Annotated in this window: 50 protein-coding genes and 1 pseudogene (1 of these 51 running past the window's edge); 21 read left to right on the forward strand and 30 right to left on the reverse strand. The window is 43.0% G+C overall.

From position 1 onward, the window contains the following. A partial coding sequence (locus G596_RS0109480) for a transposase (RefSeq protein ID WP_022761605.1) occupies positions 1 to 279 on the forward strand: 279 nt, incomplete at its 5' end. A 179-nt stretch (positions 280 to 458) separates the two neighbouring features. Here the strand turns inward: G596_RS0109480 and rpsA are convergent. The 5 genes from rpsA to G596_RS0109505 all read right to left on the reverse strand — a co-directional run bounded on the left by rpsA (position 459) and on the right by G596_RS0109505 (position 5,119). Next, positions 459 to 1,592 (reverse strand): 30S ribosomal protein S1, encoded by a 1,134-nt coding sequence (gene rpsA / locus G596_RS0109485; RefSeq protein ID WP_022761606.1) that lies wholly within the window; start codon positions 1,590 to 1,592, stop codon positions 459 to 461. After that, positions 1,573 to 2,427 (reverse strand): 4-hydroxy-3-methylbut-2-enyl diphosphate reductase, encoded by an 855-nt coding sequence (ispH, locus tag G596_RS0109490; protein ID WP_026497796.1) that lies wholly within the window; start codon positions 2,425 to 2,427, stop codon positions 1,573 to 1,575. The genes rpsA and ispH overlap by 20 nt, the downstream gene beginning before the upstream one ends. Positions 2,428 to 2,546: 119 nt before the next feature. Beyond that, positions 2,547 to 3,209, reverse strand: coding sequence for a (d)CMP kinase (gene cmk / locus G596_RS0109495; RefSeq protein ID WP_022761608.1), 663 nt, complete (start codon positions 3,207 to 3,209; stop codon positions 2,547 to 2,549). Positions 3,210 to 3,271: 62 nt separating this feature from the next. After that, positions 3,272 to 4,543: an NAD(P)/FAD-dependent oxidoreductase gene (locus G596_RS0109500; RefSeq protein ID WP_022761609.1), complete on the reverse strand. Its 1,272-nt coding sequence runs from the start codon at positions 4,541 to 4,543 to the stop codon at positions 3,272 to 3,274. A 21-nt stretch (positions 4,544 to 4,564) separates the two neighbouring features. Next, positions 4,565 to 5,119 (reverse strand): TetR/AcrR family transcriptional regulator, encoded by a 555-nt coding sequence (locus tag G596_RS0109505; protein ID WP_022761610.1) that lies wholly within the window; start codon positions 5,117 to 5,119, stop codon positions 4,565 to 4,567. 253 nt (positions 5,120 to 5,372) lie between these two features. On the opposite strand from G596_RS0109505, the gene G596_RS0109510 reads away from it, so the two are divergent. After that, positions 5,373 to 6,182, forward strand: coding sequence for a hypothetical protein (locus tag G596_RS0109510; protein ID WP_022761611.1), 810 nt, complete (start codon positions 5,373 to 5,375; stop codon positions 6,180 to 6,182). A gap of 107 nt (positions 6,183 to 6,289) precedes the next feature. Here the strand turns inward: G596_RS0109510 and G596_RS0109515 are convergent, their stop codons facing one another. The 6 genes from G596_RS0109515 to gap form a co-directional block, all read right to left on the reverse strand. Further along, entirely contained in the window at positions 6,290 to 7,639 is a 1,350-nt protein-coding gene (locus tag G596_RS0109515; protein WP_026497799.1) for an NCS2 family permease, read from the reverse strand. 210 nt (positions 7,640 to 7,849) lie between these two features. Then, positions 7,850 to 9,868 (reverse strand): methyl-accepting chemotaxis protein, encoded by a 2,019-nt coding sequence (locus G596_RS0109520; RefSeq protein WP_022761613.1) that lies wholly within the window; start codon positions 9,866 to 9,868, stop codon positions 7,850 to 7,852. Positions 9,869 to 10,043: 175 nt separating this feature from the next. After that, positions 10,044 to 10,790, reverse strand: a complete 747-nt coding sequence (gene tpiA, locus G596_RS0109525; RefSeq protein WP_022761614.1) for a triose-phosphate isomerase — start codon at positions 10,788 to 10,790, stop codon at positions 10,044 to 10,046. Positions 10,791 to 10,861: 71 nt separating this feature from the next. Next, the gene (gene tpiA, locus G596_RS0109530; protein ID WP_022761615.1) at positions 10,862 to 11,608 is read right to left on the reverse strand and encodes a triose-phosphate isomerase; all 747 of its coding nucleotides are present in this window, start codon (positions 11,606 to 11,608) and stop codon (positions 10,862 to 10,864) included. 106 nt (positions 11,609 to 11,714) lie between these two features. Then, complete coding sequence (locus G596_RS0109535; RefSeq protein WP_022761616.1) at positions 11,715 to 12,950, reverse strand: phosphoglycerate kinase; 1,236 nt, start codon at positions 12,948 to 12,950, stop codon at positions 11,715 to 11,717. Positions 12,951 to 13,019: 69 nt separating this feature from the next. Next, on the reverse strand, positions 13,020 to 14,045 hold the full coding sequence (gene gap / locus G596_RS0109540; protein WP_022761617.1) for a type I glyceraldehyde-3-phosphate dehydrogenase: 1,026 nt from the start codon (positions 14,043 to 14,045) through the stop codon (positions 13,020 to 13,022). Between the two features lie 281 nt (positions 14,046 to 14,326). Between gap and G596_RS0109545 the strand changes: the two genes are divergently transcribed. Both G596_RS0109545 and G596_RS0109550 read left to right on the forward strand, forming a co-directional pair. Continuing rightward, positions 14,327 to 15,169, forward strand: a complete 843-nt coding sequence (locus G596_RS0109545; RefSeq protein WP_022761618.1) for a cache domain-containing protein — start codon at positions 14,327 to 14,329, stop codon at positions 15,167 to 15,169. 23 nt (positions 15,170 to 15,192) lie between these two features. Next, complete coding sequence (locus G596_RS0109550; RefSeq protein ID WP_022761619.1) at positions 15,193 to 16,023, forward strand: histidinol-phosphatase HisJ family protein; 831 nt, start codon at positions 15,193 to 15,195, stop codon at positions 16,021 to 16,023. Between the two features lie 78 nt (positions 16,024 to 16,101). On the opposite strand, the gene G596_RS0109555 is transcribed toward G596_RS0109550, so the two are convergent. Further along, the gene (locus G596_RS0109555) at positions 16,102 to 18,135 is read right to left on the reverse strand and encodes a methyl-accepting chemotaxis protein (RefSeq protein WP_022761620.1); all 2,034 of its coding nucleotides are present in this window, start codon (positions 18,133 to 18,135) and stop codon (positions 16,102 to 16,104) included. A 16-nt stretch (positions 18,136 to 18,151) separates the two neighbouring features. Next, positions 18,152 to 18,388 carry a hypothetical protein gene (locus tag G596_RS0109560; protein ID WP_022761621.1) on the reverse strand — a complete coding sequence of 79 codons (237 nt, stop codon included), beginning with the start codon at positions 18,386 to 18,388 and terminating at the stop codon, positions 18,152 to 18,154. A gap of 176 nt (positions 18,389 to 18,564) precedes the next feature. On the opposite strand from G596_RS0109560, the gene G596_RS0109565 reads away from it, so the two are divergent. The 9 genes from G596_RS0109565 to G596_RS23750 are packed head-to-tail and all read left to right on the forward strand — an operon-like array spanning position 18,565 to position 25,386. Beyond that, on the forward strand, positions 18,565 to 19,287 hold the full coding sequence (locus G596_RS0109565) for a GGDEF domain-containing protein (RefSeq protein WP_022761622.1): 723 nt from the start codon (positions 18,565 to 18,567) through the stop codon (positions 19,285 to 19,287). A gap of 10 nt (positions 19,288 to 19,297) precedes the next feature. Continuing rightward, positions 19,298 to 19,786, forward strand: a complete 489-nt coding sequence (locus G596_RS0109570) for an RNA polymerase sigma factor (protein WP_155829234.1) — start codon at positions 19,298 to 19,300, stop codon at positions 19,784 to 19,786. 41 nt (positions 19,787 to 19,827) lie between these two features. After that, positions 19,828 to 20,949 (forward strand): transglutaminase domain-containing protein, encoded by a 1,122-nt coding sequence (locus G596_RS0109575; RefSeq protein WP_242829179.1) that lies wholly within the window; start codon positions 19,828 to 19,830, stop codon positions 20,947 to 20,949. Between the two features lie 14 nt (positions 20,950 to 20,963). Beyond that, positions 20,964 to 22,016: a type II secretion system F family protein gene (locus tag G596_RS0109580; RefSeq protein ID WP_022761625.1), complete on the forward strand. Its 1,053-nt coding sequence runs from the start codon at positions 20,964 to 20,966 to the stop codon at positions 22,014 to 22,016. Between the two features lie 6 nt (positions 22,017 to 22,022). After that, positions 22,023 to 22,376 (forward strand): hypothetical protein, encoded by a 354-nt coding sequence (locus G596_RS0109585; protein WP_022761626.1) that lies wholly within the window; start codon positions 22,023 to 22,025, stop codon positions 22,374 to 22,376. Beyond that, the gene (locus tag G596_RS0109590; RefSeq protein ID WP_022761627.1) at positions 22,373 to 22,873 is read left to right on the forward strand and encodes a DUF4860 domain-containing protein; all 501 of its coding nucleotides are present in this window, start codon (positions 22,373 to 22,375) and stop codon (positions 22,871 to 22,873) included. The genes G596_RS0109585 and G596_RS0109590 overlap by 4 nt, the downstream gene beginning before the upstream one ends. Continuing rightward, complete coding sequence (locus G596_RS21645) at positions 22,870 to 23,457, forward strand: hypothetical protein (protein ID WP_022761628.1); 588 nt, start codon at positions 22,870 to 22,872, stop codon at positions 23,455 to 23,457. Before G596_RS0109590 ends, G596_RS21645 begins: the two co-directional genes overlap by 4 nt. Next, complete coding sequence (locus G596_RS23745) at positions 23,447 to 23,866, forward strand: hypothetical protein (RefSeq protein ID WP_022761629.1); 420 nt, start codon at positions 23,447 to 23,449, stop codon at positions 23,864 to 23,866. The genes G596_RS21645 and G596_RS23745 overlap by 11 nt, the downstream gene beginning before the upstream one ends. Positions 23,867 to 23,886: 20 nt before the next feature. Continuing rightward, complete coding sequence (locus tag G596_RS23750) at positions 23,887 to 25,386, forward strand: diguanylate cyclase (protein ID WP_022761630.1); 1,500 nt, start codon at positions 23,887 to 23,889, stop codon at positions 25,384 to 25,386. Between the two features lie 58 nt (positions 25,387 to 25,444). On the opposite strand, the gene G596_RS0109610 is transcribed toward G596_RS23750, so the two are convergent. Next, positions 25,445 to 25,885, reverse strand: coding sequence for a hypothetical protein (locus tag G596_RS0109610; protein ID WP_022761631.1), 441 nt, complete (start codon positions 25,883 to 25,885; stop codon positions 25,445 to 25,447). A gap of 276 nt (positions 25,886 to 26,161) precedes the next feature. On the opposite strand from G596_RS0109610, the gene G596_RS0109615 reads away from it, so the two are divergent. Further along, positions 26,162 to 26,779, forward strand: coding sequence for a hypothetical protein (locus G596_RS0109615; protein WP_022761632.1), 618 nt, complete (start codon positions 26,162 to 26,164; stop codon positions 26,777 to 26,779). Positions 26,780 to 26,958: 179 nt separating this feature from the next. Here the strand turns inward: G596_RS0109615 and G596_RS0109620 are convergent, their stop codons facing one another. The 15 genes from G596_RS0109620 to G596_RS0109700 form a co-directional block, all read right to left on the reverse strand. Next, positions 26,959 to 27,591, reverse strand: coding sequence for a hypothetical protein (locus tag G596_RS0109620; RefSeq protein ID WP_022761633.1), 633 nt, complete (start codon positions 27,589 to 27,591; stop codon positions 26,959 to 26,961). A 1-nt stretch (position 27,592) separates the two neighbouring features. Beyond that, positions 27,593 to 29,308 carry a lysozyme inhibitor LprI family protein gene (locus G596_RS0109625; RefSeq protein WP_022761634.1) on the reverse strand — a complete coding sequence of 572 codons (1,716 nt, stop codon included), beginning with the start codon at positions 29,306 to 29,308 and terminating at the stop codon, positions 27,593 to 27,595. 644 nt (positions 29,309 to 29,952) lie between these two features. Beyond that, positions 29,953 to 31,893: an ABC transporter ATP-binding protein gene (locus G596_RS0109635; protein WP_022761636.1), complete on the reverse strand. Its 1,941-nt coding sequence runs from the start codon at positions 31,891 to 31,893 to the stop codon at positions 29,953 to 29,955. Next, complete coding sequence (locus tag G596_RS0109640; RefSeq protein ID WP_022761637.1) at positions 31,893 to 33,647, reverse strand: ABC transporter ATP-binding protein; 1,755 nt, start codon at positions 33,645 to 33,647, stop codon at positions 31,893 to 31,895. Before G596_RS0109640 ends, G596_RS0109635 begins: the two co-directional genes overlap by 1 nt. A gap of 227 nt (positions 33,648 to 33,874) precedes the next feature. Beyond that, the gene (locus G596_RS0109645; protein WP_022761639.1) at positions 33,875 to 35,011 is read right to left on the reverse strand and encodes a DUF4317 domain-containing protein; all 1,137 of its coding nucleotides are present in this window, start codon (positions 35,009 to 35,011) and stop codon (positions 33,875 to 33,877) included. Between the two features lie 36 nt (positions 35,012 to 35,047). Then, positions 35,048 to 35,647: a flagellar motor switch phosphatase FliY gene (gene fliY / locus G596_RS0109650; protein WP_022761640.1), complete on the reverse strand. Its 600-nt coding sequence runs from the start codon at positions 35,645 to 35,647 to the stop codon at positions 35,048 to 35,050. A gap of 132 nt (positions 35,648 to 35,779) precedes the next feature. Beyond that, positions 35,780 to 36,430: an HAD family hydrolase gene (locus G596_RS0109655; protein WP_022761641.1), complete on the reverse strand. Its 651-nt coding sequence runs from the start codon at positions 36,428 to 36,430 to the stop codon at positions 35,780 to 35,782. A gap of 71 nt (positions 36,431 to 36,501) precedes the next feature. Next, positions 36,502 to 37,887, reverse strand: coding sequence for an MATE family efflux transporter (locus tag G596_RS0109660; protein WP_022761642.1), 1,386 nt, complete (start codon positions 37,885 to 37,887; stop codon positions 36,502 to 36,504). A gap of 21 nt (positions 37,888 to 37,908) precedes the next feature. Beyond that, a complete protein-coding gene (locus G596_RS0109665) occupies positions 37,909 to 39,513 on the reverse strand; it encodes a carboxylesterase/lipase family protein (RefSeq protein ID WP_044928372.1) in 1,605 nt (534 codons plus the stop codon). Positions 39,514 to 39,600: 87 nt separating this feature from the next. Then, positions 39,601 to 41,205: a carboxylesterase/lipase family protein gene (locus G596_RS21665; protein ID WP_022761644.1), complete on the reverse strand. Its 1,605-nt coding sequence runs from the start codon at positions 41,203 to 41,205 to the stop codon at positions 39,601 to 39,603. A 48-nt stretch (positions 41,206 to 41,253) separates the two neighbouring features. Further along, entirely contained in the window at positions 41,254 to 42,960 is a 1,707-nt protein-coding gene (locus G596_RS0109675; protein WP_022761645.1) for a glycoside hydrolase family 5 protein, read from the reverse strand. Positions 42,961 to 42,973: 13 nt separating this feature from the next. Further along, a complete protein-coding gene (locus tag G596_RS0109680; RefSeq protein WP_022761646.1) occupies positions 42,974 to 45,784 on the reverse strand; it encodes a glycoside hydrolase family 3 protein in 2,811 nt (936 codons plus the stop codon). 72 nt (positions 45,785 to 45,856) lie between these two features. Next, positions 45,857 to 47,515 (reverse strand): extracellular solute-binding protein, encoded by a 1,659-nt coding sequence (locus tag G596_RS0109690; protein ID WP_022761648.1) that lies wholly within the window; start codon positions 47,513 to 47,515, stop codon positions 45,857 to 45,859. A 50-nt stretch (positions 47,516 to 47,565) separates the two neighbouring features. Next, positions 47,566 to 48,447 carry a carbohydrate ABC transporter permease gene (locus G596_RS0109695; RefSeq protein WP_022761649.1) on the reverse strand — a complete coding sequence of 294 codons (882 nt, stop codon included), beginning with the start codon at positions 48,445 to 48,447 and terminating at the stop codon, positions 47,566 to 47,568. A gap of 10 nt (positions 48,448 to 48,457) precedes the next feature. After that, positions 48,458 to 49,435: an ABC transporter permease gene (locus tag G596_RS0109700; protein WP_022761650.1), complete on the reverse strand. Its 978-nt coding sequence runs from the start codon at positions 49,433 to 49,435 to the stop codon at positions 48,458 to 48,460. A gap of 268 nt (positions 49,436 to 49,703) precedes the next feature. Between G596_RS0109700 and G596_RS0109705 the strand changes: the two genes are divergently transcribed. Further along, complete coding sequence (locus tag G596_RS0109705; RefSeq protein WP_022761651.1) at positions 49,704 to 51,332, forward strand: sensor histidine kinase; 1,629 nt, start codon at positions 49,704 to 49,706, stop codon at positions 51,330 to 51,332. Further along, positions 51,329 to 52,588 carry a response regulator transcription factor gene (locus tag G596_RS0109710; protein WP_022761652.1) on the forward strand — a complete coding sequence of 420 codons (1,260 nt, stop codon included), beginning with the start codon at positions 51,329 to 51,331 and terminating at the stop codon, positions 52,586 to 52,588. The genes G596_RS0109705 and G596_RS0109710 overlap by 4 nt, the downstream gene beginning before the upstream one ends. Before the next feature lie 8 nt (positions 52,589 to 52,596). Here G596_RS0109710 and G596_RS0109715 read toward each other — a convergent pair. Then, positions 52,597 to 52,788 (reverse strand): annotated as a pseudogene (locus G596_RS0109715) (hypothetical protein); the annotation flags it as partial. Positions 52,789 to 53,004: 216 nt separating this feature from the next. On the opposite strand from G596_RS0109715, the gene G596_RS0109720 reads away from it, so the two are divergent. The 5 genes from G596_RS0109720 to ptsP all read left to right on the forward strand — a co-directional run. Next, positions 53,005 to 53,754 carry a DeoR/GlpR family DNA-binding transcription regulator gene (locus tag G596_RS0109720; RefSeq protein ID WP_022761654.1) on the forward strand — a complete coding sequence of 250 codons (750 nt, stop codon included), beginning with the start codon at positions 53,005 to 53,007 and terminating at the stop codon, positions 53,752 to 53,754. Between the two features lie 17 nt (positions 53,755 to 53,771). Further along, on the forward strand, positions 53,772 to 54,677 hold the full coding sequence (pfkB, locus tag G596_RS0109725; protein ID WP_022761655.1) for a 1-phosphofructokinase: 906 nt from the start codon (positions 53,772 to 53,774) through the stop codon (positions 54,675 to 54,677). Positions 54,678 to 54,772: 95 nt separating this feature from the next. Then, a complete protein-coding gene (locus G596_RS0109730) occupies positions 54,773 to 56,707 on the forward strand; it encodes a PTS fructose transporter subunit IIABC (RefSeq protein WP_022761656.1) in 1,935 nt (644 codons plus the stop codon). 83 nt (positions 56,708 to 56,790) lie between these two features. Further along, positions 56,791 to 57,054, forward strand: coding sequence for an HPr family phosphocarrier protein (locus tag G596_RS0109735; RefSeq protein WP_022761657.1), 264 nt, complete (start codon positions 56,791 to 56,793; stop codon positions 57,052 to 57,054). Positions 57,055 to 57,069: 15 nt separating this feature from the next. Beyond that, positions 57,070 to 57,671: the 5' end (the start) of a phosphoenolpyruvate--protein phosphotransferase gene (gene ptsP / locus G596_RS0109740; protein WP_022761658.1), read on the forward strand. 1,105 nt of this gene lie beyond the right edge of the window; the window shows 602 of its 1,707 coding nt (coding positions 1-602); the start codon lies at positions 57,070 to 57,072; the stop codon falls past the right edge of the window.

Consider the following 57,671-nt stretch of genomic DNA (forward strand, 5'->3'; position numbering starts at 1 on the left):
AAGACAGATAAAAACAGAACCATAAGAATAAACGAAGCACTGACCGCTATGCATCAGGAGGTTATAAATAATCTTGAAAGCATCCAGGGAGCACTCCTTAGAATGAACAGATCCATTCAAGCGGAAGGTACTTTCGGAATCATAAAAAATGATCGTTGGTATAAAATAATAGTCCGAAAAGGAATAGAATCCGTAAAACTTGAGGTTCTTTTGGTTTCAATAGGTCATAACTTATATAAATATCACAATAAAAAGATGCATCTCCAAGAAGCTGCCTGAGTTTAAAAAGTTTGTAGTTCTTGGGGAAAGGGGTATTATACTCTGTTTTTGCCAGAAACAGCATGCCTCACAAAAAATGATATAAAAAGGGAGCTGGAAAAAATGATTATCTCATTTTTTCACAGCCCCTTTACTCAATTTCATATAGAACTTTTATAATGCTTCAAAATCAATCCTGATTATTCAGCATCCTGCTCAGCGATAGCCTTCTCAATATCTACTGATACAACATCACCGCTCTCCTCAGCTTCGTCCTTCTCGGGAGCTGTAAGAGCCTTGATGCTAAGGCTGATCTTGCGATCTGCTTCGTTGAAATCAACTATTCTAGCTGTAACTTCCTGACCGATGCTAAGTACATCTGAAGGCTTCTCAATGTGCTCTCTTGCGATCTGAGATACATGAAGAAGTGCGTCGATGCCGGGCTCAAGCTCGATGAATGCACCAAAGTCAGTCATTCTTGCAACCTTACCGGTTACCTCGTTACCAACTGCATACTTGGAATCAGCATCCTTCCAGGGATTCTCATCATCAAACTTTCTGGAAAGAGCGATCTTGCTGCCATCGATACCCTTGATCTGAACCTTAACTGTATCGCCAACCTTGAAGGTCTTCTTAGGATTCTCAACACGTCCCCAAGACATCTCAGAGATATGAAGAAGTCCGTCTGCGCCGCCGAGATCGATGAATGCACCGAAATCTGTAACGTTCTTAACAACACCTTCAACGATATCGCCAACACCGATTGTCTCAAACAGCTTCTTAGCCTGCTCAGCCTTCTCAGCTGTGATGAGCATCTTGCGGTTACCGATATATCTTCTACGCTTAGGATTGTACTCTGTAACTACGAACTGAATCTCCTGTCCTTCGTACTTGGAAAGATCCTTCTCGTAAGTATCTGATACAAGACTTGCAGGGATGAAGATACGAACTTCATCAACTACTACTGTAAGACCGCCATCGAGAACCTGAACAACCTTAGCTGTAAGTACCTCCTGGTTGTTATAAGCCTCTTCGATACGCTTGTTTCCTCTGTCGAGGGCAAGTCTCTTGTATGAAAGGATAACCTGACCGTCTGCATCATTGGTCTTAAGGACTTTGACATCCATTGTGTCACCTTCCTTAACAACCTGAGTAAGATCGATACTGTTATCGTTACTATACTCGCTCTTGGTAAGTACACCATCTGATTTATAGCCAATGTTAAGAATAATCTCATCAGGCTTCACAGATATAACAGTGCCTTCAACGACCTCCCCCGTATGAATTGTTTTGAACGACTCATTGAGCATTTGTTCAAAAGATTGTTCTGACATGATTCTGAACCTCCTCGATAATGTTCTTTGGGGTGGACGCCCCGGCGGTAATACCCACTAGTTTAACCGCTTTAGGAAGTTCTAAATGCAAGTCATCCAGTGTCTGAATAAAATATGTATTGGCACACTTCTTACTGCATATCTCATACAGTTTCCTTGAATTAGAACTGTGCGCTCCGCCTATCACTATCATAGCATCGACTTTAGCAGCGATAGCTTCCGCTTCTGTCTGTCTTTCTTCAGTCGCACTACAAATAGTGTTCACAACATTAACATTGTAGCGCGTATCTGAAAATTTATCAACGGTTTCTTGAAATTTATTTATATTAAATGTTGTTTGTGATACTATACAGATTTCCGTTCCCTCTTTCAGGTTTAAAGCCTCCGCCTCTTCAGGGGATTCCACCACGAAAACAGGTCCCGTAGCATAACTCACAATACCGTCAACTTCAGGATGTTTTGCGCTGCCTACAACCACTATTGTTTTGCCCTCTGCGCTCTCTTTCTCGACTATGTTGTGAATTCTTTTTACAAAAGGACAGGTCGCATCGACATAGTCAAGGCCCTGCTTTTCAATAAGTTCATAGATTTCCTTGCGGATACCGTGGGATCTGATGATTACGATTCCCTCCGTAAGCTTCTTTAAATCCTCTGCACCTTCAATTACCTGAACGCCCTGTTTTTCAAGATCCGAAACCACAGTTTCGTTATGAATGATAGGGCCGTAGGTGTAGATTTTTTTACCCTTATTCTTTTCTATCTGGTCATATACCACGTCCACGGCTCTGGTTACACCAAAGCAGAAGCCGGCATGTTCGGCAAGAATAACTTCCATAGTGCTTCGTCCTTTCCCCTCATCCGCCCTTCGGGCACCTTCCCCCCAGAGGGGGAAGGCCCTTCTTGTTTTGCCTTCCCCCTCTGGGGGAAGGTGGCGCGTAGCGCCGGATGAGGGCATTAATGTCCCTTATACAGAGATATAATCCTGTCTGCCACTTCCTCGATTGTCATATAGGAAGAGTCGACCTCCACCGCATCATCTGCCTTTTTAAGCGGTGAATTTTCTCTTGTCATATCTCTGTGGTCTCTCTCCTTGATATCTGCCTCGATCTCATCGATGTTGCAGGTTTCGCCCTTTTCGATAAGCTCTTTGTATCGTCTCTCGGCGCGTACTCTGGTTCCCGCTGTAAGATAAATCTTCAGCTCAGAATCGGGAAGGACAACAGTTCCGATGTCTCTTCCGTCCATGACAACATCTGTGGTCTTAGCCTGCTTTCTCTGAAGCTCCACAAGCTTTTCCCTAACCTTCGCATTAGCGCTGGTCTTTGAGGCCATAGCGCTTACCTCTTCTGTCCTGAGGAGCGAGTTAACGTTTTCTCCGTTGAGATAAACTACCTGCTCTCCGTTCTCATGTCCTATGGAAATATCTGCGCTGTCGATGTTCTTTTCAATCTCTGCGCTATCATCTCCGGATACGCCGTTTCTTATCATGTGAACAGCCATTGCACGGTACATAGCACCCGTGTCAATGTATATGAATCCAAGCTTCTTGGATACGATCTTTGCAATTGTACTTTTGCCTGCTCCTGCAGGTCCGTCTATGGCAATACTGCTTCCCATATTTGTTCTCCTTTCTATTCCCCTCATCCGCCCTTCGGGCACCTTCCCCCAAGGGGAAGGCTTTAATTTGTTGCTGCGGATTCGCCCGCCAGGTGTCCCGTTGACCAGGCTATCTGCAAATTAAAGCCGCCGGTCTGAGCATCTACGTCTATAACTTCACCGGCAAAATAGAGCCCCTTTATCTTTTTGGACTCCATCGTCGAAGGATTTATCTCGTTCACGGCAACGCCGCCACGCGTGATTATAGCTTCGGGGAAACCGCGAAGTCCCTCAACCTCCATCCTAAGATTTTTGATCAGTGACACAAAAGAAAGTCTCTCTCCTCTTGTTATCGAGTTGACCTGTTTCTCGGGATCTATGCCCGACAATCTTATCATAACAGGTATCATCTTTGAAGGAAAAAGTGAATTCAGGCAGTTTTTAAATTGTCTGTTCTTACCATTTTCAAACTCTCTTTGTATTCTTTTATCCAGTTGTTCTTCAGTAAGTGCCGGCTTAAGATCGAGATGAATCACATAAGAATACTTCTCTCCCTTTTTGTCAGCCTCCTCGTAATAACAGCTGGATGTAAGGATCAGCGGTCCGCTTACGCCAAAGTGCGTAAACAGCATCTCTCCGAATCCGTCATAAACATACTTCTTTTTCTTTCCGGGACCGGACGCAGGAATCTGCTCCAGTTTTATCGCAACATTTTTAAGAGAAAGTCCCTGAAGCTCAGCGCACCACTCTTCCTTGATGTTATAAGGAACAAGTGACGGTGTGGTCTTCGTTACCTTTAATCCCAACTCTTTAGCAAATTTAAGACCATCTCCGGTAGATCCGGTAGACGGATAGGACAAGCCACCGGTACACACTATTACAGCATCAAATTCACTTATACCGGAATCCTCGGAAACTACGCTCTTTACATGGCCATCTTCTCCGACCTGAATCCACCTGACCTCGTCCTGATATCTGATATCCACTTTGTTTTTCTTAAGGATTCTAACGAGTGTGCTTATTATGTCTGAGGAATGATCCGACACAGGAAATACCCTGTCGCCGCGCTCCGTCTTAAGCTTACAGCCGTTATCCTGAAAAAGGCGCATTACCGCTTCATTGTCAAAACCGTATAGTGCGCTGTACAGAAATTTGGAACCGTGTGGTATTTTATCAAAATATTCAGATATATCGCAGGCATTTGTTACATTACACCTGCCCTTACCGGTTATGTAAATCTTCTTTCCCGGCTTTTCATTTTTTTCAAAAATAGTGACGGCTGCTCCGCTATTCGCCGCGGAAATAGCCGCCATCATTCCGGCTGCACCGCAGCCAATTACAGCAACCTGCTTCATAAAACTCCAATTACTCCAAAATCAGGAAAGTCTGAATGCCTCATATGCGGACTCGAGCATAGAAACAGACTCAGCCTCTTCAAGGTCAAAATCACCGGTTACAGCCATGCAGCCTGCGCCGTGGATAAACACCCACATCTTCATGAAAAGCTGCTCCGCATCCGGAACACCCTGATCCTTAGCCTTTGAAACCTCTCTTACAACATTGTCATCAGAACCGTTGACAATATCATACATGCTACGTCCCTCAAGCGCATTCGCAGTAATAAACAGAAGCTTAAAAAGATTCGGGTACTTCTGCGCAAAGGTGATATAGCTAAGTCCAAGATCAATGAAGGGCGTATCATGGTTATTACCGGTTTCCCTGCAATGCTTCTCGAAGGTATCTACCGCCTTGGCGATGACATCCTTTTTAAGTTCATCCATATTCTCATATATTCTGAAAATAGGCTGTGTTGAACATCCTGCAGCTGCGGCAAGACGTCTTGACGTGATCTGATCAAAGCCCTCTTTCTTAGTGATTTTAAATGCAGCATTTACTATTTCTTCCTGCGTAATCGTGGCTTTTCTTGGCATAGGATTCCCCTCCGTTTAAGCATATTGTTAATCGTATCATGTGTTATTATTTTAGTGTTTTGAAATTCTCATGTCAATCGGGAACTCTGTAAAGTCTTAGAACAAATTGAAAGAAACTATCATTTTTTCTCAGATAAAAAGAAAGTTATTTTCAGACAATAATATAAGTTGTCAGAATATTGCAAAAGTGGTATAATCAATATAGGTATTTATGTGCAGTTATCTGCACGCTTGGGGAGACTGGAGGGTTACTATGGAAGATTTAAGTATTTCAATGGTCAGAACCGGCACAGAAGCTATCCGCCCCACTCAGACCGCGGATACCACGAGCAAAGCTGCGGAAACCCTGAAAGAGCAAAATAAAGATGACAGTTCGAGAAAAGAACGGATCCAAGAGGTTCTTAAGGATGTTATAGCTGTATCCAAGGATGGTGATACAGCACAAGCAAGTAAAATCTCCCAGGATAAACTGAAAGAGACCGAAGAGATTGGCGATGTCAAGGAGCTCAAAACCAAACAGGACGCAGGCCCTTCTCCTGCTGAGCGCGCTATTGAAGATGCCGAGAAGGCAAAAGCCCAAATTGAAGAGGCACACAAAAAAGCTGAAGCTGCAGAAAAGAAAGAGAATCCTTTCAACGAAATAAAGAAAGAGAATCCCTTTAATGCAGAAAAGAAGGAAAATCCTTTTAACGAGCAGAATAAGGCTCCTGAGTTAAGCAAGGTTCACGCAAACCAGCCTACTGCCAATACCAAGAATCCCAATGTCCGTTCCTTTGATTCCTACACTGACGCACAGCTTCGCCAGATGTATATTAAGGGCGATATCTCGCGTTATGATTATGACCACGAGATTACAACCCGTGAGGAATCCGGCAATAACAAAAATGCTGAAATACGGGAGGAAAAGGTATTTCAAGAGGGCATCGTAAGAGCCATAGATAACGAGGAAAAGGCCGAGCGAAGCGGAGCTAATATCGAAAGGGCTTTTGATGAGGAAGCCAATGATAATATGAAAGCCGAACAGCGAATGGCTATGGTTGATGCAGCTGAGCTGACAGGCTAAGCCGGCAGATAAGAATTAAATAACACGAACTTTTTCATAGAAAGAGAGCGCGTACATCGACTGACACTGGATGTGCGCGCTCTCTTTATTATCTGTTTTATAAACTATTACTGGAAGTTGGTAATAAGTGCAACTATTCTAACTGCAAACATTACAAATACAATCCACATAACAGGTGATACGTCCTTAGCCTTGCCAATGAGAAGCTTAACGATAACCCATGCAAGAACTGCGAACATGATACCGGTTGCTATTGAATATGAAAGCGGCATCATAACAAGTGCAAGGTAAGCACCAAGAGTATCTGCGATATCACCGTCAAAGGTAATATTCTTAGCACTGGAAACCATAAGCATTCCAACATATACAAGTGCGGGAGCAGTTGCAAATGAAGGGATAGCAAGGAAAATAGGGCTAAGTACAAGTGATACAACAAACATGATACCTGTTGTAAGAGCTGTAAGACCTGTACGTCCGCCTGCAGCAACACCGGCACCTGACTCAACAAAGCTTGTTACTGTTGAAGTACCAAGGCATGCACCAACTGTTGTACCGATAGCATCTGACATGAATACGCTTCCAACCTTGGGAAGGTTTCCGTCCTCATCAAGGAGGTTAGCCTTATCTGCAACACCTACTACTGTTCCTACTGTGTCAAAGATATCAACATAAAGGAAACTGAATACTATAGCAATAAACTCAACAAAATGAGCTGCAGCCCATCCGAAGTTAAACTTGAATGCTGTATCTGCAATTCCGCCGAGCTGAAGTCCTGCTGAAAAATCAGGGAATACATTAGTTGCTGTATACCAGCCTGTAGCCTGTGCAACCATTCCGAGAACCCATGTAGCAATGATTCCGATAAGAACAGAACCTGTAACATGGAAGTGCTCGAGTACGATAATTATGATAATACCAATCAGGCAGAGAACAACGTCTGCATCAGCAAAGCTACCGAGTGCTACTGTAGTAGATTCACTGGGAACGATAACGTTTGCTCCTCTAAGACCGATAAATGCGATGAAAAGACCGATACCTGCAGAAATACCGAACTTAAGGTTCTGCGGTATACTGTTGATGATCTGCTCACGAATCTTAACAAGTGACATAAGAAGGAAAATGATACCTTCTACAAATACAGCTGTTAAGCAGATCTTGAATGCATTCTCACCCTCTGCTGCAAGCTCACCAAGGCAAACAGTGTAAGCAAAGTAAGCATTAAGTCCAAGTCCTGCTGAAAGAGCTATAGGATAATTGGCCATGAATGCCATACAGAATGTAGCAATCGCTGATGCAATAGCTGTAGCTACAAATACACCACTTGGATTCATTACAGTTCCAAGAATACTGGGGTTAACGGCGAGAATGTACGCCATTGAAAGGAACGTGGTTAAACCGGCAATAATCTCGGTTTTCACCGTAGTATTGTGTTCCTTGAGATGAAAAACTTTCTCCAACATGTTACTCTCCTCCTTTTGCGGGTAGACCGCTGTGCATGAACACATAAGATAAAAAAACCTTTTAAAATATATCATAATTCAGTAGCATCAACAATATAAATAACCACGGAATTAATTGAATTTTACATCCTTTTTGCACAAAAAAGTCCCGCCATCAAATGTCTGTGATTGATGGCGGGATTTCCCTATTCCATAAAAATTTATCAATTAAGACTTGAAGAATTTCATCTCTTCATTGAGCTGTTCCGCAATAGCCTTCAGGCTGTCGGCTGAACCTGCAAGTGTTGTTACCGTAGCTGAAAGCTCCTGCATGGAAGCTCCGGTCTCCTCCGAAGATGCAGCATTTTCTTCTGAAATTGCGGAAAGTGCACTCATGGTGTCAACCACAGCATTCTTGGAGGATTCGCAGGTATCCGCGCCTTGAGAAATAAGCTGTACCCCTCCAACAGTGCTTCCGATATCCTCAAGCATTCCGTTAACAGCATCAAGGGTTTCTCCGATGGCAATCTGCTGTTCATTGTTACCCTGCTTAACATCCTCTGCAGCGGCAACAGCTGCTTTACTCTGTTCAAGAAGTGTACCCATCTCCTTCATGATGTCATCAGCCATCTGCTTGGAATCATCTGCAAGCTTACCGATTTCTTCAGCAACAACCGCAAAGCCTTTTCCTGCTTCACCAGCTCTTGCTGCCTCAATTGAAGCATTGAGTGAAAGAAGGTTTGTCTGGGTAGCGATGGAAGTAATACCTTCAACCTTTTCACTGATATTGTCAACAGCTTCCTGCGTAGCCTGAATCGTTCTTGCAATGTCATCAATCTTGGCTGTCATCTCAGCAGAAGAATCCTGAAGGGATGTAAGTGATCTGCTTGAAACTTCGGATGCTTCCTTCATCTTTCCGGCAAGTCCGGAGAGGTTTCCTGTTGATGTCTGCACATCTCCGACAGCATCACCGATAAGACCTACATTTTCTGAAGCACTCTGAATCTCATCAGCCTGCTGCGTAGCACCGGATGCAATCTCCTGCACCGCATTTGATACATCCTCTGCCGTCTGCGAAATCTGGTTAGCCATGTCGGAAAGTTCTTCCGAAGAGGATCCGACATTTGCAGCGGATGCCTTAATATGTGAAACTATTTCATCAAGGGTATGTATAACAGAATTAGTATTTCTGGATATCTGTCCAAACTCATCTTTTCTGTTAGCTTCTTTTCCAACCTTTTCAAAACGTCCGTCAGCAAGCGCGGAAAGAGATTTCCCGACTGCTAAAATCGGTTTTGTAAAGCTATTAGCCATTACGAAAGATACAATAATCACGATTACCAGCAGCACCAGGCCTACAATTATAGTAATAGTAGCTGATTTTCTTGCAGATGCAAGCACCTTCTTCTCATTGCTTGCTGCGCAGACTCTAAACTGTGATTGGGGTTCTTTTACATATGCGACATAAGCATCATAGCCCTTGCCTGTATCCACAAAGTAGAAGCCTTCGTCCTTGCCCGAAACCATAAACTCTGATTGAACTCTGCTCTCCTCTTCATGCTCGCCTTCACCGATTTTATACTGTGAATGTGCCGCTACAAGGCCTTCTCTATCTACAAGGAAGGCATCCTCTGCTTCATTTGCCAGAAGTTCATGGAAATTATTAAGGTCATAGTTCCTGTGAACAATACCTATAGCCTTACCATCATACATAATAGGCGCAGCAAAAGTCAGCATACGTCTTCCGTTCTTCTTACTGATCTGAACGTTGGAAACATATACGGTTCCTTCCATCGCCTTCTGGAAGTACTCTCTGTCAGAAACATCGATACAATCTCCGGATGTTCGAGCAATCTGCATTCCTGTCGCATCTGTAATTGCAGTAGTATCTCCATCATTCAGGATAGTGTCACACTCCGAAAGAGTATTTATAATTGCATCCAGCGGAATATCTCCCTCCTTGGCAACAAAATTGACCACGGTAGGACTTCCGGCTATACTCCTTATCATTTTCATATTCGTATCAAGCACAGTAACAAACGACTGCTCCAGATACCATGCCTCCCATTCCAGGGAATCCTGAGCATCAGCAAGAGCTTTATCCGTAGATGTCTTATAGCTTACAATTACAGCTATCAAAAGAGGTATCGCAGCAGCCAGTATCATTATACAAATCAGTTTGGTCTTGATACTGTCCTTAAAGCTAACTCTTTCAGTACTTCCGTGAGCATTTTCATTCTTTGCCATAACACGCCTCCATGATGAAATATATCATTTGAAAAGAAATAGTTTCTCATCAAAAATTATATAACCTAAGCATGCCTTAAAAAGTGAATTTGTGAACATTTAATCGTTTTTTTATACCAAGTTTATATATAAAAACCTGCCACCATGAATATTTTTTCATAGTGCCAGGTTTGTCTTAACAATTAACGATTTTACCAAAATCAGGTTTAAGAGATGCACCTCCCACAAGACCTCCGTCAATGTCAGGCTGCGAAAACAGCTCTTTGGCATTAGCCGCATTTACAGAGCCGCCGTACTGGATGCGAACTCTCTCCGCTGTACCTTCACTATAGATTTCAGCAATGCACTCGCGTATAGCCTTGCATACCTCCTCTGCCTGTGCCAATGTGGCAGTTTCACCTGTTCCGATAGCCCAGATAGGTTCGTATGCAATTACCATCTCTTCCACATCCGAAGCAGGAACTCCTGCAAGATCAGACTTTATCTGCATTCTGATGAAATCGAGTGTGATGCCTTTATTCCTCTGCTCCAGTGTTTCTCCGCAGCACAGGATAGGTGTAAGGCCGTGTTCAAAGGCCTTCTTCACCTTTTTATTAAGTTCTTCATCTGTCTCGTGGTTATATTCACGCCTCTCCGAGTGACCGAGAATAACGTATTTAACGCCTGCATCCGTAAGCATTCCCGGTGCTATTTCGCCTGTATAAGCGCCATTCTCCTCAAAGTGCATATTCTGTGCACCTATTTCTATATTTGTTCCCCTTGTGGCTGTCATTGCAGGGATAATATCAATAGCAGGCACACATAAAACGACGTCAACCTCTGTATTGTCAACCAGCGGACGAAGCTTTGCAATAAAAGCAGTCGTCTCTGCCGGTGTCATATTCATCTTCCAATTTCCGGCTACTATTCTTTTTCTAGACATTACAAATACTCCATATAAAAATGAGTTCAGTTGATGAAGCCAACTGAACTCATCTCTTATTTTAATATATATTATGCGTTAACAATCTTACCAAAGTCGGGCTTAAGTGAAGCACCACCGATAAGACCGCCATCGATGTTGGGCTTTGAAAGAAGCTCAGCAGCGTTGCCTGCATTCATTGATCCGCCGTACTGGATACGAACTTCATCAGCTGTAGCCTGATCGTAAAGCTTAGCAACAAGCTCACGGATAAATGCACAAACTTCTTCAGCCTGGTCAGCAGTTGCTGTCTCGCCAGTTCCGATAGCCCAGATAGGCTCGTAAGCGATAACAAGCTTCTTAACCTGATCAGCTGTTACACCGCTAAGATCCCATGTGATCTGTCTCTCGATCCACTCCTTGTAAGTACCGGCCTTACGAAGTGCAAGTGACTCACCGCAGCAAAGGATAGGTGTAAGACCTGCAGCAAATGCCTTCTTAACCTTAGCATTGATAAGAATATCATTCTCGCCGAAGATGTCTCTTCTCTCGGAATGTCCCATGATAACATACTTAACGCCTGCATCTACGAGCATGGGTGCGGAAATCTCACCTGTGAAAGCACCCTTATCCTCGATGTAGAAGTTCTCAGCACCAACATTAACGTTTGTGCCCTTTACAGCCTCTACGACAGGAACGATATCAATTGCAGGAACGCAGTAAACTACGTCTACATCATCATTTTTAACTAAATCTTTAAGCTCAGCAACAAGCTTTACAGCTTCAGAAGGTGTCATGTTCATCTTCCAGTTGCCGGCAATGATTCTTCTACGTGCCATTTTAATAAGTCTCCTTTATTGTTTTTCATAAGGAAGTTCGACTCTCGCACTTCGTGCTCGATCGAACTAACAGTAATACTAAGCTCGAGAAATACCTCGATAAGTATTACTTGTTATCTGCAGCAACAACACCGGGAAGCTCCTTACCCTCAAGGAACTCAAGTGAAGCACCGCCACCTGTTGAGATGTGGCTCATCTTGTCAGCAAAACCAAGCTGATTAACAGCTGCTGCACTATCACCACCACCGATGATTGTTGTAGCATCTGTCTCTGCAAGCGCCTTAGCAACAGCCTTTGTACCTTCAGCAAGTACAGGGTTCTCGAATACACCCATAGGTCCGTTCCAAACAACAGTCTTTGCACTCTTTACAGCATCTGCGAAAAGATCTCTTGTCTTCACACCGATATCAAGACCTTCCTTGTCAGAAGGAATTGCGTTGGACTCAACGATTGCTGTCTCAATATTAGGATTGTCGATAGGATCCGGGAATCCGCCTGATACAACTGTATCAACAGGAAGAAGAAGCTTCTTGCCGTTCTTCTCAGCCTTCTCCATCATCTCCTTACAATAATCAATCTTCTCGTTATCTACGAGTGAAAGACCTACTTCATAGCCCTTAGCCTTAAGGAATGTGTAAGCCATACCACCACCGATGATAAGTGTATCGCACTTCTCAAGGAGGTTATTGATAACGTTAAGCTTATCAGCAACCTTAGCGCCGCCAAGGATTGCTACGAAAGGACGAACCGGATTCTCAACGGCATTGCCGAGGAAATCGATCTCTTTCTGCATAAGGTAACCAACTGCGCAGTTGCCACCCTTCTCACGAACATACTTTGTAACAACAGCTACGGAAGCGTGTGCTCTGTGAGCAGAACCGAAAGCGTCACATACATAATCATCACAAAGATCTGCAAGCTCTTTTGCGAAAGCTTCGCCTGCATCTGAAGGCTTTGTCTCTTCCTTGCCACGGAAACGTGTATTCTGAAGAAGAACTACATCACCCTCGCCCATAGCCTCTACAGCAGCAGTTGCATCTGCACCTGTTACGTTGTAGTCAGCGATGAACTTAACGTCCTTGCCAAGCTTAGCAGAAAGGCTCTTAGCTACAGGAGCAAGAGACTCACCCTCGTTGGGGCCATTCTTAACCTTACCAAGATGTGAGCAAAGGATTACCTTGCCGCCATCTGCGATAAGCTTCTTGATTGTAGGAAGTGCAGCATTGATACGTGTCTCGTCTGTGATTTCACCATTCTTGAGCGGTACGTTGAAGTCACAACGAACAAGTACTCTTCTGCCCTTTGCGCTGAAATCATCAACAGATTTCTTATTAAGTGCCATTATAATAGCCTCCTTGTTATAAAATTTAAGGCCCGGTCCTTACGGACCGGACCTTTTCTTAATCAGTGATTACTTAACAAATTTTTCAAAGTACTTGATTGTACGAACCATCTGAGATGTGTAAGAGTTCTCGTTGTCATACCATGAAACAACCTGAACTTCATAGAGGTCGTCACCAATCTTTGTAACCATTGTCTGAGTTGCATCGAAGAGTGAACCATATGTCATTCCAACGATATCAGAAGATACGATCTCATCCTCGTTGTAACCGAATGTCTCAGGATCAGAAGCCTTCTTCATAGCCTCGTTGATGCTCTCCTTAGTAACTTCTGTGCTGCTCTTAACTACAGCGAAAAGAAGTGTTGTGGAACCTGTCGGAACCGGTACTCTCTGAGCAGCGCCGATGAGCTTGCCGTTGAGTTCAGGAATAACAAGGCCGATAGCCTTTGCAGCACCTGTGCTGTTAGGAACGATGTTAACAGCGCCTGCACGAGCTCTTCTAAGGTCACCCTTTCTCTGAGGTCCGTCAAGGATCATCTGATCACCTGTGTAAGCATGGATTGTTGCCATGATACCGGACTGGATAGGTGCATAGTCGTTAAGAGCCTTAGCCATAGGTGCAAGGCAGTTTGTTGTACAAGAAGCTGCAGAGATGATGTTGTCATCTGCTGTAAGTGTCTCGTGGTTAACGTTATATACGATTGTAGGAAGATCATTTCCTGCAGGAGCAGAAATAACAACCTTCTTTGCACCAGCGTTGATGTGTGCCTGAGCCTTGTCCTTAGATGTGTAGAAACCTGTACACTCAAGAACAACGTCTACACCGATCTTACCCCAAGGAAGGTTATTAGCGTCAGCTTCCTTGTAAATTGTGATCTTCTTTCCGTTTACTGTGATGGAATCGTCATCGAAAGATACCTTATCAGCATACTTGTACTTACCCTGTGAAGAGTCATACTTAAGAAGGTGTGCAAGCATCTTGGGTGCTGTAAGATCGTTGATTGCTACGATCTCTGTTCCCTCGTGCTCAAACATCTGTCTGAATGCAAGACGACCGATACGGCCAAAACCATTGATTGCTACCTTTACTGCCATTTTAAGTCCTCCTAAAATGATATTAAAATTTATTTGCTGCTACTAATTCTTTACAACGTGATTGTCAAAAATTTGACAGCAAATTTATTTTATCTAACTTCTCTCAATTTTTCAAGTAATCTTTGGGCAAAAACACAGAATTATCAAAAATTTCCTTATATAGAATCAAAAATGTACGCATAATCGTTTTATCTGAACTCTTAATTGATAAAATTCTTTCTATACTCTAGAATATAGGATGTTTTTGAACAAAAAGATTTATGATTTACAAGGAGATCATTATGGGAGACACAGAAAACAACAATTTTTCAGGAATTAGTATGAAAACAATTATTATTGTAGTAATAATAGTTGGTTTACTTCTGGCATTCCTGATTCCGCTTATCGCATTTCTTTCGGTTAATCACATGAAAACCTCGGACAAGGTACTCAGCAGTACTCACGATTCCATGAAATGGGAAGCACATAATATTGAAGGCGAGTGGCAAAGGGTTATAGACGAGAATCTGGGATCCCTTGAGGCTGTTGCATTATCGCCTTCCACAATTTCTTATATGGAAGATACTGCCAATGCAGAACTTGCAGACAGTGAATTATCTTATCTGCAGAGTGTTGAATCTTCTCTTTCCGAGGATTCAAAAATCATTCTTACCGGCGCTGACGGCATGCAGCTCCTTAGTACAGAAGGCGACCTTAAGGATGTCTCTGAAAGAGATTATTTCGCAAAAGCCATAAGCGGAGAAAATGCCATATCTGATGTCATTGTTTCAAAATCAACAGGTGCTCTATTAGTAACCTTTGCCGTTCCGGTCAAATCCGAAAGCGGTAATATCCTGGGTATCGTTCAGAGAAACTATGATCTTTTCAATTTTCATAAAATCCTGGCAGACCAGAATGATCACGCATTTCTTGTGGACAGCTCGGGAATGCTTGCGGCTCATTCCCAATTTGCAGCAAACGGTGACTCAGTCGAAGATTTGAGCCACGAGCTCTTCATGACTCAGGAAACAGGGGAAGGTCTTTACAGAGCCAATAATGGACAGGGCACCTGGTATAATCTCTATCATTTAAGAAACGAAGCTTCGGACTGGACCATTTGCGTGGTAAAAGAAGAAGAAAAATAATGAATTCATAACGGAGAAAAAACATGTCAAAACAATTACCGGCAGATTTTCATATGCACACACACCACTCGGGAGATTGCGACTCTCCCATGGAAGCTGTCATAGAGCAGGCTATCAAAAAGCAGCTACCCGCAATTTGTATCACAGAGCACATGGACATGGACTATCCCGATGTTCCGGACGGAATAACGGATCAGTTCGTAGTCGATACGGATGCCTATTATAAAGAGTACTCTTCTATTAAAGATAATTATGCCGATACCATTGATATTTATTTTGGAATCGAGCTTGGAATGCAGCCACAGGTTGTGGACGCAAATCTCGAGTATGCAAAGAAATATCCCTTCGACTTTATCATAGGTTCCAATCACGTATGCCACGGAAAAGATCCCTACTTTGCTTCTTTCTATGAGGGACGCACTGAAAAGGAAGCCTTTACCGAGTTTTTCGAATCAACTCTCGAGAACATAAACTTATTCGACGATTTTGATGTCCTCGGCCATCTGGACTACCTTGTGCGCTACGCTCCTAATCTGAATAAGAACTACACCTACAAGGATTATTCAGATGTCATCGATGAGATCCTGAAGACTCTTATTGCAAAAGGAAAAGGACTTGATGTAAACACCAAGTCCCTTTATACAGAGCCCACTTTGGGAGATCCCAATCCCTCACGCGAAGTCCTCGCCCGCTACAAAGAGCTGGGCGGCGAGATCATAACCTTTGGTTCCGATGCGCACAAGCCCGAGAATGTCGGTCTTGGCTTCGAAACCGCTGTAGAAATCGCCAAAGCCTGCGGCTTCAGGTATTACACACTGTTCGCCAAACGTAAGGGCACGTTTATTAAGCTTTGATCATAAGGAAGTTCTGCTCTCGCTTTGCTCGCCAGAACTAAGTGCGCACCAGCAGCTCGAAATAACCTCGCTGGGTGCTTACTTAAAGAACGCCATTTCGGCATTAAGCTTCTCGGCAACTTCCTTAAGGGAGTCTGCTGAGGATGCCAGCGTTGTAACGGTTGCTGAAAGCTCCTGCATGGAAGCACCGGTCTCCTCTGAGGATGCAGCGTTCTCCTGCGAAATAGCGGACAGTGATGCCATAGCATCGGCAACCACATTCTTTGCATCTACGCAGGTTCCTGCGTCAGTTTCAATACTCTTAACACTTACAACCGTTGATGAAATGTCTTCTATCATAGCATTTACGCTCTGAACTGTACTGCCGAGCACTGCCTGCTGCTCGTCGTTTTGTCTCTGAACCTCTGATGCCATAGCAACCGCTGACTGAGACTCTGACAACAGCACATCCATCTCTCTTCTGATATCATCTGCCATAGTTCTGGAATCATCAGCAAGCTTTCCGATTTCCTCAGCAACAACCGCAAAGCCTTTTCCTGCTTCGCCTGCTCTTGCTGCCTCGATGGAAGCATTAAGTGACAATAGGTTTGTCTGGGATGCAATGGATGCAATTCCCATAACCTTCTCGTTGATATTCTCAACTGCCTTACTGGTTGCACCAATCTTCTCCGTGATCTGTACGATACTCTCGCTCATGCTCTCGGAACTATGCTGCAGGTCTGCAAGACTCTGCGCAGATTCTGTGCTGACTTCCTGCATTCTGCCTGCAAGATTTGCAAGATCATCCGTGCTGGTCTGAACATTGCCGGTTGCTTCGCCGATACTGCCGACATTCTCTGTTACGCTCTGAATCTCGTCAGCCTGCTGCGTTGCACCTGATGCAATTTCCTGAACCGCATTGGATACATCGTCTGCTGTCTGCGAAATCTGATTAGCAGTATCCGCCAGTTCCTCAGACGAACTGTTCACGGATATCGTCGAATCCTTAATGCTTGTAACAATTGAATTCAGTTTATCAATAACCGCATTGGTGTTATTGATGATCTCACCAAATTCATCCTCTCTTTTTGTGAACTTAGTAATCCTATGAAACTCGCCATCTGCAAGCTTACTAACGGAATCATTAACCTCTTTAAGCGGAAGCGTAAAGGAATTGGCCATCTTAAGGGATACAAATATCGCAATGATTATCATGGCTAATCCAAGTCCGATGATAATATTGCAGGATTTATATGTGGGTGCCATTATCACATTATATTGTGCTGCAGTTACAATAAGCCAACCGGTCTTGGGTTCCTTTTGGAAGGACATAACATACTTTATTCCATTATTCGTTCCAATGGTACTTCCGTTATCAGCAGACTGAGATTGCTTATAAAGACCAAAATCACTAAAATCAATAAGATTATTTGCATCAATCTCCATCGCGCAATGTCCGATAAGCTCGCCCGCTGAAGATAGTATGAAAGCCTCTTCCCCCTTTGATGAATCAACATTTTCCGCAAGAAAAGAATTCATATTATCAAGGCTATAACTTCTCATTATGGTTCCAATAACCTGCTGCCCCTGATCAAAAATAGGGGTAATAATGAAAATTGTAGCCTTTCCTGTAGTCTTGGAGGCATATACTCCAGAAACAAAGGTATTGCCCTTAAGCGCATTCTGAAAGTAATCTCTGTCAGCGATATTCGTTAATTCTCCTGATGACCTTACCACCTGATTTCCGTCTGGAGCTGTAACTACAATAGAGTTGTCTCCATCAAGCTTACTCTCCATATCCTGGAGCCAGGCCTGCATAGCCTCGTTATCACGCTGATCTTCAGGTGTTTGCATATAGCTGACCATATAAGGGCTCGAAGCTGCTGTCTGAAGAGCACTGACCATCTGCTCAATGTGTTCCATGTAAGCATTCTCTATTACCTGAGCCTTCTTTACATTAATTGACTCAGCATCCTCTAAAGAGTTAGTCATTGAACTGCGATAGCTTACAACAACCGATACCAGTATCGGAATTATGCAGATAAGCAGCATAACACTGATAAGCTTCGGCTTTACGCTTTTTAATGAAAAGCCTTTCTTTTGTGCGCCTTGTTCCTTTTTTTCCTGTGCCATCTTAATTACCTCCGTTTTAAATATCCTTATCAACTGTCAGAAAACACTCTTCTGCCAGCTCGGTTTCCTTTTCATATAAAAGCTCTTTAAGCCTGAAAATCCAAAGACCTTTTGGAAATGACATGATCTCATCCTTCTTTACTCCGAGACGCAAAAGCCGCTTTCGCAGCTGCATGCACTCATCTATGTAAAGATAGATTGCCAGAGTCAAAATAATGATAAACATCAAAATAAAGACAAACAAAATAATCATAATCCCACCTCGCGTTCATTATACTAAATTCCATTTTGCTAATGTGTGATTTTCCGAATATTTTAGGTTAACTTTATCCTTAGTTTATGGTTAGAACATTTTTTTTGAATAACCTATACCTTATAATATTTAAGTAAGAAAATATGCCATTTTATGCCCACGGAGGGAGATTGGGGATGTCCAAAAAACCTGACCTTGTAAAGAAAATATGCATCACCAAAGCTGTATTTATGGCAGTTTTCATTTTGCTTGCAGCAATATACTTTTTCATCCTTATAACTAATCAGAATCTTCGCAGTTCCATCTTTGAGGACAAGGCTTATCTCGTATCTTTTATAGTTATATGGCTCTGTCTTCTGACAGGATTTCTTTGCGTTTTCCTGGATTTTATTCTTATGAAGAAAAACCGGAATATGCTTCGGGATCTGCGCGATCTGTCTTTTCTTGATAAACTCACGGGTCTCCCCAACAGATACAGTATCGACCGCATATCTCAGAAATACGACTCTCCCGAAAAGCTCCTGCACCTAGGGTGTGTCCTTATGGTGCTGGATAACTTAAAAGAGATAAATGAAAAAAGCGGACGTGGAAGCGGTGACAAAATCATTTCCGATTTTTGTTCAATTCTTGAATCGGTTGGAACTCAGTATGGTCTTATTGGAAGAAACAGCGGTAATGAATTTTTGGTCGTAATCGAAAACTGTGACAGAACCGCCGTCGATCTTTTCCTGGGTGATCTCGGAAGAAGAATTCACAACAGGAATGCTCTTTCTCCGGAGAATCCCATAACGCTTTCATATTCAAGCGTCCTTGGGGACAGTGTAAATGCAGACCATTTTTATACTTTAATAACCTGTGCTTACAGGAATTTTACTGAAAACCCGAATGTTCTTACTTAAGGTGCAACAGATGATGTTAGGGAAGCGTTCTTCAAGAATACAACAGCTCGTTCTTGATATGTGGAACGACGACACAGAGGCTTTCACAGAGATCTACTGTCTCACCGTGGATGATACCTACAACTATTGCCGGCACATCCTTGGTGAAGACGACAGGAGTCTTGAGGCTGTGCGCGAAATATACTCCATTGTTGTAAAGAACATACTTAAGCTCAAAGATCCTTCCCTTTTTGATGCGTGGCTTCGCCGCATCGCTTTCGACGTATGTTATGACCGGGTCATGGCAGAAGGCCGCACCGATCTGTACTCACTGCTCCATCCGGAAGAGATCGAATCTTTGTCATTTTTTGAGAGAGAGATTTTCTTCCTGCATGATTTTGTAGGACTATCAGATAAGGATATTGCAAACGCTCTTCATATTACAAAGCGCCATGTAGAAAAGAGCCTCACAAACTCAAGAGAACACATTTTAGAGCTAAGAAAACTAAGACGCGCGTGATGACTATGGAATATGTAAAAGACAGGAAGAATAAATTTCATATGAGCGATAACGAGATTTCTTCCACTCTCCTTGAGGTATTGGAGTTATCCGGGAAGGCCGGTGCTTTTGCGGGAGAAAATCAGGAAAAGAGCAAAGCATCAAGAGGCTTTATAAAAAGCGCTCCGGATTTTCTTTCCGTGAATATTTATGTGAGCCTCGCTATGCTTGTCATTATCACCCTGTCTCCGATTTTGCTGCTTGTTCTGCCGCACGGCATTGTCATTGACGCGGACAGACTGCTTGCCGCAAAAGCCATGGCTAACCGTGAGACCTATGATGTCTCGACACTTGTTAAGGGAACAAGGGACAATACCCCTGTGTGTCTAAAACCCAAGGCAGACGGCAAAGTCGTATACAAAAACGATGTCGCAAAGGTTGATGCAACAAACGCATCTGAGGGCTATGTGATAATACGCTATACCGGCGAATCGCCAAAGGTAAAGCTCAGAATAACCGGTCCCGATGAAGTTGTATACACCTATAACCTCACAACAGACGGCGGAAAGGATGAGGTTTTTCCTCTTCAGGCAGGGGATGGAAAATATCTCATCGCAGTTTATGAAAACCTGGTCGGAACACAGTATGTAACGGCATTTACTCAAAACATAGAGGTCACCCTTAATGACGAATTCCTGCCGTTTTTGTATCCGAATCAATATGTGAACTTTAATGAGGGCAATCAGGCGATAGCCTACAGCGAGTATTTATCCTACACGGCAAACGATGACCTGGATGTAGTTTCCGCAATATATAACGCCCTGATCAGCAGCATGTCCTATGACTACGAGGAGGCTGAAACCGTACAGAGCGGTTACCTTCCGGACATAGATGAAGTTCTGACCACCGGAAAAGGCATCTGTCTTGACTATGCCGTGCTGATGACATCAATGCTTAGGTCCCAGAGGATACCCACCAGAATGGAGGTCGGCTACGCGGGAACCGCATACCATGCATGGATAAGTACTTATATAAAAGATGTGGGCTGGGTAAACGGAATGATTCAATTCGACGGCAAAAAATGGTCGCTTATGGATCCGACTTTTGCTTCCACGACAGAAACCACAAAGCTGGCATCCTTTATCGGTGATGGTGAAAACTACCAGACTAAATATATTTATTAACTGAGGAAAACACTATGAATTCAAAGGCTGAAAAAAAACTATCTGACTATGAGATATCCGTTTTCTGCAGGCAGATGGCAATGCTGATAAAAGCAGGTATTGCCCCGCTTGAAGGAATAGAAATCATGCTGCAGGATTTCAAATTTGAAGGGGATGATTCCACACTTAAGACCATCTCACAAATTCTGAGTTCCGGCGAAAGATTTCACGTTGCCCTGCAGATGACCGGAGCTTTTCCAAGCTATGTGATACACATGGTAACAATAGGTGAGGAGTCCGGTAATCTGGATCTGGTAATGGATTCCCTTGCCGATTACTACGAGCAGGAAGATACCATACGCACAAATATAAGCAGCGCCATCTCCTACCCTCTCATAATGATAGGAATGATGATCGTTGTAATCATTGTTCTGATCACACAGGTGCTTCCCATTTTCGGTCAGGTATTCGCTCAGCTCGGAACCAGCATGAACAGCTTTTCGAGGTCGCTCTTGGCTGTAGGAAGCGCGCTAAACCGCTACTCCATCGTGTTTATAGCTATCATGGTTATTTTTGCGGCCGGCTGTATCTTCTTCGTTAAAACTAAAAAGGGGCATGATATTTTCAGAACTATCGGCATGCACATTCCTCCGATAAGAAAGATTTACGGAGAGATTGCAACCGCCAGATTTGCAAATGGAATGGTACTTACTCTGTCAAGCGGAATGGACACCTATGAAGGACTCCGCCTTGTAAGTAAGCTGGTTGAATACAAGGACATGGTTGTAAAAATCGAGACATGCCGCTCACTTATCGCAGCGGGTGACAGCTTCCCGGAGGCTGTTAAGGAAGCCGGTATCTTCAACAAGTTTTACTCAAGGATGGTTGCCATCGGCTTCCAGTCCGGTTCAATGGATACCGTAATGCAGCAAATAGCCAGAAAGTATACGGATGAGACCCAGAGAAAAATGTACAATTTCATTTCTATCCTGGAGCCCACACTCGTAATCATCCTTTCACTGATAGTAGGACTTATCCTTCTGTCAGTAATACTGCCACTGATGGGAATCATGTCATCGATCGGGTAATTATGTATGGAAGAACTCACTCTCAAAAAAAGGCAAAACTTCATACTTAGTATCATGGGCTTTATCGTTCCTTCGCTTGTCATCATTTTCATCATCGTGATTTTTTACATCGGAGTTTCACAGATAAGCAGGAGCACAGAAAAGAAACAGGAAGAAAGCCTTTATACAGCAGTGGAAAGAGACATCGTTCAGTGCTATTCCATCGAGGGAATCTATCCTCCGAGTTTGGAATATCTTGAGGAACATTACGGCCTTGTCTATGACAAGAGCATATTTTTTATAGATTACAGACCCGTCGCATCCAATATCTATCCGGATGTCACAATTTTGCGCGTTAAAGGAGCAGGCCTTCGTCCATGAAAAAACAGTTTGAAAGCAGACATACCGTGGATATGCTCTTCGTCATCGCTCTTCTGTTTTTATTTGCAATGGGAGCGCTGATGCTTATTGCGCTTGGGTCAAGCATTTATAAGAGAAGTGTCACCACTCTTGCGGAAAACTACGACAGGCGAACGGCTTATGCGTATATTACAGAAAAGCTGCGGCAATATGATACCGAAGGAAATATAAGCACAGATATTTTCAATAAATCCGGTGCTCTCAGAATAGATACAACAATAGGTACAGTGGATTATGTGACCTACCTCTATGAGTACGAAGGCAGTCTTATGGAGCTGTTTTCAAGAGCAGACGCAGGGACACTTCTACCTGAATCGGGGCAGCGGATAATGGATATTAATAACCTTGAAATAACAAGTAAAGGAGAAGGTCTTCTGCAGATAACCATCACTTTGACTGACGGAAAGGATCTTACTTTTATAACATCGAAAAGATCCGGCACAGGGGCTAATGGATGAATCATACACAACACAGCAAAACGAGTCTCTTTCTGATGGAGCTCATCATATCAATTTTGTTTTTCTCTATATCCGGGGCAATCTGCATCCAGCTCTTTGCCAAGGCTCACACTTTGTCTGAGCAATCTGTGGAGATGAACAATTCAGTTTTATGGACGCAGAATATCTCTGAGGTTTTTTACGGAAGCCGCGGGAATCTGCACACCATCGCCGACTATTTTGCTGGCTGCTGCGTTGTCCTTGAATCCTACGATGACACCCCTGAGATCGGGGCGCTTATTATGTTTTTTGATGAAAACTGGAATCTTATAGATTTTCCTTCTGAAAACGGTGCTCTGAATTTCGCAGGATATGAGCTCCTTCTGTCCATAAAAAAACTTCCCGCAAAGGAAGTTTACGCAGACACGCAGGCCGACACCTCACTAATGGACGGCGATGCACTCCAAGGCGAGATAACCATCCTCAGGATGGATGAGCAGACCACAATCGACCAGATTCCGGATGATGATGATCCTGATATCATTTCCGACAGATACACCGATTTTTACATTGGAAACACGGAGGTAGACAATAGTGAAGCGTAAGCCGATCTACAGCACCCATATAGGCGCAGCATCTATTTTGCTGATTTTCCTTGTGCTGAGCCTCATATCCTTTGCATCGCTGACTCTTGTCAATTCAAGGGCAGATTATATTCTGAGCAAAAAAATGCTGGACAGATCTCTTTCCTACTATCAGGCCTGCCACGAAGCCAGCGGATTTATTGCCGAGAATGAACCTTCCTTTAGAAAAATCGACTGGAGTGATCCGAATATCAACGTGAATTCACTTAATAAAAGTATTACTCTTAGTGAATTCCAGACTCTTGATGTAAACATAAAACCGATGTATTCGGAAAGTCCGGATACTCCCACCTATGAGATTCTTGAGTGGCGTGTTGTTACACATAATGATGAAGTTGTTTATGATGAGACTCTTCCTGTAATGAAGTGATATTTTTCAGGGGCATTTACATGGATAAAAATTATGGCTCTAGCAAAATTGAATTCAGTGCAAAAAGAGAGAACAGAAAGATTCTCGAATACTTTGGCAAATGTACTGAGACCATAGAAAATAGCAATCGTTACATGCTTAGAAAGTCTTGCATGTATATTGCTATGTGTTATATTGCAATGATTTTCCTTGGTAAGATCATCGTTGCCGACTTCAGACTGAGCATTGCTCATGTACTGCTGGTTCCGCTGCTTACCATTTATTTCCTGATCAATCTTTATACGAGAAAAGTGGAAAAATTGTCTGCCGTCACAACAGAAGTTCTTTGCATAACCTTCTACTTTGTTTTATTTATTCTGTTTATATTGAGGGATATGACATCTTCCGCTGATCATCAGGCCATGTGGTTTCCATTATACCTTGTGGTATTCCCTACGGTGTATATTACAAGGATGTATAAATATGGCCTTTTTGAGTTGACGCTTGTTATCATCTTCTGCATTGCTTCATTTTTCACCAAAACCACAGATATCTTCCACCATGATGTATATCTTGCTCTGGCATCTTATGTGTTATCTATGCTAAGTGCGCACATCATTCTGGAGGTAAGATCCCAGGAGGGTCTTGCCTTTGACGAGCTGACCAAAATCAGTACAATCGATAAGCTTACTTATCTTCTGAATAAAGGTGCTCTATTAACTGCAATCAACAATTATTTTGAGCGAAGAAAGCCCGGCGATCCGTGCGGTATGTGTATTATCGACGTGGATAATTTCAAACAGGTCAATGATAATTTCGGCCACGATACCGGTGATAGGCTTTTGGCAAATATTGGCGAGCTTCTAAGAAAGAACTTCAGATCTACGGATTATATCGGAAGATTCGGAGGAGATGAATTCATGGTATTCATGCCGGGTCTGGCAAGGCTTGATATTGTTGAGATGCGCTGCAGAACTATGCAAATGATGCTGACTGACTTGGATCTCGGTACCGGTAGTCCTTTTACCTTAAGTATAGGCGCGATCATCGACACCGGAGATCATTCCATTGGTGAAGTATTCCGCATGGCTGACGACGCCCTCTACCAGTCCAAGCTCATGGGCAAAAACTGTGTTAGTACCTGGGTTATTCCGAAGAGCGAAGCCTACGGAAAACCTCTTATTTTGCTTGCTAGCTCCGCAGAAAGCATGAGGTCGGAGAAATTCCTGAATGCAGCTTCCGAAAAGTTTTCGATCATCGAGACTCACAGCGGCGACACAGCTCTCACTTACCTAAGCCAGTACCACGATAACATCCGTCTTGTCATCGTGGATCTTGATATTGAAAAAATCTCCGGCGATCAGGTCATCCATTACATCAAGGATCGCGCCGGTTTCAAGCACATCCCCGTCATTGCGGTTGCCACCGACGAGGATTCCTTCATGGAGGCCCGAGAAGCCGGTGCCGACAAGGTCTTCTTCACAACAGATAAGGCAGCCTCATTCAAGACTGCTATCGACGAACTAACAAAGGAAGAATAACGCGCCGGAGCGACTGTATAATCTGCCGAAGGGTATTAATGGGCGCCGGGGAGTTTCGTCAGAATACAGGGTCTATGCTCTCAGCAATAATCGCACGGCATTCTTTTAAAACAGACATGCTGCTGCAGAGGATAAGGACTTCGTTCCAGCAGGAATACAGTTCATCAGGAAGATTCTCAATATCGTTAAAGCACCACATGACAGCGAAATCCTCGTATCCGTCTGCGCCATTAAATCCGTTTACATCAAGGTCGACCTTTTCAAATATCTGATGCCACTCTTCTGCATCTGTTCCGCAAAATGCTATGTTCTTACAGCCTTTTAAGAGGAGAATCTCTGCAAACTTTCTGATGAGGGAATCATCGATAATCTCATCCGTAACGATGATAACTGTATGGTTATCCAATTCCTTTATCTTTTTCCTGTTAACAAGGATGTTTAAAGAAAAAAGTCCGTAAGTGATTGATGGATATGTCTGCTCATTAGGATATATGCTCATTTTATGCCCTCCCTTGGTATATAGGCAGTTTATTTACCGCCTGTAAGCAACAACCTTTTCGTCTACACCTTTATTTGTACCATTTTGTGTGTACGATATATGAGACAGTAAAAAATCCATCCGGTACTATTCACAGATTAAATTTGTATACAGAATAAAGCTCACATTAGTGGGCTTTATTTTTATTGTTGAAATGGTTAAAATTTTAGTATTAGTTAATCGTGATTTGATGGATTATAGACATTTACTCGAAATAGATGAAAGGACAACACATCAATGATGACAAGATATGAAAATTTGGAAGAATTTATTCCGGTACACACAACAGTTACTCAGGAAAAGCTAGATGGAGAGAAGGTTTTCAGGGTCATAAAAAAGGAAAAAATCATGCAGTTCGATGAGAATACCTTTGTCAAACTGAGAAATATAGATTTCCATAATGGTATCATCAGGGTAAAAATGTTGAGCAGGCTTCTTCCCGACGCTCCGGATTTCGCCAGAGGATTCATAGGAATCGTTTTTAGGGTAAATCAGGATAATAGCGAGTTCGAATCTTTTTATATAAGGCCAACTAATGGGACAACAAATGATCCTGTACGTAAGGCACATGGATGTCAGTACTTTTCTTATCCGGGATATACTTTTGCTTATTTTAGAGAATTTGGAATCACTAATTATGAAGCGCCGATTCATAATGGATTAAATGAGTGGGTACAGCTGACAGCCATTATTCATGATGAAAAAGCTCAGTTTTATTTGAATGAAGAAAAAGATCCTGTACTTGTGGTTCATTTTATGAAACACGGTAAAGATGCACACGGATCTATAGGATTCTTTTCTGAAATCGGAACAGAGGCTTTCTTTAAAGATTTTGAAGTAGAATATAATGACTGACAGATGTATGTTCTGATTCTTCCATGTAAGTGTAACGCTATTCTTCTTTGCTGTCAGTCTTCCTGATGGAAGACGCTCTACATGTGAACCTGAAACATTTCCCAAATAAAACAACTTTTTGTTCCCCTCGAATAACGATTATACAACATGCTCCCCAAATGATAAATGATATAATTTTATTATGAATTAGCTGTAATAGCCATGCTCCAGCAGATTATCATTTCCTTTGCCGTAAATGTCGATTTGTCCATCGCAAAAATACACGCATTTTGTAAATCGTATGGTACATCCATAATACTTTTATATTGGTTGTTCACACTAGCGTTTTCCGCTCCGAGCACAAACACTTCCATCGCATCGTTAATATCTTTTATCGTGTAGGATCTCTTTAGCTCTATCATGCTGATTTTGGAATCATAGTCTAACTCTATAAGTTCAGCTGACCGTTTAAATTCATCTTCAGCAAGCATGATGTAAAAAGCATCAACAACAGATAATCCCCATTCATCAGGATTATCTTCCGAATGTAAGCATCTCATCATTTCTTCATTAGATCCGACTTCCGGATCAGCAAATGAGTAGATATATCTGCATCCATATTTATCCCAGTTCTTTATCACTTCGATAACAGCAGGCTTAGAAATAACCAGTTCACCTGTGTCTCTGTCAATTTCATAAAAATACTGTGATGCAAATTTTTCATGGCGGGACTTGTATGTGGCTTTATTTTTTTCTTCGATACTCCATTTAGCAAACACGCCAATAAAGATGATTATAACAACACTAAAAATTATAATTATTCGTTTCTTCATTTTATTGTTCCGTATCTACGTCTGAATAGCTCTTTTCAACTTCACTCGGAATCTCAAAGTCCTCGCCGAGTGCCTTTGCAAGAACAGTTGCAAGATAGTAGGTTCTCTTTCTTGTATAGACGCAGGCTGTACCGTTTTCAAGCTGGGGCTGGAGGGTTCCGCCGAGTGCTTCGTTTCCCGCTTCCTTAACAGCTGCTTCCTTGCGCTTTATCCATGCGCGCTGATCATTAAGAAGTTCTTCTTTTTCCTCGGGAGTTACCTTTTCAATGAGTCTGCTCCAAAGAGAGTTAAGCTCTTCATCCCAAAGGGTATACATCTCATATGTAGTCACATTCGCCGGCTGCTGAGGCATGGATGCCCAATCCAGATTTTCGTATTCCTGGTACTTTGCTTCTACCTTTGCAAGCTCTGACTGAAGAGTGCCATCATCTACAATAGTCTCTGAAGATTTGGTGTCTGTTTCTGCTTTCTTATTATCGTTTTCCCCTGAAGTATTATCATCAATCATATAAAGATTTATGTTGCTATAGGTCGGCATTTTTCCGTTCTTGATTTTATCTGTAACACCGATGGATTCCATTTTATCTGCTTCGATTTTATAGAGTTCATCCATTGATACAAACTTACAATCCTTGAAGGAATCCACAACATCTTTGTATTTGCTGTCGGTATAGAGATTCGGAATGTTCATGGTTTCATAGGTCTCATTATCATAGACCTCGAAGGAATAATACTGTTCTATCTTTTTGTCTTTGCTCCATTCCTCAAGCTGAAGATTATAGATAGTCATGCTTCCCTCAATATCTGATAAGTCAAAATTGGCATGGTCTTTGTAGTTTGCAAACATCTCGAAGTCCATTTCCTGCTCTTCGTAGTAGCCAAACTGATATTTTCCGTCAGCATTAATATAAGCTTCATCCCATCCATGGTTGGATGCTCCGTTACTTCCTCCTCCGGATATAATGCCGTATTCATAGATATCTGTCTGACTTCTGGACCAGGATGCAAATGCATAGATAACCTGAAGTTTTCCTTCAAGCTCTTTTATTACCAAAGTCAGTTCGCTTCCGGGTTCCACAAAGGGTCCTACCATTTTCAGGGCCATCTCTCTTACATCATCTGCTCCGCAATCGATGAAGGCATACTCCATTGTTTCAATGTCGCCGCCAGCAAAGTAATACGCATCATTATTGAGAATACCCTGGAGTGTATTTCTAAGTTCACTCAGCGTGTATTCCCTGTCTGTGGGAACATAGGAAATAATATCATCCACATAAGAACGATACTCGGAATCCTGGAATACATTATTCATGTAGTAATCGAAACTAAGGGTGCTGTCGCCTACAAGAAAAGCGTCGTAGAGATCGGATTCAGCATTTTGAGATTTGATATTATCTTCAGTGGTGTCATCTCTCTGTAAGTTTTCGCTATTTTTATCATCTGAGCTATTGTCAGAATTATTGTTTTCTTCAGCTCCATCATTTATCGAATCGTCGCTGCTTTCAGTATTTTCAGATATGTCTGCATTATCAGTATTGGCTACGCTATCGCTATCTCCATCCTGCTCATTATTTGCACTATCATTTTGATCATCCGCAGTGCTTGCTGTCTCACCACCCTCAGAAATTGTCACACTTCCATCCTGTGCTGTAGGAGTGCAACCTGCAATAAGAGTACTTATCCCCAAGATAACAAATAGTTTTGTAAATCTTCTCAATTTTCTCATCCTCCCAATCTATTATTTCCAAGCCATAAGCCCTTATATTTTTCTCATACTGTTCTTCAATATATCAGCTTTTTAGCCACTTTGGTAGCCCTTTTTCATTTGTAGCCTTTTTCATATCATAAATAATTTTGCTATTGATAGATAATCTTATGCCATGCAACAAATATCATTTTTACTTTTTGATTTGTTGTTAGCAATTTCTTTATATGCAACAAATCTCTGTATTTCTTTTCATTTTATTGTTCCTCATTTTTCTCTATGCAACAAATCTCTACTTTCCTTCTCACTTTATTGTATGCCTACTCTTTAGCAAACAATAAATCATTGCGTTACATCTTCTTTTGTTGTCTATCCTTTCTTTGCATACAACAAATCTTTATATCACGTCTTGTTTTGTTGTAAATTCTTCCTCTATCATGCAACAAATTAATATATCTCTTCTCTATTTGTTGTTTCCCTTTTCATTGGCCCTCGTTTGACCCTCATTGGCCTTCATTTGACCCTCATTGGCCTTCTTTCTCCCTTCTGGCATACAACAAAACTTTACCTTTATCCTTATTTTATTGCTAATAATTGCTAGCATATAAAAAACGGCCGAGCAAAAACTGCTCGGCCATCTTCATATCTAAATTATATTATGCGGTAACCATTTCAGGTTTATTACCTGTATACAGCTGGTAGTATCTCTGCTTAAGTTCAAGCAGTTCGTCGTGAGTACCCATCTCCACGATGCGGCCCTGCTCAAGAACTACGATACAGTCTGAGTTCTTAACAGTGGACAATCTGTGGGCGATTACGAAGGTTGTACGACCATGCATCAGCTTGTCCATACCATCCTGAACAATTTTCTCTGTACGGGTATCGATGGAGCTTGTAGCCTCGTCAAGGATAAGTACAGGCGGATTGGCAATGGCTGCTCTTGCAATTGCAAGGAGCTGACGCTGACCTTGTGAAAGATTTGCTCCGTCACCTGTAAGCATTGTGTTGTAACCCTCTGGAAGTCTCTTGATGAAGCTGTGCGCATTAGCGAGCTTGGCTGCTGCCTTAACCTCTTCATCAGTCGCATCGAGCTTACCGTAGCGGATGTTCTCTGCAACTGTTCCCGTAAACAGGTGAGTGTCCTGAAGAACCATTCCAAGGGACTTTCTCAGATCCGGTTTCTTAATCTTGTTGATGTTGATGTTATCATATCTGATCTTACCATCCTGAATATCATAGAAACGGTTTATCAGATTTGTAATTGTGGTCTTTCCTGCACCGGTAGAACCAACGAGTGCAACCTTCTGTCCCGGCTTTGCGTGAAGAAGGATGTTGTGAAGAACCATCTTATCATCGGTGTAGCCGAAGTCAACATCATTGAAGGTAACATCGCCTTCCATGGGCTGGAAGGTTGTTGTACCATCAGCCTTGTGATAGTGCTTCCATGCCCAGCGTCCTGTAAATTCCTTAGATTCAACAATCTGTCCGTTTTCTTCCTTGGCATTAACAAGCATTACATAGCCATCATCTGTCTCTGACTGTTCATCAAGAAGATTGAAAATACGCTCAGCTCCTGCAAGTGCCATGATAATACTGTTAAACTGCATGGACACCTGGTTAATGGGCATTGAAAAGCTCTTGTTAAATGTAAGGAAACTTGCAAGTCCTCCTACTGTAAAGCCAAGATACTGATTAAGAGCTATTGCACCACCTACGATCGCACATACAACGTAGCTTAAGTTTCCGAGCTGTGCATTTATCGGTCCAAGGATACCTGAGTAAGCATTTGCCTTGTAGGCACTTTGGTAAAGCTCCTCATTGAGCTCATCAAATCTCTTTATAGTATCCTCTTCATGACAGAACACCTTGATAACCTTCTGCCCTGTCATCATCTCCTCGATGTAGCCGTTTAGCGCGCCAAGATTTTGCTGCTGTGCAACGAAATTCTTACCTGATGCTCCGGTTGCTTTTGCAGACAGAAAAATCATAAGTGCAACCATTATAAGTGTCACAATTGTAAGCGGAACACTTAATACAATCATTGAAATAAACACGCTGACAATAGTGATCGCACTGTTTAAAAGCTGCGGAATACTCATGGAAATCATCTGTCTGAGTGTGTCAATGTCATTGGTGTAGATTGACATTATGTCACCGTGAGCGTGAGTATCAAAGTACTTTATCGGAAGAGATTCCATGTGGTTAAACAGTTCGATTCGAAGATTTCGAAGGGTTCCCTGTCCCACATAAATCATAAGTCTCGCCTGAACAAAAGCTGCAACAACACCAACTGCATAAAAAATAATTACATTTCCGATTGCCTTTGCAAGGGGGCCGTAATCGGGGTTCGCCTGCCCTATGAGCGGTGTGATATAAGTATCGATCAGGGTTTTTGTAAACATCGTTCCCTGAACGCTCGCTATAACGGAAAGAATGATACAGATAACAACAAGTACCATGTGAATTCCATAGTCTTTAAATACATACGACATAAGCCTCATGAAAAGCTTGCCGGGATTTTTTATCTTTGGTTTCGGGCCGCCTCTCATATGACGATTTCCGGGGCCTCGTACCTCTTTAACTTTTTCTTCTGCCATCAGTTATCCCCTCCTTCATCGAAATCAGCGTCGCCGCTGGAACCAACCTGAGATTCATAAACCTCGCGGTAAATCGTGTTATTTGCAAGGAGTTCTTCGTGTGTTCCGAAGCCGTCAACCTTACCATCATCCATAACTATAATGCGGTCACAGTCCTGAACACTGGATATTCTCTGAGCAATAATAAGCTTTGTGGTATTCGGGATTTCCTCGGCAAAGGCCTTTCTTATCTTCGCATCTGTTGCGGTATCAACAGCACTGGTGGAGTCATCCAGAATAAGTATCTTGGGCTTTTTAAGAAGCGCTCTTGCAATACAAAGTCGCTGTCTCTGTCCACCTGAAACATTGGTTCCGCCCTGCTCGATAAAGGTATCATAACCCCCAGGCATTTTTTCTATAAACTCATCGGCACAAGCCAATGCGCAGGCTCTCCTTACTTCTTCATCAGTTGCTTCCTTGTCTCCCCAGCGGAGGTTCTCATAAATGGTTCCGCTAAACAACACGTTTTTCTGTAAAACAACGGAAACCTGATTTCTAAGAACTTCCATATCGTATTTTCTTACGTCGATTCCGCCAACACTTACGCTGCCTTTCTCAACATCGTAGAGGCGGCTTATAAGATTAACAAGTGAAGACTTCGCTGAACCCGTTCCACCGATTATTCCGATAGTTTCTCCGGACTTGATCTCAAGGTTGATATCCTTAAGTACAGGTTCTTCGGACTCGGTGTTATATGCGAAATCAACATGATCAAATCTGATGCTTCCGTCCTTTACCTCCATAACAGGCTGATCGGGATTGGAGATACTTGTCTCCTCATCGATAACTTCTGCAATACGCTTTGCGCTGGCAGATGACATGGTCACCATAACAAATATCATTGAGAGCATCATGAGACTCATCAGTATATTCATGCAGTAGGTAAGAAGACTCATCATCGCGCCGGTAGTGAGCTCATTTGAAACGATCATATGAGCACCCATCCAGCTTATAAGAAGGATGCATGCATAAACCGTTGCAGTCATAACAGGGCCGTTTAATGTAACAACTTTCTCTGCTCTTACAAACATTTCATAGATATTAAGAGCAGCTGTCTTAAACTTGCTGTTTTCATACTCCTCGCGAACATAAGCCTTGACTACGCGGATTGCGGATACATTCTCCTGTACGCTCTCATTGAGTCTGTCATATTTTTCAAATACTTCTCTGAAATACTTTGTTGCTTTGCTCATGATGAAAATAATGAAAGCTCCAAGGAGGAGTACTGCGATAAGATATATCGTTGCAAGCCTGGGGCAGATAATAAATGACATGATAAGTGCAATTATCATCGAAGCAGGTGCTCTCATCGCCATTCTAAGTATCATCATATAAGCATTCTGAATATTCGTAACATCAGTGGTAAGTCTTGTTACCAGACCTGATGATGAGAACTTGTCTATATTTGCAAAGGAGAAGGTCTGGATGTTATCAAACATTCTCTTTCTCAAATTCCTTGCAAGTCCCGTGGATGCCCTTGATCCATAGAAGGCGCCGCCGATACCTGCGAGCAGGCCCAAAATTGCTACAACTATCATCAGCATACCTGTTTTGATAATGTAACTCATATCAGCGCCGTTAATTCCAAGGTCTACTATTCTACCCATGAGGACGGGGATGATCATCTCGCAGATAACCTCTCCTATCATACACAGGGGTGTAAGTATACTTGGCAGTTTGAATTCATGTAATTCCCCAAGAATTTTCTTTACCATTTATTCACCATCCTCTGAAAAAATTAGAACGCCGAAGCGTTCTATATATTATATGACATTCTTAACATAAATTGTATACAATTTGTAAGTTTTTTATTTTCCCCTCATCCGGCACTTCGTGCCACTTGTCTTCGCTCCGCTTCGGTCCGCGCTGAGCCGACGTCCCCCGGACGTCGAGCGCCCCCAAGGGGAAGGCTTTTGTTTTATTCTCCCCCAAGGGAAAGGCTTTACTCCTTAATAAAGGTGCGTACATTAACCCCGTTTACTTCGATGTGGTCGTCCACCTCGATTACAAGGCACTGCCTGCCGTCGATAATTCTGGATTCCACAAGGTCCGCTCTGTCGGGTTTAACCTTGATAACAACATTGGGAGCTTCTATATCGAACTTTCTGGTGTTGGCAATATTCGTAACAAGAAGCGGCTGTTCCTGCTCTCCGACTATTTCTTTATAGTTGTGATCAAAGTAGTCCATTCGCTCCTCGGGAACACCGCTATCTGAGAGAAGGTGCTTTACATCTTCCTTTGAAAGTTCGAAATGAACCTCATCCTCCTCGTGATCCTCGAGCATCGTGTTCAAATTTTCATGGATGTTTCTCATCACATCATAGTCAGCCTCTTCACCGATTGTCTCCTCAACCAGCGCCTGGAAAAGGTTCTTCTGCTCCGGTGCAGACATAGGTGCCCTTCCTCCGAAAAGTGCCTGAATAAACTCGGGCTGAAGGTCCTCGGGCTTTTTTGAAAAATAGAGCATGTTGTGGATGTCCGCATTTCTCTCAATAAACGCAGGAAAAAGGAAGCCCTTGGAAGGTGCATCCACAACCCAGTCGCGGTATCTGTCCTCTATCTCGTTGGTCTTTTCATTATAGCCAAGTCCTGCCTTGGAAAGCTTAACCGGACAGATGCTGCAGAGAATGTAATCATAGATATTCTCCGATGCATCCTCCATCTCTATTCCGTCTCTGGTCATTCCGGGGATATCATAGACAGCATGAACGAGGATTATATAATAATTCTCTTCCATAAAAAGATTGGCAATAATCTTGTCATAGAATTCATCAATAAGACTGTCATCCTCAAGATGGGAATCACGAAGACGCAGTAAAAACTCCTGAGTTCCTCCCTGCTCTTCCTGGTCAAGCGGGAATTCGAGATTTATAAGACTTTTTCCGAATACTCCTGTAAGTGTGTGTTTGAAAATATCGAGATACTTGAACATCTCCTCATCGGGGATGCTTCCAAATGCTTTTTTAAATACAAGGCGCTTTGATTTTTCGCCATCAACATAACACCCGCAGATGTGATCGATAGTACATCTGTCGGGTGTAAATTGTTTCCTTATTTCTAATACTTCTGCTTTATTCATGTGAGCTGTTTTACCGGTGTGCTTATTTCAAGTACACTATTCCTTTGCTATAAATTTATCGCACATCTCGCGGGCAAACTGAACAGGATATAACTGAACCATAACTGAATCAATGAGATTTTCGATAGTCATCTTGAAAGCTACCTTGACGAAATTATCGTACTCGATTTCAAAACTCTTTTCAAAAATCTTGACACTGTCGACATCTATTCTGTTGACAACAGGAGTACTGATATCAGTAGGAACACTGAGCATCATAGAAAGAGACGTAGCCGCAGCACCCATCATCTGGTTCATGGCCTCCGAAGCTGCGGAAAGATGAAGATCCGATATCTCACAGTTAGTGTTGGTACCGTCTCCACCCATCATAAGATCCGTCATAACCTTAACATCATTCTCCTTGAGAATGAGAACGTTATTGCCGGTCAGTCCCTTAACGTAGTGAATCTGAACAAAAATGCAGGTATTCTCATAATCATCGAGAGTCTCGCTGCGCTTGATCACGGAAACATTCGGTGTGGTTATATCCACTTTTTTATTGACCATCATGCTGAGTGTGGTCGCGGAATTACCCATACTGATGTTGGCAATTTCTCCTAAAGTATCCATCTGTTCGTTTGTAAGTACCTGATCCATAAGAACCCCTCGCTTCTGTATAATCAGTTTTTCATTTCGCTAGATATCACGGATATACTACTATTTTATGCCATCATACTTTTTGTGTAAAGGAAGAAAGGGGCTGTGATTTCTTAATTTTCTATAACCTTTTTATTTAATTATAAGGTCTTTTAGTTCATAAAGTGACTCCATTTTCTTATAATAAAGTCCCTTTACCTCTTCCTCGTCATCATTCTGATCGGGAATGTATACGGTTTTAATACCTGCCGCAGCTGCTGACCTTACTCCGTTTGGAGCATCCTCCACGGCGATACAGTTTTCCTTGGGTACTCCAACCTGTTCACAGGCATACAGGTAAATGTCGGGCTTAGGTTTTCCCTCTTTAACCATGGTGGCACAGCATATCTTATCAAAATAAGAAAGAAGCCCGACTTCGCTCAAATATCTGGTGGTTCTCTCCTCATCCGTCGCGGTTGCTGTAGCGATAAGGATATTTCTCTCCTTAAGAAACTGAAGAATTTCCCTGGCTCCGGGCTTAAGATTTATCCCTTCCTTCGCAGCCAGCTCCTCAAAGAGAATTTTCCTGTAAGCGCGCGCTTCATGATAGTCAAAATCATCGCCGTACCACTTTTTGAACTGCTCGGGAGCAAAGGGTCTTCCGAGACTTCTAAGCTGCAGTGCCTGTTCTCTTGTCATGTGAAATCCGAAATGCTCTATTGTTTTAGGCCACACTATCTGATAGTACTTTTCCGTATCGATGAGTGTTCCGTCAAGGTCGAATAATACTGCCTTTATGTCCAATTTCCTTCTCCGCTTCATTCTTTAATCCTTTGTGCTCTGCATCGAAAAATATTTTTTAAACTATTTCAATTTTACGCTTCCTTAAGCTTAGCTTTATTATCGATTTTATTATCGATTTTCTTTATCCACTTACCGCTTCTTAGTCGAACAATGCAAACGATGCATTTTATAAACTGGTCAATTCTGAGCATTATGTAAACCCAAAAGCCCGGCCATTTAAGAACAAGTCCAGTCAGTGCTCCGAGAGGAATGCTGCAGATCCATAAAAAGATGATGTCCGCTACCATGAGGAATTTTGTATCACCGCCACCTCTTAAGGTTCCCTTTGTAAGGATACTGTTAGCTGCCTGGAACCAGATAACAAGTGCAACTGCAGTCATAAGGTCTTTTGCAAGGGCTGCTGTTTTAGGTTCTATCTTATAGGCTCCCACAACCAAATCTGAAATAACAAGGATCAGAAGACATCCAAAACCACCTATGATAAAGCCCAGTGCTGCAAAGGTTATGCCCTGCTGCTGTGCTTTTTGAACCTCTCCCTTTCCAAGGGTTATACCTGTGATGGTGCAGCTTGCCTGGCTGATTCCCTGAATTACCACGGTAGCAAGCGACATTACAACTGTGGTTATGGAATTGGCTGCCACAAAGCTGGCTCCTATATGTCCCATAACTACTGCTACTGCGCTGTTTCCAAGACCAAGAAGCGTGTCCGAAACGAGCACGGGTATTGAAATACGGATGTATTCCGGAAGCAGGTCTGATACCGGCAGGGTCAAATCAGAAACACGAAGTCCGATATTTGTATCTCGGAAAAGAAGGAAACCGAAGATTATGGTGAACTCCACAACTCTTGCTATAAGTGTTCCCAGGGCAGCACCGTTTACCCCCATTGCAGGCGCACCCAGTTTTCCGAAGATGAATACCCAGTTACAAAAAATATTTAAGAAAAACGAGCAACAGCTTGCAACAAGCGGAACATGAGCTTTTCCCACGCTTCTTAGCATAAGACTTGATGTAACCGCATAGCCGTTTAAGTAATAGCAGGGTATTGATATCAAAAGATAGCCGGTTCCCTGACGGATGACCTCCTCCTCAGAGGTAAAGAGTCCCATAATGCCCGCCGGCATAAGAAAAGTGATTATCGAGAAAAAGGTTGCGGTTATAAAAAGCATTCTGAACATGATATTGACCGATTTTTTCATGCTGAGCCGGTCATTCATTCCAAAGAATCTGCTGACAAGAACGCTTGCTCCCATTCCAAGTCCCATACACATTATCTGGAAAATGGTTATAAAATTATTCGCAAGCGTCGCACCGCTCATGGGCGCTTCTCCCAGTTGCCCCAGCATCATGTTGTCGGCCATGTTTACACCGACTGTGATCAGCTGCTGAAGCGCAATCGGAAGTGCAAAGGACACCAGCATTCTATAGAATAGTTTATCACGTACAAATAGGTTCACCTATTTTTCCTCTTTTCAAATTTATGGCTCCACGCCGAACATAGCGTACATCTTTTTGCTTCCCGGAAAGCCCTTAAACACAGGATCAGGATATATATTCATAAGTTCTTTATCATGATCTATCCTAAGATCAGTCACCCTGTCAAAGCACATTGTCGGAACTGAGTCTCCTTCGACAGCGGGCCAATTAGATATTATATCACAATTTGGATCTCCGGTTTTCGCAAATGAAACCCAGGCTCCTGCCATCTGATTCTCAAGCTGCTCAGATACTCCGGGGATATATTCAGCCTCTATATATGCAGAATTTCTGAAAACATAAGGCTCCTCTGCGTTATGCCATGCAACCGTACCATAGTTGAATGGAGATTCCAGGTTAAACATCCAGTTCCAGGTCTTTCCTCCTGCTGCCGCTCTGCTTTTACAAAATGAAAGACAGCCTCGCCTTAATCTTGTATCAAGGAAAAGAACATCTGCGGGATTTCTGTCAGGGTAAGCCTTTTGAAAATACTCTGATATTTCCGATGTTTTATCTCCGAACATTTCTTTTTTATATTGACAGATGGTCTCACTGCTCCATTTATTTTTTATTCCGTCTCCTATTGAGGTTCCGAAATTACCGGAAAATTCTCCGAGAACAGAACCCACAAGCATAGGCTTTTTAAGTGATTCTTTCCTCCATCCAAAGTCCAGGGGATGTCCCATAAAATACTCACCATCCGGATGAGGTCTCCAGTTAACCATTCCGCCTTCCTTATTTTGAATGGTCCATATTGCATTCATTGTGGCCTGAGCAAGGTCGTACCAGTCCACACTTTCAAGCTCCTTAACATTTTCAGGCGCTATTCCAAGATAATGGAGAATCAGTTCTGCACAGCGTTTTGAAGTTTTCCTGTGCTCTAGGACATTATCCTTTCCTATACCATTTGGGCCGCCGGACTGGATTATAGCTCTCTGATAATAGTTATCCGCGGCAGGTGTCTGCATCAGATACACCACCTTCTCACCGCCACCGGACTGTCCGAAAATTGTTACATTCTCAGGGTCCCCGCCAAATTCGGCAATATTTTCATTAACCCACTTAAGGGCCATAACCAGATCTGCAAGGCCTGCATTTGGGGAATCCTTATACTCTTCGCCATACTCTGACAGATCAAGGTATCCAAGCACATTTAATCTGTGGTTCAAGGATACAACCACCACATCATCGGCCTTTGCCAGGTTTTCGCCGTCATAGGCAAGAAGCTCAACCGAGGACCCGGAAAACCATCCGCCCCCGTGAATCCATACCATTACAGGTCTTTTTGCCTTTGAATCAAGATGCTTTGTCCAGATATTCAGATACTGGCAATTTTCATTCTGCGGATAGAAAAAATGCGGAACCGTAAACTGGTCATGAGGCACCGGCGTATTTAGCTCGCAGCATACATGACCATATTGGAATGCCTCTTTTATTCCATTCCATGAATCAGGCTCTGTCGGAAAATGAAAACGTCTTGCATTAGCATATTTAATTCCCCTGAAAATATAGGTATCGCCTGACTTTAATCCCCGAAGCTTACCATATTTAGTCTGAGCCACCGGATCATCGTAATTGCAGATAACCTGCTCAGTTAACTTTTTCATGTACATAGTATTTTCCTTTCGGCCTAAGGCGTACCGCTTACGGCAGACTCCTTAGGCCCCTCTACAATTATCATTATCTGCTTAACATTACAAACTCTGTCTCGGTCCGCCGCCAAAGGTTGAAAGCGGCTCACGGTCATTGTTCCCTACAATTGCTTTAGCCGGAAGTATCTCCATAAGCTCATCATCATGGTGTAAGCCTTCTTGCACTTTTCTGTCAAAAAGCATACAGGATCCGTTTGAAGCATCTACCGGATGCCATAAGGGCATTCCCACATGATTTGGGTCACCATTATAGGCAAAGCTGACCCAGGCACCGGTCATTATATCCTGCAGTTCCTCGGAAACTCCCGGGATATAGGATGCCTCAAGGTAGTTAGCGTTATGGAACATATATGCTTCTTCAACGTTATGCCAGGCAACTGTTCCGTTGTTGAAGGGTGATTCCAATGTAAAGAGCCAGTTATATGCAGGTGCACAGCCTTCCGTGAATCTCTTTTTACAGAAATCTCTTGAAGCCACACGGCAACCACGATTTATATAAAGACTGTCCACAGGTAAAAAGCCGGGATATGCCTTCTGCTGTGCTGCCACAATTTCCTTTGCCTTATTGCCAAAGGCCTTATTCAAAAGCTCCCATACCTTTTCATCATCCCAGAAATTCTTGCTGCCCTCAGCATAGACCTGATTATAATTCTGATCGAACTCACCGAGAACAGAGCCCACAAGTACAGGAATATTCTTAGCTTCTTCCATAAAGGGATTGTTCATGCCTGTTCCAAGATAAAAATCATTGTCAGCCACAGGACACAGATACATGCCAAAGCCATACTTTTCCTGAAGTGCCTGCTCTGCCTTCTGAGCAGCTCTTGCGAGCTTATAATAAGGAATTGTTTCTATTTCATGGATGTCCGTAAGCCCCAGCTCATCAACAACCATCTTTGAAAGCTCTGCTGCCTGCTCTTTAGTTACATCTTTAAAGCCTTCAAAAAGTCCGCTTTGGATTACTGCCTTGTGAAAAAGACCTACAGCACTTGGAGTCTGTAAAAGCGCACTTACCTTGCAGCCTCCACCTGACTGTCCCATAATTGTTACATTACCGGGATCTCCACCAAAGGCTTCTATATTTTCATTGATCCATTTCAGAGCAGCCACCAGATCCGCCTGTCCCAGGTTGCCGGTATAGCGATATTCATCACCATAGCCTGACAGATCAAGATATCCTATGCAGTTAAGACGATGATTTATCGATACAACCACCACATCGCCGAAATCACAGAGTTCGTGACCATCATAGGCGTAAAGTTCAATTGATGAGCCTGTTGCGAAGCCGCCTCCGTGGATCCAGACCATAACAGGTTTATTTGCACCTTTTTCTATGTGCCTGGTCCAGATATTTAAATAATGACATTCCTCATCCTGAACATAATGATAATGAGGAACATTGTACTGATCGTGGGCTATAGGGGTGTGCATTTCAGGGCATACAGGGCCGTAGATAATAGCCTCTTTAGTGCCTTCCCAGGCAGGGATTTCCTGGGGCAGATGAAAACGCTCTGCCCTTGCATATTGAATTCCCCTGAATATGAAAACATCCTCTTCCCACAGTCCTCGTATTTTTCCTTTTGGGGTATCTACTACCGGGTAATCCGGATTGGAGATTATAGATCTTGTTAGTTTTCGGGGATACATGGTTTACCTCCGTTTTTTGTTTTTTAACCCTTGTTTTATTAAACTTTATCAATATGCGAAGTGCAGCTTCTTGATTGTGAGGGTGCCTGAAGTTACGACTATCTTTACTACAGCTTCCTCAGCGGCGGGGATGGTAAGAGTGTCTGCGAAGGCAGGTTTTAAAATGTCACCGGCAGCAAGAGTGATGGCACCGACTTTTTCTCCATTGCAGAATACATCAGCGCTGCCCTCGCCAATTCCTTCTATGGTTACGTGGCAATCCTTTGTAACCTCTCGAACTGTGTAGTTTGCAAACTCACCGCAGTGAAGCTCGAGAGCGAGATCCTCCATTGGATCATAGCGCTCTACATTAGGATCCTCGTACCAATTGAATGCAGGGTAAGGCTTGTTTTTACTGGTAGCCCACACGAGCTTGGTGTGATCCTCAAGTCTGAAATCAAGGTAGTTACTAAGCTCCCAGGTTCCATAGTAGCGGCTTCCGTCCTCAAGGAACATATCGTAGCCGGAGCCGGGGATGTCTATGTCAGGATGCTTTGCACTAATGCGCGCGTTTTCATAATTTATCTCGCAGTGCTCAAGCTTTGTAAGCTCAATAAACTCATCCATAATTCTCTGGGATTCCGCATAGCTTGGTCTGGGGCCGCCTGAAAGGAATTTGTGGATTTTATTCCAGTCCTTCGGAAGGGGATGTCCAACAGAGCCGGGAGCATGAGGGCCACCCATGGCTGTCTTCCATGCCCAGGGAGTGTAAGCTATGCCGTAGTGAGCGCAGATATCATAGAATATTCCGTTGTGAATCGGCTTTGATCCGCACTCGCCAAGCCAAAGGGGAACATTGTACTCTCTGCACTTAAGAAGCCACGGGTAAAGGTCCTTGATCTCAGGAGATGCTCCGTAAAGGTGAATTGAAATAGCCCAGTTATGGCATTCAGGATCATAGTCATGGTCAAAGATTCTTAAATCTCTTGCGAACTTTGCACCCTCGAGGAACATGATGTGCTCCTTGTCAATCGCACGGATTCTTCTGATGCATTCCTCATAATACTGAACAAGAAGTGGAATATATTCATGCTGAACAGGTGATGAAACCGGCTCATTTATAAGATCATAGCCTGCAATTATCCAGCGCTTTCCGTAGCGGCGAACGATTTCCTCCCAAAGAATTATCTGACGTTCTTTACTCTCTTCATCAAGGAAAACATTAGGTACTTCGCAGAACAGGCCGTCACCTGTAGCACCATTGTTTCCACCCACAACACCGTGCATATCAAGAATTACATAGAGCTTATGCTTTTCGCACCAGTCTATTACATTGGATAAACGGAAAAATCCTTTTTCATTGAAAGTAATTCCGGGCTCCTCGTAGAGAAGTGCATTGGCATTCAAAACTACTCTCACGCAGTTATAACCAAGCTCTGCCATTTTCTCAATATCTTCTTCACGAAGATGATTTTCCTCCCAACGATCCCAGAAGGTCTCAAGATACTTACTTCCGCAAAGTTCTCTAATTGTCTGTGTCACGGTCCTTCGTGTTGTCCATCTCTCGGGATTGTGATCGCGTCCCGGGCCCGGGAACAAAAAAAACTTAAACACATCGATAGGTGTTTCAACACCGCCTATCATAAAGCCCTCCACATTTTCCCAGTTGGCTGTTCCATATCCGTGAAGAATGATTTCCTGCCCTTCTCCGTTTACAAATCTGGTGCCCTCTGTTCTTAGCACACCCTTAACATATTCATTATTAAATTTACTCATTTTATTTTTCTCCTCAGCATTTCTTTTTTAGCTTTAGCATTACCTTAAGAATATTAGCTGCGCACCTTTGCACATCACCTCTGCAGATTGTCTGCTTATAATTGTCTTTAACCTTATAGACTATGGTCTTGCCACCATCTTCTAAAAAAGCCACCTTAGTATCCACTGCGGTTTTCATTGGCAAAAACTTATCTCTCAGAGTAAATGCTTCAAAAACCGGACTTGCTTCATAATATATTTTTTCTCCGTTTACAAGGATAAGGTCCTTATTTACCTCTGCCTTAAAGCCCTCTCCAAGAGATACCCTGATGAGCTTGTCTCCGTCTTCGGAGGGTTCATAATCATTCCAGAGCAGAATGTAAACCTCTGCAAAAGGAATTCCCAGACGGTATTTTTTCACCTGCCCATCAGGCTCAAATTCAGGCTCCACCTTTTTCATGTGTCTTAAAATCTCAATACTTTTTTCAAATCCACCCGGCATTATCAGGTCATTCCCCGCATGCATTGATTTGTATGGAGAACTGCTTCCCCCGTTCCAATCGGTCATTATGAGTCCCTCAAAGCCCCACTCACCTCTTGCTATGTTGGTGCAAAGATCGAAGTCATCCGCCGTGGGAACACCATTTATAAGGTTATAGGAGGTCATGACAGACATTGCCTTACCCTTTTGGATTGCTATACGGAAGGGCTCCAGGTAAATCTCTCTTATTGCTCTTTCTCCTGCCACCGAATTATTTGCGTGCCGGTTTGTCTCCTGGTTGTTCAGCGCAAAATGCTTAACACAGGCAGCTGCCGTTCCGTCCTTCTGGATCCCCGCTGTGACAGCTGCTGCCATCTCGCCGGCAAGCAACGGATCCTCTGAAAAGTACTCAAAGTTTCTGCCACAAAGAGGATTTCTGTGCATATTTACACCGGGGCCAAGAAGCACATCGATATTCATGGCCAGAAGGTCAGCATTCATTCCTTCCCCCACTTCCCGTACCAGCTCTCTGTCAAAGCTTTGAGCCAGATGTGTTCCTATAGGCCAGGCAATGCAGTGGTGATATACCATCTGTTTTTTCCCGGTTTCAATATTAGTGGCCTCAAAATGCTGGGCAATTCTTACCCCTCCGGGCCCATCCGCAAAAATTAGTGAGGGAATATGATACTTTTCAGAAAGCGCATGCGTTGTTTCGCCGGCTGCCCCAGGTACAGATTCTGAATTTGCTCCTACTATGGGATTACTGTCATCCTCAACGCCCCAGCCCGAGCCGCAGACAAAGGCAGCCAGTTCCTCCTCAGAAAGTCCTGCAACAAAGTTTTCCACAGTAGTCTTCCGGGCCATTAGATCATCATAGGAAAAGAACTCTTCTGCAGTGATCTTCTTTTCTTCATAAGGCATCTTGCACTTATACTCTTTATCAGAGGTATACGTTACAACCTTCTCATCTGAAAGCTTTGACCGCCTGTCCTCACATACAATTTCCTTATCAGGCTCCAGAACCGGAATATTCCTTATTTCATCGGAGTTATCTTTACCCTTGATTCCTGTAAGCTCAACAAGCTCTTGTTTTAACGGCATCACAGCATTTACAAGTACTGTTTTTAATGTCTGCTCAATTTGAACCGCCGCCACTTTAGTCAGATTATCTGAGGAATTACCCACCCTTACGATGTAATAACCCTTTGATAAAATATAGGCTTTTTCCTTTTCGCTATATGACGAAAGCATTTTTAACGCAAAAGAAATTTTAAGAATTTCTGACTGTCCCGGTTGTAAAAGTGAAGTTTTTTCAAAGCCCTTAAGCTCCATAGAGGGCATATCGATTTCTGTGGAAGGAGCCGATACATAAAGCTGTACTACCTCTTTTCCCGCAACAGCACCTGTATTTGTGACTCTCACTGAAACTGTGACTTCGTTATCATTAATTCCGGTGTCGATACATTCCAGGGAAAAACTCGTATAAGATAAGCCATAGCCGAAGGCGTATCCCGGCCTTTTATCAAAGGTGTCAAAATATCTGTACCCCACATAAATGCCTTCATTATAAAGGGATGTATCCTTATCTTTCAGATAAGAATCTGCACTGGGATAATCTTTGTATTCATAGGCCCAGGTAGCTGACAGCTTACCGGAAGGATTTGCTCTTCCTGTAATAATCTCAGCAGCAGCTTCACCGCACTCCTGTCCCGCCTGTCCAACCAAAAGTATGGCATCTGCTTCTGTGTTTTCAAGGTCAGCTGCCGCAACAGGGCCACCCACATTCAAAACTGCAATTACTTTTTTAAAATGTTTTCTCAGGTTCTTAAAACTGTCTTTTTCCGTATCAGATAAATAAAAATCATCCTCTGCCTTTCGGTCGTTTCCCTCGCCGGAATTCCTTGAGATCACATAGACAGCCGTATCAGTATCCTCTGCATAGCTTTTTGCTTCTTCTGCCGAGATCAGTTTTTCGGGAAAAGAAAAGGTAGCCATTACCCTCTCCGGCATGTTGCTAAATTCCCTGTCATAGCGATCACCTGTTTCAAGTAACTCTTCTTCATTAAGAATGGTAAAACCTGCATTTTTCATGGCAGGTAAAAGCTGTATATGATATCTGGGTGAAAGGTCTACATTGCTGTCGCCACCGCCTGTAAGTCCGCCGTTAAAGGGATCCCCGGATCCGGTGCCCCCTCTTATGGTCCTTACTGCACCGTTTCCAAACATACATACCCTGCCGGGCTTAAGCGGAAGTGCTCTGTTATTGTTACGCAGCAGCACCATTCCTTCTATTGCTGCTTTTTTTGAAACATCAGCTCCCTTGATCTCTCTCTCTGAAAGAGGCGGAAAAATAGTTGTCATCATATTCTGTCCCTCTGATTGTCTTTTAAAAGGCGGAGGATCAATTCCTCCGCCCAGCCTTGTTTAGATGTCACTTTATCTCTGCAGATATCTGTCATAAGCGGCCTGATAGGTATCAATAACCTCCTGCAGACCAAATGCATAAAGGTCGTTTACATATTCTTCGTAGGGCTTAACGTCCTGACCTGTTATGTAATTGATGGTGTATTCATCAATCATAGTCTGAATATCAGTGAACTTGGTCTGTATCTTGCTCTCCTCAGCTGTAAGTGTAAGGCTCTCGGAGATTGACATATTTGTCTCCGGAGATGACCATATCTTAACTGCCTCCAGCTCGTAGTTTGTATCACCTGCAGTTGCTGAAGAAAGCTTCCAGCTTGCAGAAATATCATGCTTACCAAGGAAGCTGCTGCCCTGATTGAGAGCATATTTCTGAAGTACATCTGTTGCAGGAAGTCCATCGGGGTTGTGTAAAACAAGATCTGTATACTGTGGTGTTCCGTCCTCGCCTATTGTATAGGTCTCGCCCTCAATTCCATACCAGTTAAGATACTGACCTTCCTCTGTGTACTGGAAATCCAGCCATTTTGCTGCAAGCTCCGGATTTTTACAGGATGTGCTGATAAAAATAGGTCCCTTTGCAATCTTACGATCACCGAGCTGAACAGGCTCATCCCCCGGGTTAAGGGCAGGTGCCACGATGGGCTGCAGGAACTCCTTATCGTTGTCCACCATGTGGTAATTGCTGTAGCTGTTTCCTGTGAAAGCTGACAGTACCATGCTGTAAAGAAGTGTGTCATTGTTCTGAACTGATGCAGGTGTATCAAGATAATAATGGAAGGTTGTGAAATTAGGATTTATCAGTCCCTCTGAATACCACTGCTTCATGGTATCAAGATATCCCTTCCAGGAATCCTTAGCCGGTCCGCATACGATCTTGTCCCCTTCAAGCTGTAAAAACTCTTTAAGATTCTGGGTTCCCACTCCCCAGGAAAGTGCAAGTGCAGAACCGCCGTCATTGTCAAGAACAAAGGGCGTTGCAATACCTGCTTCCTTCGCCTTTACAAGTGCATCATGCCATTCATCAATTGTTGTAGGCACATCAAGTCCAAGATCTTCCAGAAGATCAGCTCTGTACGCAAGCCCCTGATAGGTTCCTTCAGATTCTGCAGTCTTATCCTGACCTACTATCGTTCTGCAGACAATTCTTTTGCCTGAATCAGCAGTTGCCTCACGTCTGGCCTCGTCTGAAGTTGCAAGAAGTGCCTTGTAGTTAGGCATATAGTTTTCAATCAGTGTATCCATATCAGGATAGATGATTCCCTCTTCAACACCGGATTCTTCACCGCCGGGATAGGAAACAGGATAAATGATGTCAGGAAGATCACCTGAGGAAATGAGAACCCCGAATTTCTGAACCGCATCATCCTGGTTTATCGGAATCCAGTTGATGTGGACATTTGTGAGCTCCTCCATCTTTTTTACGCCCTCGATCTCGTTAAGATCCTTCATGACAGTTCCGCTGTAGCAAAGCCATACTGTAAGTTCCTGCTTTTCTTCACAAAGAGGAAGTGTCAGTTCCTTAAGCGGAAGCTCCTCCCCGGTAGAAGCTGTGCTTTCTGTCTTTGCCGCCTGATCACCGTTTTGGGCATCAGCCTCACTTTTGCCACACCCCGCAACACATGACATAACCATCGTGGCTGTCATAATAATTGCTAAAATTTTCTTTTTCATAAAATACTCTCTCCTTTTTGCTTGTATATAAAATTGTATATCATGTCGGGTTATTTTACTGCCCCGATCGTCATACCGGTTACAAAATACTTCTGAACAAAGGGATATACCGCAAGTATCGGCAATGTTGAAACCACAATCACGGCATACTGAATATTACGTGAATACAGATTCATGGAAAGCGCATCCGTACTTGAAGTTATGTCCTTGGTACTCTGGAAAAGAATTGTCCTTATCTCCATCTGCAGCGGGTATAGCTCGGTTTTTGTAGGAAGATACAAAAGAGCTGACATAAAGTCATTCCATTTTCCGACCACCGTAAAGAGCATGATTACCGCAAAAGCTGCCTTACACAAGGGAAGGATTATCTGGAACATTGTCACGAACTCGTTTGCTCCGTCTATTCTTGCTGCCTCCTCAAGAGCATCCGCTATACCCTGCATGGAGGTTCTCATAAGTATGATGTTGAATACACTTAAGGATCCTGGAATAACCATAGCCCACATGGTGTCTATCATATGAAGGTTTCTGATAACCATATAGGTCGGAATCATACCGCCGTTAAAAAGCATTGTGAACGAAATCAACAGCATATATGCATTTCTGTATCTGAAGCGTTTTCTTGAGAAAACAAAGCCGGCGATAACAGTAAGCACTCCTGTAAAAGCACAGGAAAGTAAAATGTAAATGATCGTGTTTAAATAGCCTGACCAGAGCTTTTGATAACTGAAGATGATGTTATAAGCCTGGAAATCAAAATTCTTTAATCGCCACAGTACCAATCCCTTGTGGGAAGTTACCTCCGTTGGATTGCTGATTGAAACCATGATTACATGCCATAAAGGAAAAAGGCACGCCGCTGCTATTCCAATCAGGAGTATGACCGCGAACACCAGGAAAATAGCCCGCGATACCGTCATTTTTTGTTTCATGATATCCCCCTTAAAACAGTCCTGAGCCGGACAGTTTCTTTGTTATTTTATTTGTAGTAATAAGCATTATTGTTCCAACTATTGAATTGAACAGACCAACCGCAGTGGACAGTCCATAGTTCATGTCAAGAAGACCAAGTCTGTAGGTGTAGGTATTGATTACATCCGAATACTCATAGTTTGCAGGTGAGTAAAGAAGAAGTATCTTATCAGCACCAACCGAGAAGACCGCACCCATTCGAAGTATCAGCATCATAAGGATCATTGGCATGATTCCCGGAATCGTTATGTGAATGCACTGCTTCCATCTTCCCGCCCCGTCAACATAGGCCGCTTCATACTGTTCCTGATCCACAGAGCTTAGAGCCGACAGATAAATAATTGATCCGTATCCCAGTCCCTGCCAGAGATTCATCAGCACATATACAAGCCAGAAATTCTTTTTGTTATTCAAAAGATTTACAGGATCTCCACCGGTGATGTTTGCCACTATCACTGAAAGAGGGCCGCCGGCTTCGATGAAGGTCACTACAAGTCCGCAGACAACTACAGCTGAAATGAAGTAAGGCATATAGCTTATAGTCTGTATTGTCTTTTTGAAGAACTTTGCATGTATCTCATTGAGGATCAGTGCAAAGATGATAGGTATCGGAAAATTCACGACAAGATCAAGAACACCTATACCTATTGTGTTTCGGATTGTTCTCCCAAAGTAGGGGCTTCCGAAAAACTCCCTGAAGTTGTCCAGTCCTACCCATTTACTATGTAGAAGTCCTTTGGCCGGTGAGTACTTCTCAAATGCCATCAGCAGCCCAACCATAGGCGCGTAATTGAAAATAGCAAAATAGATCAGCACAATTGCCAGTAAAAAATAAATGACAGGGTTCCTGCGAATATCTACAAGCTGATTGTGAAAAAAGCCTTTCACTCCGCCATTTTCGATATAACCCGTAACCCTTTGCGAGGAATTAGTTGTCGATGTGTCCATAATTCCTGCTCCTTTCTTAAATTTGTTGTGCTAATTATACAAATCCAGGAAGGGGCATTCTATAAAAAACACTGTAAGAAATTTTCTATTTTTTATCCCACAATTAAATTTTTATAACAAATGCGGCAATAAATTATAAAGAAATCAGGTTTGCTTGATTTGGTTATTGTAAAAAATTATAATTTTTCTAAATTATACAGATACCGTGGTTTTCGGTTTAACTCTGTATAGTTCCATTTTTAAAGACACACAGGCTTATGAGGTTATTATGAAAAGCTTTCACATATCAAGAATTGCGCAGCATCTGCTTCTTTTGGTCACACTTCCTACTCTGGTTGTTGCATTTATACTGTTTACATACACCGTTATAAGTAATTACGAATATAACAGAGCTACAATAGCCAGCAATCAGGAAACAATCCTCGGATCCATTGATGATCATGTTCATTCAATAGAAAAGACTGCTTTGGATTCTGTCCAGAGCATGGAGTTTTTATATTTTTCCAACACCAGTTCAAAGAACGTTGCCACAGTCAATTCGGATAAGCTTCTGGCGCAGCTGCAGCGAAGCATGAGTATATATAAAGAAGTTGTTGGTGTGGTGTTATATAATTCGGTGCTTGATCAGTCCTTTTCAAGCTACTTTTCAACAGACTTTAGTGGCATGGACAGCCTTGTTCCTGTTTCAAATACTCCGCTCACAGAACACAGAGATGACCATCTGGAGCTTGCGGAATATGAAGGGCAGTATTTTTTACTATATGTTGTAAAGCAGCGTTATGGCTGCATGACCATTATCATTTGCCCATCCAACAATGAAAACTATCGCACCCTAAACAGAAACAATTATGAAGATTCTCTGTTTTTCAGCTCAGAGTCCGCTGCTTTACAGGAAAGAAATTACATAGCCTCAAAACTTGAAAGTGCACCGCTTTTTCTATCCTACAAAATTGAAAACTATCGCACCTTTACAGGTATAAGTGTTTTCCAGATTATTGCCATTCTGGTTTTGGGACTGCTCTTTTTATCAATTATTCTGCTCTTCCGTTTTATGCAGAAGTTCCTGCTGTCACCTTTATCCGAGCTTTCAGCTTCTTTTAAGCGAATAACAGATGGCGATACAAATTATCGTATTGGTAAAAGCAGTAATATAGTAGAATTTGCAACCTTTTATAAGGGCTTTGATGCCATGCTTGATTCACTCCATGCAGCTGAAATAGAAAAATATCAGCATCAGGAGGAAGCAGCAAAGGCTAAGATGCAATACCTGCAGCTGCAGATTCGTCCGCATTTTTACTTAAACTGCCTAAAGACCATAAACTTTCTTGCACAGATACATGAGGATGAAAAAATTCAGTCAATAGTCATTTCCCTATCTGATTATTTCCGCTACTCCTTCCAGGATCAGAACCAGCTGGTAACCTTCAGGGAGGAAATGCACTCGGTAGGAAGCTATATTGATCTTTGCAGGTGTCTTTACAGTGCCATACGACTTGAATTGGACATCCCTGAGGAGGCAATGGAAATCCCCTGTCTTCCTCTTACCATTCTTACCTTTGTGGAAAACTGTGTAAAACACCGTAATGACTCGGATGAGATTCTTATCAGAATCACTGCTTCCGTAAATAATGAAAATAGCGAAAAGCCTATGCTTGAGCTGTGTATTCAAAACAGCAGCAGGTTCGATGATGAGGTTCTTGTCGCGCTTAATGCTGCGACAAATGATGAGTTTCAATATCGAAGCAATAAAATAGGAATATCAAATGTCCGCTACAGAATGTGGCTATTTTACAAAGAAGATTTCAATATCGAATTTACAAATAAAGACGATCTGGCAACTGTGTCAATGACATTTCCCACAGTACCCGGACAGGATTCAGAAACGAGGTTATTATGACAATCCTTTTAATTGATGATCAGCCGAGTATATTATCGGCACTAACTACAGGAATAAACTGGCATGAAATGGGTTTTACCTCTGTCCTTGCGGCCACAAGTGCAGCTAAGGCCAGAGCCATTCTGACCGAACACCCTGTAGATATCGTGGTGTCAGATATAGAGATGCCTAATGAGGATGGCCTATCACTCCTGTCCTGGGCAAGAAGTCAGGGTATGAATTACGAGTGTATCATGCTGACAGCACACGCTGATTTTTTCTATGCAAAGCAGGCTATAACCTTAAATGTTTTCGACTACGTAGTTCAGCCCGCACGCTTTGAGGATATCATCGCCTCCGTAAAAAGAGCCATCGATAAAATTCAAAGCTCAAGACAGCATAGCAGCTCCTCCCCTAATCAGAAGATAAATGCTGCAGCTAACAATATCGTGATAAACAATCTGCTTGATAGCTGGCCTGATTATGAAACCACAGTTATTTATCCTCAGCGCCTTGAAAAGATGCTTAATCAGATGAGACATTTTGGTGTGGACTGTAACGGATCAACTCCCTGCATGCTTGTCTCCTTGTATGTTCCATCTCAGATAAGTGCAGAGGCTTCGGATTTTTCTCTTCTTTGCAGCAGATTTTACGATCTCCTAAGCACAAAATATGATGCTCCCGGCTTTTCATGCTATTTGACCGAGAAGCGTTTCTTTGCTGTGTTTATCATGCCTCTTCCCATGTCTCTTGAGGTATCACTTGCGGAGCTGTTCTCAAGCGCTTCCTCTGAAGCAGGTATCCACGCCGGACTTTCCTGCACAGCGGCCGAGCTACGCTTTATGAAGGATGCCATGGATCATCTTCTTAATAGTGAAGTAAAATCCGGTGCTCCCAGCAGCGTAAGGTTCTATCCCTTTGACAGCGACGCTTACCTCAGTGCCAATTCAGGCCAGGGCAGATATCAGCAATATATTGGTCAGATAAAGGAGTATATCAACGAGCATATCTCCGAACCTATTTCAAGAAATGATATTGCAGACAGTCTGCACTTATCCCCGGATCATGTAAGCGTGGTGGTAAAAACCACCGAGAGCATGACGGTGAAGGAACTTATCACTTCCGTAAAAATGGAGCATGCACGAAACATGCTCCGCAACACAAAAATGCCCATTGGTACCATCTCCCAAAAATGTGGCTACGATAGCTTCGCCTACTTCAGCAAAATCTACCGTGACACCTACAATCTCACGCCCTCTCAGGAACGTGGGAAATGAATAGAATAAATGGAGAGTTTTGTCCGCTCAGCACTTTTCAGAAAGACAAGTCCTTCATCAAATCTGTCCGCCAGCCAGGCTTTCTTTGATGATACCTGCACATCCTTGTTATTGGAAATGGCGCAGCAAATGTGTTCCTTTTCCAAATTATCCTTTGTTATGGCAATTCTTGCATTAAATAACTTGTTGTCTATCTTCATATTGTTTTATGACTCTATCACTGCATATTTCCTATCTATTGCCCCCTCGAAACTTCTTATAAGTGATTTTTTGTGATTATTCACAATCATTCTTGATTATTTTTGTCTATTTATCATGAGTATTCGTGATTATATATGATTGACTTTGATTACTCTTGATGTTATTCTTTTCTCAGATGGTACATTCCATCATCAATTTTCAAGGAGACTTAGCATATGTTAACCGAGGAAAGACGATCAGCAATTGTTTCCTATATTGAAGAACATAAAGCAGCAACTGTTCAGGAGCTTGTAGATGCTCTTGATTCTTCAGCGGCTACAATCAGGCGCGATCTGAATGCTCTTCACGAGGAGCGCCGCATTCTTAAGGTTTTCGGCGGTGCCACTGTTTTAAACAAAAAGGACGTGACCACAACAGAGCCCTCTGTTGCCGAGAAATCACATCGTAATACCGATGAAAAAGACATCATTTCGGAATATGCTGCTTCACTCATTCAGGACAACGATTTTGTTTATATCGATTCAGGTACAACTACTCTTCATCTCATCGATCACATAACAAATAAAAAGGCGAAGTACATTACAAACGGCGTTGTTCATGCCAAGAGGCTTTTGGAAAGAGGACTCTCCACCATGATAATAGGAGGCCGTATAAAGCCCGTTACTGAAGCAGTCATCGGTCCCGATTGTGTGGAAGCGCTGAAAAAATTCCATTTTACAAAGGCCTTCATGGGAACAAACGGCATTTCGGTTCAGGCGGGTTTCACCACCCCCGATGTGGACGAAGCACTTGTTAAAGCCGAAGCAATAAAGCACACCTATCTCTCCTACATTCTTGCAGACCACACCAAATTCGGAGTTGTGAGCTCGGTTACTTTTTCTGAACTGAGGAACTGCTGCATCATTACAGATGAGGAGCCTGACAAAAAATATAAAGATCAGACCATCATCAAGGCCATCAACTGAAAAGGAAGGAGAAGCAAATGATATATACCGTAACTTTTAACCCTGCAATTGACTATATTGTCAGAATGGATAAGCCACTGGATCCGGGAATGACCAACCGTTCAGTTTCCGAGGACTGCTTTTTCGGAGGAAAAGGAATCAATGTTTCCACCATATTAAAGAATCTCGGAATCGAGAACACAGCTCTTGGCTTCGTAGCAGGTTTTACAGGAGAGGCCATAGTTGAAAGTGTCAAGAATAAAGGAATTCTAGCTGATTTCATTATGCTAAAGGATGGAATTTCAAGAATTAACGTAAAAATCAAATCAGAGCAGGAAACAGAAATAAATGCTCAGGGACCTGTTATCACAGACGAAGCCTATAACGAGCTTCTCTGCAAACTCGATTCGCTTAAGGAAGGCGATATGCTAATCCTTGCGGGAAGCATTCCAAGCACTCTTCCAAGCGATGTATATGAAATCATTCTGGACAGATTAAAGGATAAGGGAGTCACCTTCGTGGTTGATGCAACAAAGGATCTTCTCATGAATGTTCTTAAATACCATCCTTTCCTTATTAAACCCAACAACCATGAACTGGGTGAGATGTTCGGAACCGTACTTAAAACAGATGACGAAATTGAAGAACATGCCAAAAAGCTCCAGGAAATGGGCGCAAGAAACGTTCTGATATCCATGGCCGGCGATGGCGCAATGCTTATAACAGAGGACGGACAGAGATTCCGCGTCGGTGTTCCGAAAGGAAAGGTTAAAAACTCCGTAGGAGCCGGTGATTCAATGGTAGCCGGTTTTGTCGCAGGATATATGAAAACAAAGGATTACAAGGTTGCCCTTAACATGGGAACCGCCGCCGGAAGCGCAACAGCCTTTTCCGACGATCTCGCAACAGGCGAGCTGATTAACAGTATTTACGAAACATTATAAACAGGGATAAACCTGTAAATACGTTTCGTCAATATAAATACAAATGTATTGGGGAAAACCCCAACAAGGATGCTAACGCATAGAAAGGGAGAAACATGAAAATCAAAGATCTTTTAAGCAAAGAAGGGGTAAGCTTAAATCAGACCGCTGCGGATCAGAATGCCGCAATCGACCTGATGGTAGCGCTTCACGACAAAGTAGGTAATCTTAATGACAAGGCAGCATTCAAGGATGCGATTGTTGCCAGAGAAGCAAAAGGTTCAACCGCGGTAGGCATGGGGATCGCTGTTCCGCATGCAAAAACAGCAGCTGCTAACAAGGCAGGACTTGTTGCCATTACTGTTCCGTCAGGAGTAGATTACAAGTCACTCGACGGCCAGCCCAGTAAGCTTCTGTTCATGATCGCAGCACCTGACGGAGCTGCCGACACACATCTCGAGGTACTGTCAAAGCTCATGACAATGCTCATGGATCATACTTTCACATCCTCTCTTATTGAAGCAAAAACACCTGAAGAATTCATTGATCTCATTGATAAGCAGGAAGATGCACGTGATAAAAAGAGTTCCGGTACTGAGTCAGCTGCTCCGGCTCCCACATCATCAGGAATTAAGCTTCTTGGTGTAACAGCATGTCCCACAGGTATCGCTCACACATATATGGCTGCTGAAGCTCTCGAGCAGGCAGCAAAGGACCAGGGCCTTTCAATGAAGGTTGAGACAGATGGTTCGGGCGGTGCAAAGAATGTGCTCACAGATGCTGAGATCAAGGACGCTGATGTTATTATCATCGCAGCAGATAAAAATGTTGAGATGGGCAGATTCAACGGTAAGAAGGTTATCAAGGCTTCAACAGCCGATGCAATCCACCACTCTTCAGATCTTATCGGACGTGCGGTAAAGGGCGACGCTCCCGTTTATCAGCATTCAGGATCCGTAACAAGCAGCGCTTCTCTTGATAACGAAAGCGCAGGAAGAAAAGCATACAAGCACCTTATGAACGGTGTATCACACATGCTTCCCTTCGTTATCGGCGGTGGTATCCTTATTGCGATTGCATTCCTTTTGGATGACTACTCACTCGATCCTTCAAACTTTGGTTCCAACACTCCTGTTGCTGCATGGTTTAAATCAATCGGTGGAACAGCATTCGGATTTATGCTTCCTATCCTTGCAGGATTTATTGCTCAGAGTATAGCGGATCGTCCCGGTCTTGCAGTTGGTTTCGTGGGCGGTGCTCTTGCAAGTACAGGCGCTACATTTGCAGCTCCCGGCGGTGATATTCCTTCAGCATTCCTTGGCGCTCTTGTAGCAGGTTTTGCGGCAGGTTATATCGTACTCGCAATCAGAAAGATCACCGATGGTCTTCCGGCTGCACTTGAAGGTATCAAGCCCGTTCTCATCTACCCGCTCTGCGGTATCCTGGTAATCGGTCTTGTAATGTGCGCTATCAACCCTCTGGTTGGTGCCCTCAATGCATGGATCACAGGCGTTCTTAACGGAATGAGCAGCGGTTCTATCGTAGTCCTTGGTGCAATCCTTGGCGGTATGATGGCAACAGATATGGGTGGCCCGCTCAACAAGGCAGCTTATGTATTCGGTACAGCAGCACTTGCAACAGCAAGCCAGTCAGATCAGACAGGTTGGATGATCATGGCAGCAGTTATGGTTGGTGGTATGACTCCTCCTATCGCAATTGCAATTGCAACACTTATTTTCAAGAACAAGTTCACAGAGGGCGAGAGAAAGTCAGGTCCCGTTAACTTTATTATGGGTCTTTGCTTTATCACAGAAGGGGCTATCCCGTTTGCAGCTGCTGACCCGCTCCACGTTATTCCTTCCCTTATGGTTGGTTCAGCTGTAGCAGGCGCTCTCTCAATGGCATTTAAGTGCACACTTATGGCTCCTCACGGCGGAATCTTCGTATTCCCTGTTGTAGGTAATGTAGCAATGTATCTTGTAGCACTCCTTGTTGGTTCAGTAGTATCAGCAGTGCTGCTTGGAATCCTCAAGAAGGACGTAACTAAGTAATTTTCATTCTATCGCCTTCCCCTTTTAGGGGAAGGTGTCTGCGCAGCAGACGGAAGAGGTTTTGTAAAGAAAGGACATACATTATGGTATCAAAGAACATCACAGTAAAAAACGAGCAGGGCATGCATATGCGTCCCGCAAGTCTTCTTTCACAGAAGGCTACTCCTTTTGAGAGCTCAGTAAAAATCATGTTTAACGGCAACAGCTATGATTGCAAGAGCGTTATGTTCCTTATGAGCGCTTGCATCAAGTGTGGTTCCGAGATTGAGCTTGTATGCGAAGGTCCCGATGAAGAAAAGGCTCTCGCAGAGCTTTCAGAGTTTATTGAGTCCGGTATGGGTGACTGATCTGGAGGAATAAATATGTACAAAGGAATAGCTGCATCCAGAGGAATCGGTATCGGCAGTATATGCCGCATAATAGAGCATGATCTTTCTTTTGAGGCAAAGCAGGTTGCCGATCCCGCTGCAGAGAAAGAACGTTTTCATAAAGCAATAGCTGACTTCGTAGAAGAAACTAACGCAATGGCTGAGGATGTCAGAAAACGCATCGGTCCCAAGGAAGCAGAAATCCTTCAGGGACATGCCGTAATGATCTCCGATCCCGCCATGTCCGGAGAGATGGACAAAATGATCGACCAGGGGCAGTGCGCCGAGACAGCTCTTACTGCTGTCTGTGATATGTTTATTAACATGTTTTCACAGATGGATGATGAGATGATGAAGCAGCGCGCTTCCGATATCTCCGATGTCAAGGTAAGCGTCCTGAAAAAGCTCCTCGGCATTGAGGATATTGATATCAGCAAGGTTGCACCCGGTACTGTTCTTGTCTGCAAGGATCTTACTCCTTCCATGACATCACAGATCATCAAGGAAAATGTAACCGGTATCATCACGGAGATAGGCGGTAAGACCTCTCACTCCGCTATCCTTGCCAGAGCCCTTGAGATTCCGGCAGTACTCTC

This window comes from Butyrivibrio sp. AD3002, from assembly GCF_000420905.1.
Classification (GTDB): Bacteria; Bacillota; Clostridia; order Lachnospirales; family Lachnospiraceae; genus Butyrivibrio.

Excerpts from the sequence above, each read along its gene's own strand:
- G596_RS0109560 (WP_022761621.1), bottom strand. The coding sequence starts at position 18,388 with ATGATTATTTTGTTTGTCTTTATTTTGATGTTTATCATTATTTTGACT.
- G596_RS0109545 (WP_022761618.1), top strand. The coding sequence starts at position 14,327 with ATGGGAGACACAGAAAACAACAATTTTTCAGGAATTAGTATGAAAACA.
- G596_RS0109555 (WP_022761620.1), bottom strand. The coding sequence starts at position 18,135 with ATGGCACAGGAAAAAAAGGAACAAGGCGCACAAAAGAAAGGCTTTTCA.
- G596_RS0109520 (WP_022761613.1), bottom strand. The coding sequence starts at position 9,868 with ATGGCAAAGAATGAAAATGCTCACGGAAGTACTGAAAGAGTTAGCTTT.
- fliY (WP_022761640.1), bottom strand. The coding sequence starts at position 35,647 with ATGGATCAGGTACTTACAAACGAACAGATGGATACTTTAGGAGAAATT.
- pfkB (WP_022761655.1), top strand. The coding sequence starts at position 53,772 with ATGATATATACCGTAACTTTTAACCCTGCAATTGACTATATTGTCAGA.
- G596_RS0109505 (WP_022761610.1), bottom strand. The coding sequence starts at position 5,119 with ATGCCAAGAAAAGCCACGATTACGCAGGAAGAAATAGTAAATGCTGCA.
- G596_RS0109680 (WP_022761646.1), bottom strand. The coding sequence starts at position 45,784 with ATGATGACAACTATTTTTCCGCCTCTTTCAGAGAGAGAGATCAAGGGA.
- G596_RS0109510 (WP_022761611.1), top strand. The coding sequence starts at position 5,373 with ATGGAAGATTTAAGTATTTCAATGGTCAGAACCGGCACAGAAGCTATC.
- cmk (WP_022761608.1), bottom strand. The coding sequence starts at position 3,209 with ATGGGAAGCAGTATTGCCATAGACGGACCTGCAGGAGCAGGCAAAAGT.
- G596_RS0109610 (WP_022761631.1), bottom strand. The coding sequence starts at position 25,885 with ATGAGCATATATCCTAATGAGCAGACATATCCATCAATCACTTACGGA.
- G596_RS0109620 (WP_022761633.1), bottom strand. The coding sequence starts at position 27,591 with ATGAAGAAACGAATAATTATAATTTTTAGTGTTGTTATAATCATCTTT.
- G596_RS0109720 (WP_022761654.1), top strand. The coding sequence starts at position 53,005 with ATGTTAACCGAGGAAAGACGATCAGCAATTGTTTCCTATATTGAAGAA.
- G596_RS0109535 (WP_022761616.1), bottom strand. The coding sequence starts at position 12,950 with ATGGCACTTAATAAGAAATCTGTTGATGATTTCAGCGCAAAGGGCAGA.
- ispH (WP_026497796.1), bottom strand. The coding sequence starts at position 2,427 with ATGGAAGTTATTCTTGCCGAACATGCCGGCTTCTGCTTTGGTGTAACC.
- G596_RS0109645 (WP_022761639.1), bottom strand. The coding sequence starts at position 35,011 with ATGAATAAAGCAGAAGTATTAGAAATAAGGAAACAATTTACACCCGAC.
- gap (WP_022761617.1), bottom strand. The coding sequence starts at position 14,045 with ATGGCAGTAAAGGTAGCAATCAATGGTTTTGGCCGTATCGGTCGTCTT.
- G596_RS0109565 (WP_022761622.1), top strand. The coding sequence starts at position 18,565 with ATGTCCAAAAAACCTGACCTTGTAAAGAAAATATGCATCACCAAAGCT.
- rpsA (WP_022761606.1), bottom strand. The coding sequence starts at position 1,592 with ATGTCAGAACAATCTTTTGAACAAATGCTCAATGAGTCGTTCAAAACA.
- tpiA (WP_022761615.1), bottom strand. The coding sequence starts at position 11,608 with ATGGCACGTAGAAGAATCATTGCCGGCAACTGGAAGATGAACATGACA.
- G596_RS21665 (WP_022761644.1), bottom strand. The coding sequence starts at position 41,205 with ATGTATCCCCGAAAACTAACAAGATCTATAATCTCCAATCCGGATTAC.
- G596_RS0109615 (WP_022761632.1), top strand. The coding sequence starts at position 26,162 with ATGATGACAAGATATGAAAATTTGGAAGAATTTATTCCGGTACACACA.
- G596_RS0109575 (WP_242829179.1), top strand. The coding sequence starts at position 19,828 with ATGAGCGATAACGAGATTTCTTCCACTCTCCTTGAGGTATTGGAGTTA.
- G596_RS0109550 (WP_022761619.1), top strand. The coding sequence starts at position 15,193 with ATGTCAAAACAATTACCGGCAGATTTTCATATGCACACACACCACTCG.
- G596_RS0109700 (WP_022761650.1), bottom strand. The coding sequence starts at position 49,435 with ATGGACACATCGACAACTAATTCCTCGCAAAGGGTTACGGGTTATATC.
- G596_RS0109570 (WP_155829234.1), top strand. The coding sequence starts at position 19,298 with ATGATGTTAGGGAAGCGTTCTTCAAGAATACAACAGCTCGTTCTTGAT.
- G596_RS0109735 (WP_022761657.1), top strand. The coding sequence starts at position 56,791 with ATGGTATCAAAGAACATCACAGTAAAAAACGAGCAGGGCATGCATATG.
- G596_RS0109635 (WP_022761636.1), bottom strand. The coding sequence starts at position 31,893 with ATGGCAGAAGAAAAAGTTAAAGAGGTACGAGGCCCCGGAAATCGTCAT.
- tpiA (WP_022761614.1), bottom strand. The coding sequence starts at position 10,790 with ATGTCTAGAAAAAGAATAGTAGCCGGAAATTGGAAGATGAATATGACA.
- G596_RS0109500 (WP_022761609.1), bottom strand. The coding sequence starts at position 4,543 with ATGAAGCAGGTTGCTGTAATTGGCTGCGGTGCAGCCGGAATGATGGCG.
- G596_RS0109705 (WP_022761651.1), top strand. The coding sequence starts at position 49,704 with ATGAAAAGCTTTCACATATCAAGAATTGCGCAGCATCTGCTTCTTTTG.
- G596_RS0109695 (WP_022761649.1), bottom strand. The coding sequence starts at position 48,447 with ATGAAACAAAAAATGACGGTATCGCGGGCTATTTTCCTGGTGTTCGCG.
- G596_RS0109585 (WP_022761626.1), top strand. The coding sequence starts at position 22,023 with ATGGAAGAACTCACTCTCAAAAAAAGGCAAAACTTCATACTTAGTATC.
- G596_RS21645 (WP_022761628.1), top strand. The coding sequence starts at position 22,870 with ATGAATCATACACAACACAGCAAAACGAGTCTCTTTCTGATGGAGCTC.
- G596_RS0109665 (WP_044928372.1), bottom strand. The coding sequence starts at position 39,513 with ATGAAAAAGTTAACTGAGCAGGTTATCTGCAATTACGATGATCCGGTG.
- G596_RS0109710 (WP_022761652.1), top strand. The coding sequence starts at position 51,329 with ATGACAATCCTTTTAATTGATGATCAGCCGAGTATATTATCGGCACTA.
- G596_RS0109590 (WP_022761627.1), top strand. The coding sequence starts at position 22,373 with ATGAAAAAACAGTTTGAAAGCAGACATACCGTGGATATGCTCTTCGTC.
- G596_RS0109640 (WP_022761637.1), bottom strand. The coding sequence starts at position 33,647 with ATGGTAAAGAAAATTCTTGGGGAATTACATGAATTCAAACTGCCAAGT.
- G596_RS23750 (WP_022761630.1), top strand. The coding sequence starts at position 23,887 with ATGGATAAAAATTATGGCTCTAGCAAAATTGAATTCAGTGCAAAAAGA.
- G596_RS0109580 (WP_022761625.1), top strand. The coding sequence starts at position 20,964 with ATGAATTCAAAGGCTGAAAAAAAACTATCTGACTATGAGATATCCGTT.
- G596_RS0109675 (WP_022761645.1), bottom strand. The coding sequence starts at position 42,960 with ATGAGTAAATTTAATAATGAATATGTTAAGGGTGTGCTAAGAACAGAG.
- G596_RS0109690 (WP_022761648.1), bottom strand. The coding sequence starts at position 47,515 with ATGAAAAAGAAAATTTTAGCAATTATTATGACAGCCACGATGGTTATG.
- G596_RS0109730 (WP_022761656.1), top strand. The coding sequence starts at position 54,773 with ATGAAAATCAAAGATCTTTTAAGCAAAGAAGGGGTAAGCTTAAATCAG.